The 56,598-nt window shown below is 66.9% G+C and carries 51 protein-coding genes and 1 tRNA gene (1 of these 52 only partly in view); 26 read left to right on the plus strand and 26 right to left on the minus strand.

Annotation, left to right across the window (positions count from 1 at the left end; translation table 11 throughout):
• Positions 1-36: 36 nt before the first annotated feature.
• Positions 37-112, minus strand: a tRNA-Thr gene (locus HMPREF3113_RS13795).
• 162 nt (positions 113-274) lie between these two features.
• On the opposite strand from HMPREF3113_RS13795, the gene treA reads away from it, so the two are divergent.
• Positions 275-1,903 carry an alpha,alpha-trehalase TreA gene (gene treA, locus HMPREF3113_RS13800; protein ID WP_070473406.1) on the plus strand — a complete coding sequence of 543 codons (1,629 nt, stop codon included), beginning with the start codon at positions 275-277 and terminating at the stop codon, positions 1,901-1,903.
• A gap of 24 nt (positions 1,904-1,927) precedes the next feature.
• On the opposite strand, the gene HMPREF3113_RS13805 is transcribed toward treA, so the two are convergent.
• From HMPREF3113_RS13805 to murJ, 6 genes are all read right to left on the minus strand, one after another.
• The gene (locus HMPREF3113_RS13805; protein ID WP_070473408.1) at positions 1,928-3,808 is read right to left on the minus strand and encodes a M61 family metallopeptidase; all 1,881 of its coding nucleotides are present in this window, start codon (positions 3,806-3,808) and stop codon (positions 1,928-1,930) included.
• Between the two features lie 219 nt (positions 3,809-4,027).
• Positions 4,028-4,978, minus strand: a complete 951-nt coding sequence (gene ispH, locus HMPREF3113_RS13810; RefSeq protein WP_019184510.1) for a 4-hydroxy-3-methylbut-2-enyl diphosphate reductase — start codon at positions 4,976-4,978, stop codon at positions 4,028-4,030.
• A gap of 53 nt (positions 4,979-5,031) precedes the next feature.
• Complete coding sequence (gene lspA / locus HMPREF3113_RS13815; protein WP_070473410.1) at positions 5,032-5,538, minus strand: signal peptidase II; 507 nt, start codon at positions 5,536-5,538, stop codon at positions 5,032-5,034.
• Positions 5,538-8,369 carry an isoleucine--tRNA ligase gene (ileS, locus tag HMPREF3113_RS13820; RefSeq protein WP_070473412.1) on the minus strand — a complete coding sequence of 944 codons (2,832 nt, stop codon included), beginning with the start codon at positions 8,367-8,369 and terminating at the stop codon, positions 5,538-5,540. The genes lspA and ileS overlap by 1 nt, the downstream gene beginning before the upstream one ends.
• A complete protein-coding gene (locus HMPREF3113_RS13825) occupies positions 8,366-9,313 on the minus strand; it encodes a bifunctional riboflavin kinase/FAD synthetase (RefSeq protein WP_070473413.1) in 948 nt (315 codons plus the stop codon). The genes ileS and HMPREF3113_RS13825 overlap by 4 nt, the downstream gene beginning before the upstream one ends.
• Positions 9,314-9,388: 75 nt before the next feature.
• Positions 9,389-10,993: a murein biosynthesis integral membrane protein MurJ gene (murJ, locus tag HMPREF3113_RS13830; RefSeq protein WP_026069993.1), complete on the minus strand. Its 1,605-nt coding sequence runs from the start codon at positions 10,991-10,993 to the stop codon at positions 9,389-9,391.
• 116 nt (positions 10,994-11,109) lie between these two features.
• On the opposite strand from murJ, the gene rpsT reads away from it, so the two are divergent.
• Positions 11,110-11,379 (plus strand): 30S ribosomal protein S20, encoded by a 270-nt coding sequence (rpsT, locus tag HMPREF3113_RS13835; protein WP_019184515.1) that lies wholly within the window; start codon positions 11,110-11,112, stop codon positions 11,377-11,379.
• A 184-nt stretch (positions 11,380-11,563) separates the two neighbouring features.
• Here rpsT and obgE read toward each other — a convergent pair whose 3' ends face one another.
• The 3 genes from obgE to rplU form a co-directional block, all read right to left on the minus strand.
• Positions 11,564-12,616: a GTPase ObgE gene (gene obgE, locus HMPREF3113_RS13840; RefSeq protein WP_046272194.1), complete on the minus strand. Its 1,053-nt coding sequence runs from the start codon at positions 12,614-12,616 to the stop codon at positions 11,564-11,566.
• Between the two features lie 194 nt (positions 12,617-12,810).
• Positions 12,811-13,071 (minus strand): 50S ribosomal protein L27, encoded by a 261-nt coding sequence (gene rpmA / locus HMPREF3113_RS13845; RefSeq protein ID WP_019184517.1) that lies wholly within the window; start codon positions 13,069-13,071, stop codon positions 12,811-12,813.
• A 15-nt stretch (positions 13,072-13,086) separates the two neighbouring features.
• Positions 13,087-13,404 carry a 50S ribosomal protein L21 gene (gene rplU / locus HMPREF3113_RS13850; protein ID WP_019184518.1) on the minus strand — a complete coding sequence of 106 codons (318 nt, stop codon included), beginning with the start codon at positions 13,402-13,404 and terminating at the stop codon, positions 13,087-13,089.
• Positions 13,405-13,699: 295 nt separating this feature from the next.
• On the opposite strand from rplU, the gene uvrA reads away from it, so the two are divergent.
• Both uvrA and HMPREF3113_RS13860 read left to right on the plus strand, forming a co-directional pair.
• Positions 13,700-16,705 (plus strand): excinuclease ABC subunit UvrA, encoded by a 3,006-nt coding sequence (gene uvrA / locus HMPREF3113_RS13855; RefSeq protein WP_070473414.1) that lies wholly within the window; start codon positions 13,700-13,702, stop codon positions 16,703-16,705.
• On the plus strand, positions 16,705-17,112 hold the full coding sequence (locus tag HMPREF3113_RS13860; RefSeq protein ID WP_019184520.1) for an acyl-CoA thioesterase: 408 nt from the start codon (positions 16,705-16,707) through the stop codon (positions 17,110-17,112). The genes uvrA and HMPREF3113_RS13860 overlap by 1 nt, the downstream gene beginning before the upstream one ends.
• 97 nt (positions 17,113-17,209) lie before the next feature.
• Here HMPREF3113_RS13860 and HMPREF3113_RS13865 read toward each other — a convergent pair whose 3' ends face one another.
• Positions 17,210-17,659: a copper chaperone PCu(A)C gene (locus tag HMPREF3113_RS13865; RefSeq protein WP_070473416.1), complete on the minus strand. Its 450-nt coding sequence runs from the start codon at positions 17,657-17,659 to the stop codon at positions 17,210-17,212.
• A gap of 34 nt (positions 17,660-17,693) precedes the next feature.
• On the opposite strand from HMPREF3113_RS13865, the gene HMPREF3113_RS13870 reads away from it, so the two are divergent.
• From HMPREF3113_RS13870 to HMPREF3113_RS13885, 4 genes are all read left to right on the plus strand, one after another.
• Positions 17,694-18,473 (plus strand): enoyl-CoA hydratase/isomerase family protein, encoded by a 780-nt coding sequence (locus HMPREF3113_RS13870; RefSeq protein WP_070473418.1) that lies wholly within the window; start codon positions 17,694-17,696, stop codon positions 18,471-18,473.
• 192 nt (positions 18,474-18,665) lie between these two features.
• Positions 18,666-19,574 (plus strand): acyl-CoA thioesterase II, encoded by a 909-nt coding sequence (gene tesB, locus HMPREF3113_RS13875; RefSeq protein WP_026069994.1) that lies wholly within the window; start codon positions 18,666-18,668, stop codon positions 19,572-19,574.
• Position 19,575: 1 nt separating this feature from the next.
• Entirely contained in the window at positions 19,576-20,085 is a 510-nt protein-coding gene (locus tag HMPREF3113_RS13880) for a putative signal transducing protein (RefSeq protein ID WP_070473420.1), read from the plus strand.
• 127 nt (positions 20,086-20,212) lie between these two features.
• Positions 20,213-21,421: an RNA polymerase sigma factor gene (locus HMPREF3113_RS13885; protein ID WP_070473422.1), complete on the plus strand. Its 1,209-nt coding sequence runs from the start codon at positions 20,213-20,215 to the stop codon at positions 21,419-21,421.
• A gap of 57 nt (positions 21,422-21,478) precedes the next feature.
• Here HMPREF3113_RS13885 and HMPREF3113_RS13890 read toward each other — a convergent pair whose 3' ends face one another.
• The gene (locus tag HMPREF3113_RS13890; protein ID WP_070473424.1) at positions 21,479-22,084 is read right to left on the minus strand and encodes an EF-hand domain-containing protein; all 606 of its coding nucleotides are present in this window, start codon (positions 22,082-22,084) and stop codon (positions 21,479-21,481) included.
• Positions 22,085-22,238: 154 nt separating this feature from the next.
• On the opposite strand from HMPREF3113_RS13890, the gene HMPREF3113_RS13895 reads away from it, so the two are divergent.
• Together HMPREF3113_RS13895 and HMPREF3113_RS13900 are read left to right on the plus strand one after the other, a co-directional pair.
• On the plus strand, positions 22,239-22,994 hold the full coding sequence (locus tag HMPREF3113_RS13895; protein ID WP_019184527.1) for an arginyltransferase: 756 nt from the start codon (positions 22,239-22,241) through the stop codon (positions 22,992-22,994).
• A 37-nt stretch (positions 22,995-23,031) separates the two neighbouring features.
• Positions 23,032-24,237, plus strand: a complete 1,206-nt coding sequence (locus HMPREF3113_RS13900; protein ID WP_070473426.1) for an endonuclease/exonuclease/phosphatase family protein — start codon at positions 23,032-23,034, stop codon at positions 24,235-24,237.
• Between the two features lie 148 nt (positions 24,238-24,385).
• On the opposite strand, the gene purT is transcribed toward HMPREF3113_RS13900, so the two are convergent.
• On the minus strand, positions 24,386-25,573 hold the full coding sequence (gene purT, locus HMPREF3113_RS13905; protein WP_070473428.1) for a formate-dependent phosphoribosylglycinamide formyltransferase: 1,188 nt from the start codon (positions 25,571-25,573) through the stop codon (positions 24,386-24,388).
• Positions 25,574-25,704: 131 nt separating this feature from the next.
• On the opposite strand from purT, the gene HMPREF3113_RS13910 reads away from it, so the two are divergent.
• The 5 genes from HMPREF3113_RS13910 to HMPREF3113_RS13930 all read left to right on the plus strand — a co-directional run bounded on the left by HMPREF3113_RS13910 (position 25,705) and on the right by HMPREF3113_RS13930 (position 28,389).
• Positions 25,705-26,574 carry an SPFH domain-containing protein gene (locus HMPREF3113_RS13910; RefSeq protein WP_070473430.1) on the plus strand — a complete coding sequence of 290 codons (870 nt, stop codon included), beginning with the start codon at positions 25,705-25,707 and terminating at the stop codon, positions 26,572-26,574.
• 87 nt (positions 26,575-26,661) lie between these two features.
• On the plus strand, positions 26,662-26,841 hold the full coding sequence (locus tag HMPREF3113_RS13915; RefSeq protein ID WP_046272204.1) for a type II toxin-antitoxin system antitoxin: 180 nt from the start codon (positions 26,662-26,664) through the stop codon (positions 26,839-26,841).
• Positions 26,838-27,026, plus strand: coding sequence for a DUF4177 domain-containing protein (locus HMPREF3113_RS13920; RefSeq protein ID WP_070473432.1), 189 nt, complete (start codon positions 26,838-26,840; stop codon positions 27,024-27,026). The genes HMPREF3113_RS13915 and HMPREF3113_RS13920 overlap by 4 nt, the downstream gene beginning before the upstream one ends.
• Position 27,027: 1 nt before the next feature.
• Entirely contained in the window at positions 27,028-27,570 is a 543-nt protein-coding gene (locus HMPREF3113_RS13925; protein WP_070473434.1) for a PH domain-containing protein, read from the plus strand.
• A gap of 9 nt (positions 27,571-27,579) precedes the next feature.
• Positions 27,580-28,389, plus strand: a complete 810-nt coding sequence (locus tag HMPREF3113_RS13930; RefSeq protein ID WP_070473436.1) for a M15 family metallopeptidase — start codon at positions 27,580-27,582, stop codon at positions 28,387-28,389.
• Between the two features lie 31 nt (positions 28,390-28,420).
• Here the strand turns inward: HMPREF3113_RS13930 and HMPREF3113_RS13935 are convergent, their stop codons facing one another.
• From HMPREF3113_RS13935 to HMPREF3113_RS13955, 5 genes are all read right to left on the minus strand, one after another.
• Entirely contained in the window at positions 28,421-29,095 is a 675-nt protein-coding gene (locus HMPREF3113_RS13935) for a DNA-3-methyladenine glycosylase family protein (protein WP_070473438.1), read from the minus strand.
• 1 nt (position 29,096) lies between these two features.
• On the minus strand, positions 29,097-29,468 hold the full coding sequence (locus HMPREF3113_RS13940; RefSeq protein WP_019184537.1) for a DUF423 domain-containing protein: 372 nt from the start codon (positions 29,466-29,468) through the stop codon (positions 29,097-29,099).
• Positions 29,469-29,571: 103 nt separating this feature from the next.
• Complete coding sequence (locus HMPREF3113_RS13945) at positions 29,572-30,651, minus strand: polyketide cyclase (RefSeq protein ID WP_019184538.1); 1,080 nt, start codon at positions 30,649-30,651, stop codon at positions 29,572-29,574.
• A 313-nt stretch (positions 30,652-30,964) separates the two neighbouring features.
• Positions 30,965-31,606 carry a response regulator gene (locus tag HMPREF3113_RS13950; protein ID WP_019184539.1) on the minus strand — a complete coding sequence of 214 codons (642 nt, stop codon included), beginning with the start codon at positions 31,604-31,606 and terminating at the stop codon, positions 30,965-30,967.
• Positions 31,606-32,802 carry a sensor histidine kinase gene (locus HMPREF3113_RS13955; RefSeq protein WP_019184540.1) on the minus strand — a complete coding sequence of 399 codons (1,197 nt, stop codon included), beginning with the start codon at positions 32,800-32,802 and terminating at the stop codon, positions 31,606-31,608. The genes HMPREF3113_RS13950 and HMPREF3113_RS13955 overlap by 1 nt, the downstream gene beginning before the upstream one ends.
• A gap of 138 nt (positions 32,803-32,940) precedes the next feature.
• On the opposite strand from HMPREF3113_RS13955, the gene HMPREF3113_RS13960 reads away from it, so the two are divergent.
• From HMPREF3113_RS13960 to HMPREF3113_RS13980, 5 genes are read left to right on the plus strand one after another with little or no spacing between them, the layout of a single operon-like run.
• A complete protein-coding gene (locus HMPREF3113_RS13960) occupies positions 32,941-33,537 on the plus strand; it encodes a GNAT family N-acetyltransferase (protein WP_019184541.1) in 597 nt (198 codons plus the stop codon).
• A 15-nt stretch (positions 33,538-33,552) separates the two neighbouring features.
• Positions 33,553-34,338, plus strand: a complete 786-nt coding sequence (gene minC, locus HMPREF3113_RS13965) for a septum site-determining protein MinC (RefSeq protein WP_070473440.1) — start codon at positions 33,553-33,555, stop codon at positions 34,336-34,338.
• Between the two features lie 35 nt (positions 34,339-34,373).
• Positions 34,374-35,183, plus strand: a complete 810-nt coding sequence (minD, locus tag HMPREF3113_RS13970) for a septum site-determining protein MinD (protein WP_019184543.1) — start codon at positions 34,374-34,376, stop codon at positions 35,181-35,183.
• 2 nt (positions 35,184-35,185) lie between these two features.
• Complete coding sequence (gene minE / locus HMPREF3113_RS13975) at positions 35,186-35,446, plus strand: cell division topological specificity factor MinE (protein ID WP_017355894.1); 261 nt, start codon at positions 35,186-35,188, stop codon at positions 35,444-35,446.
• A 47-nt stretch (positions 35,447-35,493) separates the two neighbouring features.
• The gene (locus HMPREF3113_RS13980; protein ID WP_070473443.1) at positions 35,494-35,979 is read left to right on the plus strand and encodes a hypothetical protein; all 486 of its coding nucleotides are present in this window, start codon (positions 35,494-35,496) and stop codon (positions 35,977-35,979) included.
• A gap of 187 nt (positions 35,980-36,166) precedes the next feature.
• Here HMPREF3113_RS13980 and HMPREF3113_RS13985 read toward each other — a convergent pair whose 3' ends face one another.
• From HMPREF3113_RS13985 to HMPREF3113_RS13995, 3 genes are all read right to left on the minus strand, one after another.
• Positions 36,167-37,405: a DUF819 family protein gene (locus HMPREF3113_RS13985; RefSeq protein ID WP_175440362.1), complete on the minus strand. Its 1,239-nt coding sequence runs from the start codon at positions 37,403-37,405 to the stop codon at positions 36,167-36,169.
• 173 nt (positions 37,406-37,578) lie between these two features.
• Complete coding sequence (locus tag HMPREF3113_RS13990) at positions 37,579-39,642, minus strand: S9 family peptidase (RefSeq protein WP_070473444.1); 2,064 nt, start codon at positions 39,640-39,642, stop codon at positions 37,579-37,581.
• 154 nt (positions 39,643-39,796) lie between these two features.
• On the minus strand, positions 39,797-41,767 hold the full coding sequence (locus tag HMPREF3113_RS13995; protein ID WP_070473446.1) for an OPT family oligopeptide transporter: 1,971 nt from the start codon (positions 41,765-41,767) through the stop codon (positions 39,797-39,799).
• Between the two features lie 223 nt (positions 41,768-41,990).
• On the opposite strand from HMPREF3113_RS13995, the gene HMPREF3113_RS14000 reads away from it, so the two are divergent.
• Both HMPREF3113_RS14000 and HMPREF3113_RS14005 read left to right on the plus strand, forming a co-directional pair.
• Positions 41,991-43,142: an acetyltransferase domain-containing protein gene (locus tag HMPREF3113_RS14000; protein ID WP_070473448.1), complete on the plus strand. Its 1,152-nt coding sequence runs from the start codon at positions 41,991-41,993 to the stop codon at positions 43,140-43,142.
• A 105-nt stretch (positions 43,143-43,247) separates the two neighbouring features.
• Positions 43,248-45,023: a peptide MFS transporter gene (locus HMPREF3113_RS14005; protein ID WP_070473450.1), complete on the plus strand. Its 1,776-nt coding sequence runs from the start codon at positions 43,248-43,250 to the stop codon at positions 45,021-45,023.
• A 78-nt stretch (positions 45,024-45,101) separates the two neighbouring features.
• Here the strand turns inward: HMPREF3113_RS14005 and HMPREF3113_RS14010 are convergent, their stop codons facing one another.
• Positions 45,102-47,075, minus strand: a complete 1,974-nt coding sequence (locus HMPREF3113_RS14010) for an alpha/beta hydrolase family protein (RefSeq protein ID WP_070473451.1) — start codon at positions 47,073-47,075, stop codon at positions 45,102-45,104.
• A 149-nt stretch (positions 47,076-47,224) separates the two neighbouring features.
• Positions 47,225-47,860, minus strand: a complete 636-nt coding sequence (locus HMPREF3113_RS14015; protein ID WP_019184554.1) for a LysE/ArgO family amino acid transporter — start codon at positions 47,858-47,860, stop codon at positions 47,225-47,227.
• 133 nt (positions 47,861-47,993) lie between these two features.
• Here HMPREF3113_RS14015 and HMPREF3113_RS14020 point away from each other — a divergent pair, with 133 nt between their 5' ends.
• From HMPREF3113_RS14020 to HMPREF3113_RS14035, 4 genes are all read left to right on the plus strand, one after another.
• Positions 47,994-48,899 carry a LysR family transcriptional regulator ArgP gene (locus tag HMPREF3113_RS14020; protein ID WP_070473452.1) on the plus strand — a complete coding sequence of 302 codons (906 nt, stop codon included), beginning with the start codon at positions 47,994-47,996 and terminating at the stop codon, positions 48,897-48,899.
• A 117-nt stretch (positions 48,900-49,016) separates the two neighbouring features.
• Positions 49,017-49,601, plus strand: a complete 585-nt coding sequence (locus HMPREF3113_RS14025) for a hypothetical protein (RefSeq protein WP_026069996.1) — start codon at positions 49,017-49,019, stop codon at positions 49,599-49,601.
• A 152-nt stretch (positions 49,602-49,753) separates the two neighbouring features.
• Positions 49,754-51,445: a malate dehydrogenase (quinone) gene (gene mqo, locus HMPREF3113_RS14030; protein WP_070473453.1), complete on the plus strand. Its 1,692-nt coding sequence runs from the start codon at positions 49,754-49,756 to the stop codon at positions 51,443-51,445.
• Between the two features lie 332 nt (positions 51,446-51,777).
• Entirely contained in the window at positions 51,778-53,976 is a 2,199-nt protein-coding gene (locus tag HMPREF3113_RS14035) for a TonB-dependent siderophore receptor (RefSeq protein ID WP_070426840.1), read from the plus strand.
• A gap of 189 nt (positions 53,977-54,165) precedes the next feature.
• Here the strand turns inward: HMPREF3113_RS14035 and HMPREF3113_RS14040 are convergent, their stop codons facing one another.
• The 3 genes from HMPREF3113_RS14040 to HMPREF3113_RS14050 all read right to left on the minus strand — a co-directional run.
• The gene (locus tag HMPREF3113_RS14040; RefSeq protein WP_070473454.1) at positions 54,166-55,392 is read right to left on the minus strand and encodes an MFS transporter; all 1,227 of its coding nucleotides are present in this window, start codon (positions 55,390-55,392) and stop codon (positions 54,166-54,168) included.
• Positions 55,393-55,607: 215 nt separating this feature from the next.
• Positions 55,608-56,285, minus strand: a complete 678-nt coding sequence (locus HMPREF3113_RS14045) for a class I SAM-dependent methyltransferase (RefSeq protein ID WP_070473456.1) — start codon at positions 56,283-56,285, stop codon at positions 55,608-55,610.
• 121 nt (positions 56,286-56,406) lie between these two features.
• A protein-coding gene (locus HMPREF3113_RS14050; protein WP_070473458.1) for a DNA-formamidopyrimidine glycosylase family protein crosses the window boundary here: on the minus strand, positions 56,407-56,598 show its 3' portion. It continues 657 nt past the right edge of the window; only the last 192 of its 849 coding nucleotides appear in the window; its start codon lies off the right edge, out of view; its stop codon occupies positions 56,407-56,409.

Below are 56,598 nucleotides of genomic sequence, written 5' to 3' on the forward strand. Positions count from 1 at the left end.
AAAGCCCCGACCAAGGCCGGGGCTTTTTGCTGTATCTGGTGCCGGAAATAGGAATCGAACCTACGACCTACGCATTACGAATGCGCCGCTCTACCAACTGAGCTATTCCGGCGAGGTCGTGAATTCTAGGGGGTGTCGACCACTTTGGTCAATCAGGGAAGCGCCCCACCATGGAAGCGCCCATGCCCCAATGCCCCGGTACGACCCGCTGCCGCCGCACCAGCCCTTGACGCGCCGGCCCCTACAGTGGGCTCCCCATCTCCGGAGGCATCCCATGCGCCCCTGTCCCCGCCTGGCCGGCCTGCTGCTGTCATCCCTGTTGTTGAGCGCCGCCGCGCAGGCACAAGGCACGGTGCCGACGCCGCAGACACCGGACCAGCAGTGGCAGCCCCTGTTCCAGCAGGTCCAGGGCGCGCACCTGTTCAAGGATCAGAAGACCTTCGCCGATGCGGTGCCCCGCCAGCCGGCGGCGACCGTCCTGACCGAGTGGCAGCGCGCCAGGACGCAGCCCGGATTCGACCTGGCAGCCTTCGTAGCCGAGCACTTCGCAGTGCCTGGTGACACCCAGCCCTACGTGCCGCCAGCGGGCGAGACGCTGCGCGCGCACATCGAGGGGCTATGGCCGGTGCTGACCCGCACCACCGGCACCGTGGATCCGAACGGCTCGCTGCTGCCGCTGCCCAAGCCCTACGTGGTGCCCGGCGGCCGCTTCCGCGAGGTGTACTACTGGGACAGCTACTTCACCCTGCTCGGGCTGGCCTCCAGTGGCCGCTGGCAGCAGGTGCGCGACATGGTGGACAACTTCGCGTTCCAGCTCGACAGCTACGGCCATATCCCCAACGGCAACCGCAGCTACTACCTGAGCCGCTCGCAACCCCCCTTCTTCAGCCTGATGGTGGATCTGCTCGCCACGCATGAAGGCGATGAGGCCTACCGCCGCTATCTGCCGCAGTTGCGCATCGAGCATGCGTTCTGGATGCGCGGCGCGGAAACGCTGGCAGCGGGGGAGGCGCGCGAACGCGTCGTGCGGCTGGCGGACGGGCAACTGCTCAACCGCTACTGGGACGACCGCGCGGTGCCGCGCACCGAATCCTGGATGGACGACGTGGCCACGGCTGCGCAGGCACCGCAGCGCACGCCCTCACAGATCTATCGCGATCTGCGCGCCGGCGCGGAGTCCGGCTGGGATTTCAGCTCGCGCTGGCTGGCCGAGCCGTCCGTGTTGGCGAGCATCCGCACCACCGCGATCGTACCGGTCGATCTGAACAGCCTGCTGTTCCATCTGGAAACCACGCTGGCCCGCGCCAGCAAGGCGGCCGGTGACCGCACGGCGGCACGCGCCTTCACCCGTCAGGCGAAGGCACGCCGGCACGCCATCAACGCGCTGCTCTGGGATGACGACCAGGGCTGGTACGTCGACCGCGATCTGGAGCGGGGGCAGACCCGCCCTGCCCTGACCGCGGCGGCGCTGTTCCCCTTGTGGCTGGACGTGGCGGATCGCGCGCAGGCGCGCCGTACCGCCCAGGCGGTGGAGACACAGTTGCTGCGCGACGGCGGCCTGCTGACCACCACCGTGGCAACCGGCCAGCAATGGGATGCCCCCAACGGCTGGGCGCCGCTGCAGTGGGTCGCCGTGGACGGGCTGCAGCGCCATGGGCAGGACACCCTCGCCCGCCGGATCGGCGTGCGCTTCCTGCACACCGTGCAGGTCGTGTATGAGCGCAAGGGCAAGCTGGTGGAGAAGTATGCGGTCGACGGCTCGGCCACGGGCGGCGGTGGCGGCGAATACCCGCTGCAGGATGGGTTCGGCTGGAGCAACGGGGTCACGTTGGCGCTGCTGGATCGGCTGTGTGCGCCGAAGCGCGTCTGCGACAGCGCGCAGGATGTGGAGGCCGCGGACTGATCCAGCGGCCGCCGCGGCGCGGGATCAGCGCGCCTTCCACAATTCCGCCAACCGATCCGGCTTGCCGGCGATGCGCTCCAGCGCCGGGTACTTCAGCCCGTCGTGGTAATCCAGCGTCACCGTGTCGATGCGATCGACGTTTTTCACCAGCAGCGTCAGCGGTGCCTTGTCGGTCCTGGCCGCGGTGATCGCCTCCTTCAACTGCTCGGCCTTGAACACGCGGCCATTGAGCGCGACCACGCTCATGCCGGGGGTCAGGCCGGCATTGAAGGCCGGGCTGTCCCACAGCACATCGCCGATGTAGCCGGATTCGCTGACCGACATTCCGATGGAGTAGAGCAGGTTGCTGTTCTTGCCGCGGGTTTCCTGTGCCTTGAACGCCTCGTTCGGTGTATCGGTGTACACCAGTTTCCAGCCAGCCGCTTCCAGGCCCCCGGTGAGCGGACCATGCCCGTCCAGGCGCTCGCGCAGGAAGCTGGCCCAGTTGAACGGCGCCACGCCGTTGAGCGTGCTCACCACCTCGTCGAAGGTGTAGGGATTTACATTCCAGTCGCCGTCGTTCATGCCGAAGAACGCCTTGGCGAAGTCGTCCAGCCCGCGCTTGTTACCCGTCAGCGCGCGCAGCTTGCCCTCCACCTCCAGCCAGACCATCTGGCCTCCGGAGTAGTAGTCCTCGCTCATCTGGTAGTTGCGGAAGGCCAATGCGCGGCGCTGGGCGATGGTCGGGTCGTTGGTGGTGTCCTGCAGGTTGCGCCAGGCCAGGCCCGGGCGACCACGATCGTAAGTGCCCGCCACATTGGCCAGCACGTCGCGGGTCTGTTGTGGGCTCCACAGCCCGGAGCGGGCGGCCAGCACCTGGCCCCAGAACTGGGTCTGGCCTTCGTACAGCCACAGCAGGCTGTCGCCCATCGGCACGTTGAAGTTGGCCGTGGTCAGATCGGCGCCACGACGGTACTTGCCGTTCCAGGAGTGATTGAACTCGTGCGGCAGCAGATCGCGGCCCAGCCAGGTCTTGTCCCACTCGGTGAAGTAGCCGGTGTCGCCGCTGTTCTCACTGGAGCGCTGATGCTCCAGGCCGATGCCGCCAAGCTTGTCGGTCAACGCCAGCAGGAACTCGTAGCGGTCGAAGTGGCGTGCGCCGTAGAGCTTGTACATCTGCTGCACCAGCGCGCGGTGCGCCTGGATCTGCTCTGGCTTGGCGGCCAGCGATTTGGCCTCATCGGCGAAGACATTCAGGTGCACCGGCACCTTCGCACCGGGGTCCAGATCGAAGCGCTGGAAGTGGCGGCCGGCGAACAGCGGCGAGTCGACCAGGTGGTCGTAGCTGATCGGCTTGAACACCACCGTGTCACCCTCGCGGCGCTCGGTATCCAGCGCGGTGGCGTACGACCAGCCCGGCGGCAGCGTGACGGTGGCCTGCGCCTGGATGTTGCGGGTGATCACCCCGGCCGGGTACAGCGAATTGGCATTCCACTGCAGGTTGAGCATGTCCGGGGTCATCACCACGCGCCCCTGGGCGCCCTGCGAAGAGAGGAACTTGAACTCGGCCACCACTTCGCTGGCGCCCTGCGGCACCTGCACGGTGAAGGCATAGACGTCGTACGGATCGCGCGTCCACTGCAGCGGCGTGCCGTTGGCGGTGACGACCAGGCCGGCGAGCTTGTCGATCGGGCCACTCGGTGAATGTGCCCCGGGCAACCACTGCGGGTACAGCAGGGTCAGTGGGCCGGGTCTGGCCGGCACCGTGGCCTTGACCTTGAAGATCCGTCGGCCGATGTCACGTGCGTCCACGTCGATGCGCAGCAGGCCGGGGAAGGCCACATCCTGCGGCGGCGGTGTCTGCGCCTGTACGCCGGTGGCGGACACGGCCAGCAACACGGACAGGGCAATGGCACGCATCTTCATCAGGCAGGCTCCAGCGGGGGAAGCCTCGATCCTAGCCCTGCGTTACCGCCCTGCCCCATGGCCAAAGGTCATGCGTCGCGTTGCGGCCATGATTGGCACAGCCGAGTGCGGTGACGTTCTGTCTGCCGGATGGGATCCGGGCCAACCGAGGTGTGCTGCCGGCCAGCGGCCGGCACTACCGGGGCAGCGCCACGGCATGCGTGGCGTCGCGATGCCTGGTCAGTCGACCAGTCGCAGGCGCAGTTCCTTCGGCAGCGCGAACACCATCGATTCCGGCTCACCGTCCAGTTCGCCGACGCCGGTGGCACCGAGTTCCTTCAGCCGCGCGATCACGCCATCCACCAGCACCTGCGGGGCCGAGGCACCGGCGGTCAGGCCGATGTGCTTCTTGCCGGCGACCCACGCCGGATCGATCTCGTCGGCACCGTCGATCAGGTAGGACTCCACGCCATCACGGCGCGCCAGTTCACTCAGGCGGTTGGAGTTGGAGCTGTTCGGCGAGCCGACCACCAGCACCAGGTCGCAACGCTTGGCCAGGTCGCGCACGGCGTCCTGGCGGTTCTGCGTGGCGTAGCAGATGTCGTCGTTCTTCGGGCCCTGCATCGCCGGGAAGCGGGTGCGCAGGGCGTCGATGATGCTGCGCGTGTCATCCACCGACAGCGTGGTCTGGGTGGTGTAGGCGAAGTTCTCCGGCTGGTCGATGACCAGCGTGGCGACGTCCTCCACGTCTTCCACCAGGTAGATCTGGCCGGTGCCGCGCTCGCGGCTCCACTGCCCCATCGTGCCTTCCACTTCCGGGTGCCCGGCGTGGCCGATCAGCACCACGTCGCGGCCGGCGCGACAGTGGCGGGCCACTTCCAGGTGCACCTTGGTGACCAGCGGGCAGGTCGCGTCGAACACCTTCAGGCCACGTCGGTCGGCTTCCTGGCGCACGGCCTGGGAAACGCCGTGGGCACTGAAGATCACCGTGTTGTCGTCCGGCACTTCGTCGAGCTCCTCGACGAAAATTGCACCGCGGGCCTTGAGGTCATCGACTACGAACCGGTTGTGCACGACCTCGTGGCGCACGTAGATCGGCGCACCCAGGGTCTCGATCGCGCGCTTGACGATCTCGATCGCACGATCGACACCGGCACAGAAACCACGCGGATTGGCGAGCAACACATCCATCGGTCAGATACTCCGGCCGGCGTGAGCCGGGTTGTTACGGATACAGGAGGGAATTATCCCGCTTTTTTGGCAGCCTTGCCGTCGAACAGGCCGAACAGGGCGATACCCACCGCGCCGACCACGATCGCCGAGTCGGCGATGTTGAACGAGGGCCAGTAATGGTCCCCGATATGCCACTGGATGAAATCGACCACGTGACCGTGCATGAGGCGGTCGATCACGTTACCGATCGCCCCGCCGATCACCAGCGCGTAAGGCACGGCGCTGCGCCAGGCGCCGCGAGGGGTGCCCCACATCCAGTAGGCCATCAGGCCGCTGATGCCCACTGCCAGTGCGGTGAAGAACCACAGCTGCCAGCCACCGGCATCGCTCAGGAAGCTGAATGCCGCACCGGTGTTATAGGTGCGGAACCAGTTCCAGAAGCCCTCGATGACCACCACCGGCTCGTACTCGGGCAGGCTGGACAGCACCCAGGCCTTGCTCCACTGGTCGGCGATGATGATCGCCGCCGAGAGCAGCAGCCAGATCAGCGCGTTCGGACGCGGACGGGCGGCGGCCATCAGAACCACCGCCGGTCTTCGCCGGCCCCATCGATGTTGGTCACGCAGCGGCCACACAGTTCCGGATGCGCAGCGACCGAGCCCACATCGGCGCGGTAATGCCAGCAGCGCACGCACTTCTGCTTGCCGGTCGGCTGGGCGCTGACGAACACCTCATCGGTGGTCGCCGGGCGTACCTGCACGTCACCGCTGATCAGCAGGAAGCGCAGCTCCTCGGCCAGCGGCTGCCAGCGCGCGGCGGTCTCGGCATCGGCGGCGACGGTGATCTCCGCTTCCAGCGCCGCACCGATCGCACCATTGGCGCGCATCGGCTCAAGCACCTTGGCGACCTGCTCGCGCAGGGCCAGCAGCTGGTCGAAATCGGCCGCGTTGAGCGGTGCGTCGGCCGGCAACGGGGCCAGGCCCTCGTACCACGTGGCGAACAGCACGTTCTCCTTGCGCTCGCCCGGCAGGTACCCCCACAGCTCATCGGCGGTGAAGCTCAGGATCGGCGCGATCCAGCGCGTGAACGCTTCGGCGATGTGGTACATCGCGGTCTGCGCCGAGCGGCGGCCGCGCGAGTCCACCGGCATGGTGTACAGGCGGTCCTTGGTGACATCCAGATACACCGAGCCCAGATCCACGCTGCAGAAGTTCAGCAGCAGCTGCACGATCTCGGCCATGTTGTAGCCGGTGTACGCCGCCTTGATCTTCTCCTGCACCTCGAAGGCGCGATGCACGATCCAGCGGTCCAGCGCGACCATGTCGGCCGGGGCCACCCGATGCTGGGCCGGGTCGAAGCCGTCCAGGTTGCCGAGCAGGAAGCGCGCGGTGTTGCGCAGGCGCCGGTAGGCATCCGCGTTTCGCTTGAGGATTTCCTGCGACAGCGACATTTCATTGCTGTAGTCGGCCGAGGCGATCCACAGGCGCAGGATGTCCGCGCCCAGGGTCTTCATGATGTCCTGCGGCTCGATGCCGTTGCCCAGTGACTTGGACATCTTGCGGCCCTTCTCATCCACGGTGAAGCCGTGGGTGAGGCACTGCTTGTACGGGGCCTGTTTGTCGATGGCCACGCCGGTCAGCAGCGAGGACTGGAACCAGCCGCGGTGCTGGTCCGAGCCTTCCAGGTACAGATCGGCCGGCTTGCCGAAGCCACGCGCCAGCAGCACGCCTTCATGGGTCACGCCCGAGTCGAACCAGACATCGAGGATGTCGGTGACCTTCTCGTACTGCGGCGCTTCATCGCCCAGCAGCTCGGCGCTGTCCAGGGAGTACCACACGTCGATGCCTTCGGCCTGCACGCGGTCGGCGACCTGCTGCATCAGCTCGACGGTACGCGGGTGCGGCTCACCGGTTTCACGATGGGTGAACAGCGCGATCGGCACACCCCAGGTGCGCTGGCGGCTGATGCACCAGTCCGGACGGCCATCGACCATCGAGCCGATGCGCGCCTTGCCCCAGCTCGGGAACCAGCCGACGTTGTCGATCGCGGCCATCGCATCGCTGCGCAGGTTGGCCTTGTCCATCGAGATGAACCACTGCGGGGTGGCACGGAACACGACCGGGGTCTTGTGGCGCCAGCAGTGCGGGTAGCTGTGCACGATCTCGACATACGCCAGCAGCGCACCGGACGCGCGCAGCACATCGACGATCAGCGGCTGCGCCTTCCACAGGTGCACGCCGGCCAGCTCGACATCGCCGGCCGGCGGGGTCGAGGACAGGTACACGCCGCGGCCGTCGACCGGATTGATCTGGCCTGCGTTGTACTTCTCCATCAGCCCGTACTGCTGGCTGACCACGAAGTCTTCCTGGCCGTGGCCGGGGGCGGTATGCACCGCACCGGTACCGTCTTCGTCGGAGACGTGCTCGCCGTTGAGCAGCGGGATGTCGCGCTGCGGATAGAACGGATGGGCCAGCAGCAGGTTCTCCAGCGCGGCGCCGGTGGCACGGCCGTGCACGACCAGGCCGTCCACGCCATAGCGCTGCAGCGAACGCTCGGCCAGTGCGGCGGCCAGCACCAGCCAACGGCGCTTGCCGTGGTGGGCCGGGCCTTCGGCCAGCACATACTCGATCTCCGCACCGAGCGACACCGCCAGCGAGGCTGGCAGCGTCCACGGGGTGGTGGTCCAGATCGGCACCGCGACCTCGACATCGGCCGGCAGGGTCGCGCCGAAGCGCGCGGCCAGCTGCTGCGAATCACGCGACACGTAGGCCACGTCGATCGCCGGCGAGGTCTTGTCCTGGTATTCGATCTCGGCCTCGGCCAGCGCCGAGCCACAGTCGAAGCACCAGTGCACCGGCTTGGCGCCGCGCACGATGTGACCGTTGGCGAACACCTTGGAGAGCGCGCGGATCTCGTTGGCTTCGAAATCGAAGCTCAGCGTCTTGTACGGGTTGTCCCAATCGCCGATCACGCCCAGGCGCTTGAAGTCGCGGCGCTGCAGTTCGATCTGCTCTTCGGCGAACTCGCGGCACTTCTGGCGGAACGCGACCGCATCGAGCTTGACGCCGACCTTGCCCCACTTCTTCTCGACCGCGATCTCGATCGGCAGGCCGTGGCAATCCCAGCCCGGCACGTAGGGCGCATCGAAGCCGGCCAGGTAGCGCGACTTGACGATGATGTCCTTGAGGATCTTGTTGACCGCGTGGCCCAGGTGGATCTGGCCGTTGGCGTAGGGCGGGCCGTCATGCAGCACGAACAGCGGGCGGCCCTGCGCGTTGTCGCGCAGGCGGGCGTAAAGGCCCTCGTCCTCCCAGCGCGACAGAATGCCCGGCTCGCGCTTGGGCAGGTCGCCGCGCATCGGGAATTCGGTTGCCGGCAGATGAAGGGTGGCTTTGTAGTCCTGGCTCACGCAGTGGCTCGCAATCTGTGTTCGGAAAGGATGTGACGGGCCTGTTCGGCGTCACGGTGCATCTGGTCGGTCAACGCGGCCAGATCGTGGAACTTTTCTTCGTCGCGCAACTTGGCGACGAATTCGACATCGATGTGGCGACCGTACAGGTCGCCCTGGAAATCAAACAGGTGCGCCTCCAGCAGCGGCTCCACGCCCTCCACGGTGGGACGCGTACCGAAGCTGGAGACCGAGGGCCACGGCTGGTCGAACACGCCGTGGACCCAGGTGGCATAGATCCCCGACAGCGCCGGTGTCTTCGGGAAGCGCAGGTTGGCGGTCGGGAACCCCAGCGTACGGCCCAACTGGCGGCCGCGCACTACCCTGCCCCCAATCGTATACGGCCTGCCCAGCAGATCGCCGGCGTGGCTGAAATCACCGGCGCGCAGCAACTGGCGGATGCGGGTGCTGGAGATGCGCTCACCGTGCAGATCCACCGGCTCGATCTCGTCGGCACTGAAGCCACGCTCGCGACCCATCGCCTGCAGCAGGGCCAGATCACCGCGGCGGCGGTTGCCGAAGCAGAACTCCGGCCCGATCCACACCTCGCGCGCGCTCAGCCGGTGCACCAGCAGCTGCTCGACGAAATCCTCGGCCTGCATCGCGGCCATGCGCGCGTCGAAGCGCAGCAGGCCGATCGCGTCCACGCCGAGCTCGCGCAGCATCGCGACCTTGTCGCGGGCCAGGGTCAACCGCGGCGGCGGCTCGCCCTGGGCGAAGTACTCGCGCGGCAGCGGCTCGAAGGCCACTGCCACAGCGGCCACGCCCAGTGCGCGCGCGCGCGAAACGGCGTGGCGCACCAACGCACGATGACCCAGGTGCAGGCCGTCGAATGCGCCGATGCAGACCACGCTTCCGTGCGGGAACAACTGCCCGCCTTCGACGCTTCTAAACAGCCTGCTCATCTACGTGGAATGCGGCCCACCAGGGCCGATGCTTTGCAAGAGATAGCCATGAAGTATAGCCGGGCTGCCCCCGGATCAATGCTCCCGCAGGTGGCGCGGGCGGAAGCCCATCGCGATCAGGGCCACCAGGTAGGTCAGGCCACCGCCGCCGACCAGCAGCGCGAGGTTGCCGATCCGGTGCCATTTGTCCATGCCGGTGAAGTCCGCCATCCCGTAACGCAGGGCCAGCAGCACCGCCACCATGGCCACGCAGGCCAGCCCCAGCTTGGTGACATAGCCGCCCCAGCCCGGCTTGGGCTGATACACATCGGTCTTGCCCAGCCAGTACCAGAGCAGGCCCAGGTTCAGATAACTGGACAGCGCGCTGGCAATGCCCAGCGCCAGGTGCAGGCCTGGCTGCTTGCCCAGCGCGACCCACACGCCCTGCGCCTTGAGCGCGTCGGGCACCATCACCTGGTACAGCACGGCCAGCAGAATGAAGTTGAACACCATGTTGGCCACCAGCGCGGCCACGCCGGCGCGGACCGGGGTACGGGTGTCCTGGCGGGCGTAGAAGGCCGGCAGGACCACCTTGAGCAGCGCGAACGCCGGCAGCGCGAAGCTCAGGCCGTACACCGACAGCGCGGTCATCCGGGTATCGAAGGCGGTGAAACGCCCGTACTGGAAGACCGTGGCGATCAGCGGCTCGGCCAGCAGCAGCAGGCCCAGCATGGCCGGAACGGCGATCAGCAGGGTCGTGCGCAGGCCCCAGTCCAGCGCACTGGAGAAGCCGGCCTTGTCGGTGCTCACATGGTGGCGGGCCAGCGCCGGCAGGATCACCGTGCCCAGCGCCACCCCGAACACGCCCAGCGGCAGCTCCAGGAAGCGGTCGGCCAGCGACAGCCAGGACTGCGAGCCGTCGGTCAGCTTGGCGGCGATCACGGTATCGAGCAGCAAGTTGATCTGCGCGATCGAAGAACCGAACAGGGTCGGCACCATCAGGGTCAGCACCTTGCGCACGCCCGGATGCCGCCAGCCCCAACGCGGCAGGGTCAGCAGGTTGATCCCTTTCAGCGAGGGCAGCTGGAACAGCAGCTGCAGCAGCCCGGCCGCCAGCACCGCCCAGCCCAGCGCCAGGATCTGCTTCTCCGGCGTACCACCCAGCCGCGGGGCCAGCCACAGCGCACCGGCGATCATGCACAGGTTGAGGATGACCGGGGTCAGCGCCGGCATCGCGAACTTCTGGAAACTGTTGAGCGCCCCGCCCGCCAGGGCGGTCAGCGAGACGAACAGCAGGAACGGGAAGGTCAGCCGGAACAGGTCCACCAGCAGGCCATGCTTGGCCGGGTCGGTATCCACCCCGCTGGAGAACAGGGTCGCCAGCTGGGGCGCGAAGATCAGCGCCAGCGCGGTGACCAGCAGCAGGACCCCGCCCAGGGTGCCGGCCACCCGCGACATCAGCTCGCGCAGTTCGGCGTGCGAGCGGGTTTCCTTCACTTCCGTGAACACCGGGACGAAGGCGGTGGCGAACGAGCCCTCGGCGAACAGGCGGCGCAGGAAATTGGGCACCCGGAAGGCGACCCAGAAGGCGTCGGTCACCGCATTGGTGCCGAACGTGGTGGTGATGACCAGGTCGCGAACCAGCCCCAACACCCGCGAAATCATGGTCATGCTGCTGAAAGACAGCAGGCCCCGCAACATCCTTGGTGAACTCACCCGTGTTCCCTCTTGACAATTGACTTGACGTACATTTTTCGAGCCATCATACTTTCCAGCTTGCTGTTCCCATTACACCGATTTTTCAGGAAACCACCACTGTGGCCAATATCAAGTCCGCCAAGAAGCGCGCCAAGCAGACCGTCGTGCGCAACGCGCGCAATACGGCTCAGCGTTCGATGCTGCGCACCGCTGTCAAGAAGGTGATCAAGGCTCTGGATGCCAATGACGCCGCCGGCGCCGAGGCAGCCTTCGCTGTTGCCCAGCCGATCCTCGACCGTTTCAGCTCGCGTGGTCTGATCCACAAGAACAAGGCTGCTCGCCACAAGAGCCGCCTGACCGCGCGCATCAAGGCCATCAAGGCCGCCTGATACGGCGCTGTGGGTGTCGTAGAGCCACGCCACGCGTGGCTTCGATCCAGCCGCAGAGAAAAGCCCGGCCCCGGCCGGGTTTTTTGTTGCCTGCGATCTGCGACGTCCAGCCCGGCTGGCGGCGACGGCGGCACCACAGAAAAACCCGGCCGGAGCCGGGTTTCTCAGGGGCGCGCGGGTGCGCTCAGTACGCATCGCGCGCTTGCGCCTCGTCTTCCTTCTGGCGATCGAAGAAGGCCATGATGTTGTTCATGATCGGCCAGGTGCCTTCACGGCCCAAGGCCGAGACCAGGTACCACGGCTGGGTCCAGCCCAGCTCGGCGATGATCTTCTCGGCGGCGGCCTTGGCCTCGTCCTCAAACATCAGGTCGGCCTTGTTCAGCACCAGCCAGCGCGGCTTGTTCAGCAGCTCCGGGTCGTGCTTTTCCAGCTCGCGCTCGATCGCCCGGACCTGCTCGATCGGCGAGACACCTTCCACGCCACCTTCCATCGGGGAGATGTCCACGAGGTGCAGCAGCAGGCGGGTGCGCTGCAGGTGGCGCAGGAACTGCGCGCCCAGGCCGGCACCATCGGCCGCACCCTCGATCAGGCCGGGAATATCGGCGATCACGAAGCTGCGGTAGTTCTCCACGCGCACGACGCCCAGATTGGGGTACAGCGTGGTGAACGGGTAATCGGCGACCTTCGGGGTCGCGGCGGAGACCGCGCGGATCAGCGTGCTCTTGCCGGCGTTCGGGAAGCCCAGCAGGCCCACGTCGGCCAGCAGCTTCAGCTCGAGCTTGAGCAGGCGCTCTTCACCCTCTTCGCCCGGCAGCGCCTGGCGCGGGGAGCGGTTGGTGGAGCTCTTGAAGTGCATGTTGCCCAAGCCACCACGGCCGCCCTTGGCGACCAGCAGGCGGTCGCCGTGACCGGTCAGGTCGCCGATCACCTCATCGGTGCTGACGTTCATGATCACAGTGCCGACCGGCACGGTGATGACCAGGTCTTCGCCGCCCTTGCCATAGGCCTGGCGGCCCATGCCGTTCTCGCCGCGCTGCGCCTTGAAGATGCGGTCATGGCGGAAGTCGACCAGGGTATTGAGGTTCTCGTCGGCGCGGATCCACACGCTGCCGCCATTACCGCCGTCGCCACCGTCCGGCCCGCCCAGCGGAATGAACTTCTCGCGACGGAAACCGATGCAGCCGTTGCCGCCATTGCCGGCGATCACCTGGATTTCTGCTTCGTCTACAAGTTTCATGATTCTGGATGCCAATCTGGAGGCGGCGGGCGCGAGGTGCACCCCACCGCAGAGTCTAACGGCCCCGGTACGATCCAGGGCCGGCGGCGGGAAATGTCCCGCCCGATATTCGATACCAACGAAAAACCCCGCCGAAGCGGGGCTTTCGTCAGCGACCCCACGCCGTGGCGTGGGCGCCTGCGTACCGCTGAAGATCAGGCTTCGGCGACGACGCTGACGGTACGACGCTTCTTCGGGCCCTTGACCGAGAACTCCACCTTGCCGTCGACGAGCGCGAACAGGGTGTGGTCACGGCCGAGGCCAACGCCGGTACCCGGGTGGAACTGGGTGCCGCGCTGACGCACGATGATGTTGCCGGCGTCGATGGCCTGGCCACCGAAGATCTTGACGCCGAGGTATTTCGGGTTGGAGTCGCGACCGTTGCGCGATGAGCCTACGCCCTTCTTATGTGCCATGACTGCTTCTCCTTATTACTTGCTGCCACCGGCAATGCCGGTGATCTCGATTTCGGTGTAGTACTGACGGTGACCCTGGCGCTTCATGTGGTGCTTACGGCGACGGAACTTGATGATCCGGACCTTGTCGGCACGACCCTGCGACACGACCTTGGCGGTGACCGAAGCGCCGCTCAGCGCGTCGCCCAGCTTGATGCCATCGCTGTCGCCCAGCATCAGGATGTTGTCGAACTTGATCTCGTTGCCGACTTCGACTTCGAGCTTTTCAACGCGGAGCGTTTCGCCCTGCGCCACGCGGTATTGCTTACCGCCGGTTACCAGTACTGCGTACATGACCAGACTTCCTCTGTAGTTATTGTGGTCTATGGACTGCCGCCATCGAGGGCGGACAGAAGCGGAATTTTAATGACTTCAACCACTTCGGGTCAACCCACCCCCTGCTCTGACCCGGATTTGGCTGAATACGGTTCAGGAAACCGGCTGGCGGGGTCTCAGGGAATGAGACATGGGGGTGGCAAAGTCCGCGATTGCCCCCAAATCCCAAGCTCGGTAGGCTGACCGATTGCCGTTTCCGATTGCCCCACCCGCTTGCCGGCTCGCTGAGCCGAAGCCCCACAACGGATCCCCCATGGCGATGGATTTCATCCGCATCCGCGGCGCGCGGACGCACAATCTCAAGAACATCGATCTCGACCTGCCCCGCGACAAGCTCATTGTCATCACCGGCCTGTCCGGCTCGGGCAAGTCCTCGTTGGCGTTCGACACCATTTACGCCGAAGGCCAGCGCCGTTACGTCGAGTCGCTGTCGGCCTATGCCCGCCAGTTCCTCAGCGTGATGGAAAAGCCGGACCTGGACCACATCGAGGGCCTGTCCCCGGCGATCTCGATCGAGCAGAAGTCGACCTCGCACAACCCGCGCTCGACCGTCGGCACGATCACCGAGATCTACGACTACCTGCGCCTGCTGTACGCCCGCGTCGGCAGCCCGCGCTGCCCGGACCACGGCTACCCGCTGGAGGCGCAGACGGTCAGCCAGATGGTCGACCACGTGCTCACTCTGGACGCCGAGCAGCGCTACATGCTGCTGGCCCCGGTGATCCGCGAGCGCAAGGGCGAGCACGCCCAGGTCTTCGACCAGCTGCGCGCGCAGGGGTATGTGCGCGTGCGCGTGGATGGCCAGCTGCATGAAATCGATGCGGTACCGCCGCTGGCGCTGCGCCAGAAGCACACCATCGAAGCGGTGATCGACCGTTTCCGCCCGCGCGAGGACATCAAGCAGCGCCTGGCCGAGAGCGTTGAAACCGCGCTGAAGCTGGGCGACGGCATGGTCTCGGTGCAGTCGCTGGATGTGGAGGATGCGCCTGCGCATCTGTTCTCGTCCAAGTACAGCTGCCCGGTCTGCGATTACTCGCTGCCGGAGCTGGAACCGCGCCTGTTCTCGTTCAACTCGCCGGTCGGCGCCTGCCCGGGCTGCGATGGCTTGGGCATGGCCGAATTCTTCGATCCCTCGCGCGTGGTGGTGCACCCGGAGTTGTCGCTCTCGGCCGGTGCCGTGCGCGGCTGGGACCGCCGCAATGCGTATTACTTCCAGCTGATCGCCTCGCTGGCCAAGCACTACAAGTTCGACACCGACGCCCCCTGGCAGAGCCTGCCCGAGGATGTGCGCCAGGCCGTGCTGTACGGCAGCGGCGATGAAACCATCACCTTCACCTACTTCACCGAAGCCGGTGGCCGCACCCAGCGCAAGCATCGCTTCGAGGGCATCATTCCCAACCTCGAGCGCCGCTACAAAGAAACCGAATCGGCCGCGGTGCGCGAAGAGCTGGCCAAGTACATCAGCGAACGCAACTGCCCCGAGTGCAACGGCCAGCGCCTGAACAAGGCTGCGCGCAACGTGTTCGTGGCCGACCGTGCACTGCCCGAACTGGTGGTGATGCCGATCGACGACGCGCTGAAGTTCTTCAGCGGCATGACCCTGCCCGGCTGGCGCGGCGAGATCGCCGGCAAGATCGTCAAGGAGATCGGTGAACGCCTCGGCTTCCTGGTCGATGTCGGGCTGGATTACCTCACCCTGGAGCGCAAGGCCGACACCCTCTCCGGTGGCGAAGCCCAGCGCATCCGGCTGGCCTCGCAGATCGGTGCCGGCCTGGTCGGCGTCATGTACGTGCTGGATGAGCCGTCCATCGGCCTGCACCAGCGCGACAACGAGCGTCTGCTCGGCACCCTGACCCGCCTGCGCGACCTCGGCAACACGGTGATCGTGGTCGAGCATGACGAAGACGCGATCCGCCTGGCCGACTACGTGCTGGATATCGGTCCGGGCGCGGGCGTGCATGGCGGCGAGATCGTCGGCCAGGGCACCCTGCAGGACATCCTGGATGCGCCGCGTTCGCTGACCGGCCAGTACCTGTCGGGCAAGCGCGCCATCGAGATCCCGGCGCGCCGGCACAAGCCGAACCCGAAGATGACGCTGCACCTGCGCGGTGCCAGCGGCAACAACCTCAAGGGCGTGGACCTGGATATTCCGTCGGGCCTGCTGACCTGCATCACCGGCGTGTCCGGCTCGGGCAAGTCGACCCTGATCAACGACACCCTGTTCTCGCTGGCCGCCAACGAGATCAACGGCTCATCGCACCCGATCGCCCCCTACAAGGAAGTGGACGGGCTGGATCTGTTCGACAAGGTGGTGGACATCGACCAGTCGCCGATCGGCCGCACCCCGCGCTCGAACCCGGCCACCTATACCGGCCTGTTCACGCCGCTGCGCGAGCTGTATGCGCAGGTCCCCGAAGCGCGTGCGCGCGGCTATTCGCCGGGGCGTTTCAGCTTCAACGTGCGCGGCGGCCGCTGCGAAGCGTGCCAGGGCGATGGCCTGATCAAGGTGGAAATGCACTTCCTGCCGGACGTGTACGTGCCCTGCGATGTCTGCCATGGCAAGCGCTACAACCGCGAAACGCTGGAGATCCTCTACAAGGGCTACAACATCAACGACGTGCTGCAGATGACCGTCGAAGATGCGCTGAAGCTGTTCGAGCCGGTGCCGAGCATTGCGCGCAAGCTGGAAACGCTGGTCGACGTGGGCCTGAGCTACATCAAGCTGGGCCAGAGCGCGACGACGTTGTCCGGTGGCGAAGCGCAGCGTGTGAAGCTCTCCAAGGAACTGTCGCGCCGCGATACCGGCCGCACGCTGTACATCCTGGATGAGCCGACCACCGGCCTGCACTTCCACGATATCGAGGCGCTGCTCGGCGTGCTGCACAAGCTGCGCGACGAAGGCAACACGGTGGTGGTGATCGAGCACAACCTGGACGTGATCAAGACCGCCGACTGGATCGTCGATCTGGGTCCGGAAGGCGGCCATCGCGGTGGCACCATCCTGGTCACAGGTACGCCGGAAGACGTGGCGGCCTGCCCGACCTCGTACACCGGCCAGTTCCTTGCCAAGATGCTGCCTTCCACCAGCGCGCGCCCGGAACAGCCGGCGGCCGTGGCCAACAAGCCCGACGCCCGCCCGCCGCGCAAGGCCAAGCCGGAAAAGCCGGCCAAGGTGGCCAAGAAGGCGGTTGCCGCCACGCGTGCGGCAACCCCCAGCAAAACCAGCCCTGCCAAGACCACGAAGGCGAAGAAGAAGTAATGAGCAGCGAACACAAGATCCTCGCCCGCGTACCGATCAGCGTCCGCTGGCGCGACATGGACAGCATGGGCCACGTGAACAACGCCAAGTACATCTCCTACCTGGAAGAAGCGCGTGTGCGCTGGATGCTGGGGGTGGAGGGCGTTTCGATGACCGACCGCATCGCACCGGTAGTGGCGGCGACCAACGTCAACTACCGCCTGCCGATCGTGTGGCCCAACGACATCGTGGTGGAGCTGTTCGTCGAGCGCCTCGGCAACAGCAGCGTGACCATCGGCCACCGCATCGTGGACGAGAAGAACGACAGCACGCTGTATTCGGACGGCAACGTGGTGGTGGTCTGGATGGACACGCAGACCGGCAAGAGCGCGCCGTTGCCCGAGGCGATCCGCACCGCGTCGAGCTGATGGGTTCCGCCGCGTCAAGCTGACAGGTTTCGCCGCGCCGAACTGAAAGGTAGTGCCGGCCATCGGCCGGCACTACCGTTCTACGCCCCATGAAGGTTTACGGTACCGCGCTGCGCACCTGCAACGTTCCATCCACCTTGCGCCCGTCTTCCAGGCTCAGCCGCAACGGCAGCTGCGCCCCCGCTTTCAGCGCCACCTCCGGCTGCATCAACATCAGGTGCAGGCCACCGGGTTTCAGCTCGACCGTCGCGCCCGCCGCGATGGGCATGCGCTCCACCGCGCGCATGCGGCTGACCCCGTCCACCAGCGTGGTTTCGTGCAGCGACACATCGCCGAACGCTTTGCTGCCGGCAGCGACCACCACCACCGGGGCGCGACAGTCATTGCGGATCTGGCCGTAGCCGGCCGCCATCGGCATCGCGCCCGGAGGCAGGCGAAGCCAACCATCGCGCAGCGACACGCAGGCGGGCTCCCCCGCCATGGCCACCGCCGATGCTGCGAACGCACACACCCCCAACAATACGCACACGAATGGTTTGGTTATCATCGGCTTCGTTCCCTGTCCGCAACGAGACTGCAGCATGACGACGCTCATCGAGGTGATCAACCATGGCCCCATCCGCGAACTGCGGCTGGCGCGTCCCCCGGTCAATGCGTTGGACACCGAGCTGTGCCGGCACCTGATCCAGGCGATCAACCAGGCCATGGCCGATGACGTGCACGGCATCGTGCTCTCGGGCAGCGAGCGCATCTTCAGCGCTGGCATGGACGTGCCGCACCTGCTCAGCCACGGCGAGGACAAGCACAAGCTGCTGGACAGCTGGCAGGCCTTCTTCGGCGCAGTGCGCACGCTTGCCGAATGCCGCGTACCGGTAGTGGCCGCCCTGACCGGGCACGCCCCGGCCGGTGGCTGCGTGCTCGCCCTGTGCTGCGACTACCGGATCATCGCGCGCAGCCCCGATGCCGCCCATCCCACCGTGATCGGCCTGAACGAGGTCCAGGTCGGGCTGGTTGCGCCGGAAGGGATCCAGCGCCTGATGCGCCGCGTGGTCGGGCATCACCGGGCCACCACCCTGCTGGTCGGCGGCGAGATGGTGCCGGCCGAGCGTGCGCTGGAGATCGGGCTGGTCGATGAGGTGGTCGATGCCGACCTGGTCGTGGCCCGCGCCGTGGCCTGGCTGCAGGCCCTGCTCAAGCTGCCGCGGCAGCCGATGCTGCTGACCCGCACCATCGCCCGCGCCGACCTGCACGAGGCCCTGCACGCCGATCTGATCCAGCTCGACCGCTTCGTCGAGGCCTGGTACGCCCCGGACGCCCAGCAGGCGCTGCAGGGGCTGGTGGCCAGGCTGGGCAAGGGATGACCCACCACGGCTGACGCACCCGCGCACACCGGTAGTGCCGGCCACTGGCCGGCGCTTCTCGACGCCATGTACACCGGTAGTGCCGGCCGCTGGCCGGCAACCAGGCAATGAATGATAGAAGTGGTGCGTGGTTGCCGGCCATGGGCCGGCACTACCCTATAATTTGCGTTCGCCCACCCCAGGTTGCTTCCCTTGTCCGCCACGCACGAACCCGTCGTTTCCGAGCTGATCGACCTGCTCTCGCTCGAACGCCTGGAAGACAATCTGTTCCGCGGCCAGAGCCGCGATATCGGCACCAAGTACGTCTTTGGCGGCCAGGTGCTGGGCCAGGCGCTGTCGGCCGCCCAGAAGACCGTCGAGAACGGCCGCCACGTGCATTCGCTGCACGCCTACTTCCTGCGCGCGGGCAACATCGACCATCCCATCGTCTATGACGTGGACCGCACCCGCGATGGCGGCAGCTTCTCCGTGCGCCGGGTCACCGCGATCCAGCACGGCAAGGTGATCTTCTTCTGCGCGGCCTCGTTCCAGCAGGCCGAGACCGGCGCCGAGCACCAGCACAAGATGCCGGAAGTGCCGCAGCCCGAAGACATCGAGCCGAACCAGCCGCTGCCGCAGGCGGTCCTGGATCGCCTGCCGATCAAGGTGCAGCGCTGGCTCTCGCGGGGCGGCCCGTTCGAGTTCCGCCACGTGTACCCGCGCGATGAACTCAATCCGCCCAAGCGTCCGCCGTACCACCAGGTGTGGCTGCGCCTGAACGAAACCGTTGGCGATGCCCCTGAGCTGCACCAGGCGCTGCTCGCCTACGCCTCGGATTTCCATCTGCTCGGCACCGCGACCTTCCCGCACGGCATCAGCTACTACCAGCCGCACGTGCAGATGGCCTCGCTGGACCACGCGATCTGGTTCCACCGCCCGTTCCGCGCCGACGATTGGCTGCTGTACTCGCTCGACAGCCCCAGCGCGCAGGATTCGCGCGGACTGGCGCGTGGCCAGTTCTTCACCCGCAACGGCATCCTGGTCGCCAGCACCGCGCAGGAAGGCCTGATCCGGGTGGTCGAGGACAGTGCCGCGGCCGCCGCCGTACCGGCCAAGGACTGACATGAGACAGATCTTCAACAGCCAGCGCGTGGAAACCGTCGAAGGCGTGGCCCAGCTGCTGCGCGACGCCGGCATCGAAGTGCGCATCACCAACGGACGCTCGTACCACAGCAAGCGCGGCAGCCAGTTCAGCTATCTGGACAAGGAAAAGGCCACGACCCATCCGACCCTGTGGGTGGTGCATGCCGACGACCAGCCGCGCGCGCGCGAGATCCTGCGCGATGCGCGCCTGCTGGAAACCACCCGCCGCGACCACCCGACCGCGCAGTTCGCGTTCCGCGACGAAGTCGCCCAGGCCGATGCCCCGCGCAACTGGGCCTGGCGCATCCGCATCGGCCTGCTGCTGGTGATCGCTGCCGTGGCGATGGTGGTGGTCATGCGCCACCGCGGCGCGCCGGTGGTGGCGCCCGCCCCGGCACCGGTGACCCAGCCGGCCTCGACGCCGACCGCACCGGCGGCCACCCCACCGGAAGAAGAGGAAGTGCGGGTCCGGATCCAGCCCACCGAATAACAGTGCCGGCCGCTGGCCGGCTCCTCGTGGGGTTTGAAGCCTGCAGAGCCGGCCAGCGGCCGGCACTCTCCGGTCACATCCCGGCCCGGCACGCGTCATGATGGGACCATCCCCGGGGGAGGACACCATGACGCCGCATCCGCTGACCACCACGCTCGAACGCGAGCTGCCCGCCGCCGCCGGTGGCTGCCAGCAGTCCTACGGCCGCATCGTGCTGGCCTGCCAGAACACGGTCACCGCGATCGCGCTGGCGATCACCCGCGACGTGCACGCCAGTGAGGACATCGCGCAGGAGGCCTTCATCAAGGCCTGGCAGCAGCTCAACCAGTTGCACAGCCATGCCAGCTTCCTGCCATGGCTGCGCCAGATCACCCGCAACCTGGCCCGCGACTGGCTGCGCGCCAACCGCGGCCGTCCGCTCTCCGGCGAAGCCGCCGAAATCGCCATCAACATGGCTGCCGACCCCAGCCCGAGCGCCCCGGAGCACCTGCAGCGGGTGGAAGAGGAACTGGCGGCCGAAGAGATCATCTCGGCGCTGCCCGAAGACAGCCGCGAGACCCTGCTGCTGTATTACCGCGAAGGCCAGAGCTCGCAGCAGGTCGCCGATCTGCTCGGCCTCAGCGATGCCGCCGTGCGCAAGCGCCTCTCGCGCGCTCGCGCCACCGTGCGCGACGAGATGATGCGCCGCTTCAGCGAGTTCGCGCGCAGCAGCGCGCCGAGCGCGGCGTTCGCCACGACAGTGGTCTCGATGGTGCTGGTCGCCGCGCCCGGTACGGCCAGTGCCGCGATCCTGCTCGGCACCGGGCTGGGCACCAGCAAGCTCGGGCTGGGCGGTGCCAGTGTTTCCGGCGGTGCCGCCCTGGGTTCACTGAGTGCGGCGGCCAGCCAGAGCCACGTGCTGCCGCCGGATTTCGCCTGGGGTGCGATCGCCGGCAGCGTGGTCGGGGGCGTACTGGGCAGCTACCTGGGGGGCCGTTACCTGCTCTCCTACGCCGAGAACGAGAGTGAGCGAGCCGCCATCCGTGGGTTCGTGCACTACAGCACGTTCACTGCCATGCTGACGTGCGTCGCCGTCTTCGCCCTGAGCTTCCTGCCGCTGGCCTGGTATTGGCCCGTGGTGGCGTTGGCGATCGGGCTTGGCCTGATCAACTATCAGTGTCTCGTTCCGCTGCAGCGGATCATGGCCCCGATGATCGCGCGCGATGCGGCGCGCCATGGACGCACCGGCCCGAACTGGAAATACGAGTCGCTGTACGGCCGCAAGGCGCTGTGGGTGATGAACCTGTTCGTGGTCGGCACCATCGTCTGGGCGATGTACAGGAACGGCCGGATCTGACACAGAAAAGCGCCGGTCGATGACCGGCGCTTTCGTCCTGCAGCTTCAGCGGACGGCTTACTTCGCCGCCGGTGCCTTCGGCGCCATCGGCAGCTTGCCGTCGCGGTGCTTGCCATCGCGATGATCGCCACGCGGGCCACCGAACGGGCCCTTGGCCGCATCGAACTCGGCCTTGCTCAGCTGGCCGTCCTTGTTGGTGTCGGCCGCGGCGAACCAGGCATCACGATGCTGCTTCATGCGCAGCTCGCGGTCGGCCTTGTCCAGGTAGCCATCCTTGTTGACGTCCCTCTCATCAAAGCGCGCGGCCAGGCGCGGATCGGCCTTGGCCTCCTCACGGCTGATGCGGCCATCCTTGTTGGTGTCCAGCTTGGCCATCCAGTCGCCGCGGCCACCCGGGCCACGCCCGTGGCGCTTGCCGTGCCAGCGCGGCAGTTCCTCGCGGGAGAGCTTGCCGTCCTTGTTGGTATCCAGGGTATCGAACTGCGCGGCCAGACGCGGGGCCTTCGCCGCTTCGGCGCGGTCGATGAAGCCATCGCCATTGGTGTCCAGCTTGGCACGGGCGGGCTTGTCGCCGGCGGCGGGCGTATCGGCAGCGACCGCCAGGCCGGCAGCACCGGTGGACAGCAGCAGGGCCAGCAGCAGGAGGGATTTGCGGTTGCGCATGGGTAACTCCGGTTCGTGAGGGAAACTGCGTGCGGTGCGTGGCACCCACACCGGTAACAACGCGCGGGCACCAGCACCGTTGACAGCCCGGCCGGCCGTGTTCATTTGGCAGACAGTCGCGGCGGCTGCGACGGCGCGGGGCTATGCTGTAGGCATGGCAATACACGGCGACCGCGACGACGAGCTGCGACTGTTCCAGACCGGCGACCACCCCTGTGGCTACTGGCCGGAACGGGCCGCACGCGATCTGGTGCTCGACCCCAACGATCCGCGGCTGGGCACGCTGTACCCGATGGCGCTGGGCTGGGGCTTCCGCCGCTCCGGCGATCTGGTCTACCGCCCGCACTGCGCCGACTGCCACGCCTGCGTGGCGGTGCGCATCCCCGTGGCCCGCTTCGCACCGGACCGCAGCCAGCGCCGCTGCCTGGCGCGCAACGCGGATCTGGAAGTGCGGATCGTCGCGGCCGAGCAGACCGACGAGCAGTTCGCGCTGTACCACCGTTACCTGACCCATCGCCACGCGCAGGGCGGGATGGACGAGCACGGTCCGCACGAGTTCGACCAGTTCCTGATCGGGCGCTGGTCGCAGGGCCGTTTCATTGAAATCCGCGGCCCGGCCGCGGACGGCCACCGCGGCCCCCTGCTCGCGGTCGCCGTGACCGATGTCACCCCGCAGGGGCTCTCGGCGGTCTATACCTTCTTCGACCCGGACCAGGCCCATCGCGGCCTGGGCACCTTCGCGATCCTGCAGCAGATCGCCTGGGCCCAGCGCGAGCAGCTGCCGCACCTGTACCTGGGTTACTGGATCCGCGACCACCGCAAAATGGACTACAAGCGACGGTTCCGCCCGCTGGAGGCCTACGATGGGCGCCGCTGGCACGCCTTCGATGACGAACGGGACGGCCGCTGACGCAACACTGACACCGTGCCGGGTGCAAAATAGGCGGATGAAAGCCCATCCCCTGATCCTTGCCCTGGCCCTGCTCTGCGGCGCCTGCGCACAGACCCCTGCCAAGACCGCCGCCATGCCGGAGACTGCTTCCGCACCGCTGCGGATCGCCACCTACAACACCTCCCTGTACAGCGACGAGACCGGCGGCCTGATCGCCGAGCTCGAAGGCGACAGCGAACACGCGCGCAAGATCGCCGCCGTCCTGCAGCAGGTCCGCCCGGATCTGGTGCTGCTCAACGAGTTCGACTACGACGACGCCCACCGCGCTGCCGACCTGTTCCAGCAGCGCTACCTGGAAGCCGCCCAGCCCGGCGGTGGCGAGCCGCTGCACTACGCTTACCGCTACCTCGCCCCGGTCAACACCGGCGTGCAGAGCGGCCTGGACCTGGACAACAACGGCGAGATCGGCGGCGAAGGCCGCGCCCGTGGCAACGATGCCTGGGGCTACGGCCTGCACCCGGGCCAGTACGGCATGCTGGTGCTGTCGCGCTACCCGATCGACGCGGCCAAGGTCCGCAGCTTCCAGCTGCTGAAGTGGAGCACCATGCCCGGCGCGCTGCGCCCGATCGATCCGCGCACCGGTAAATCCTTCTACAACGACCACGTCTGGTCGCAGCTGCGCCTGTCCTCCAAGTCGCATTGGGACGTGCCGGTGAACACCCCGAACGGCACCGTGCACGCCCTGGTCTCGCACCCCACCCCGCCGGTCTTCGACGGCCCGGAAAAGCGCAACGCCGCCCGCAACCACGACGAACTGCGCCTGTGGCACGACTACCTCAAGGACCGCGACACGTCCTGGCTGTGCGATGACCGTGGCCACTGTGGCGGCCTTCCGCAGGATGCGCGCTTCGTCATCCTCGGCGACCTCAACAACGACCCGATCGACGGCGACGGCCGCCACGAAGCCATCGTCGAACTGATCGAAAACCCGCGTGTCCTGCGCTACCCCACCCCACGCAGCGTGGGCGCAGAGCAGACCAGCCTGGCCTACGCCGAAAAAGGCATCGTCCGCAAGGGCGCCCCCTTCCACGCCACCGGCGACTTCGGCCCCAAATCCGGCACCATGCGCCTGGATTACGTCCTGCCCTCGGTCGGCTTCAGCTACCTCGGCAGCGGCGTGTTCTGGCCCGCCAATGACAGCCCGGAAGCAAAAATCGCCGACGGCAGCGACCACCACCTGGTGTGGGTCGACCTGAAGTAAGGCCCGCGTCGCTCTTAACAAAAAACGGCGAGCCAAGGCTCGCCGTTTTTCGTTTGCTCCGCTGTTCGAACCGCGCAACCGACCTTCCACGAGGAGGTGATCGGGCAGCCCGATCACCTCACACCGGCAGCACCCAAGGCGCCCTGCCTCACGACCGCAACTCGATCCCGATCGCCTCGGCGGCCTCACGCGCGATCTTCCGCGCCTCATCGATGTCCCCGCCACGCGCCAGCGTCACCCCGACCCGGCGATGCCCATGCACGCTCGGCTTGCCGAACAACCGCAGTGCCGAATCCGGATGCACCAGCGCCGCGGCCACGTTGCTGAAGAACGGGACACCCTCGCCGTGTGCCAACAGCGCGCACGAGGCTGACGGACCGCTCTGGCGGATCACCGGAATCGGCAGCCCCAGAATCGCGCGCGCATGCAGCGCGAACTCGCTCAACTCCTGCGAGGCCAACGTCACCAGGCCCGTGTCATGCGGCCGCGGCGACACTTCGCTGAACCACACCTCGTCGCCCTTCACGAACAACTCGACCCCGAACAGGCCCCAGCCCCCCAGCTCGTCGGTGATCGCCTGCGAAATTTCCTCCGCCCGTGCCAGCGCGCGCGGCGACATCGGCTGCGGCTGCCAGCTCTCGCGGTAGTCACCGTCTTTCTGCCAATGCCCGATCGGGGCACAGAACGACGTCCCACCGGCATGACGCACGGTCAGCAGCGTGATCTCGTACTCGAAGTCGATGAAGCCTTCCACGATGCAGCGCCCGGCACCGGCACGGCCGCCGGTCTGCGCGTACTCCCAGGCCGGCGCGATGTCCGCGTCCTGGCGCAGCGTGCTCTGGCCCTTGCCCGAGGAGGACATCACCGGCTTGACCACGCACGGCAGCCCGATCGCGGCCACGGCGGCACGGTACTCAGCGTCGGTATCCACGAAGCGGTACGGCGAGGTCGGCAGGCCCAGCGTCTCGGCGGCCAGACGGCGGATGCCCTCACGGTCCATGGTCAGGCGCGCGGCACGCGCGGTCGGCACGACCCGCAGGCCCTGCTCCTGTTCCAGCTGGACCAGCGTCTCGGTGTGGATCGCCTCGATCTCCGGCACCACCAGGTGCGGCTTCTCCTGCGCGATCAGCGCGCGCAGCGCCATCGCGTCGAGCATGTCGATCACGTGCGAGCGATGCGCCACCTGCATCGCCGGGGCATCGGCATAACGGTCGGCGGCGATCACTTCCACCCCCAGCCGCTGCAGTTCGATGGCGACCTCCTTGCCAAGTTCACCGGACCCCAGCAGCAGCACACGGGTGGCGGAAGGAGACAGCGGCGTACCGAGCGTGGACATGGCGGTGTTCCGGGCAACAGAGACGGGAGGGCATTCTAGCCGCTGCGGCCGCCCCATGGCCGGCTGGCCCGGCACTTGCGGACTGATATCAATTTGATATCGTCCTATCAACTACCCAAGGACGCCCCGCCATGAAAGAGAAGTCGATCCGCTCGCTGTCCGGCCTGCCCTTCCTGCTGCTGGTGCTGGCCCTGACCGCGGTAGCCGTGTGGATGTTCGTGGTCGGGGTGGATAAGGGAAACCGCAACCCGGCACTGATCATCGGCAGCCTGCTGCTGGCCACCACCGCCCTGGTCAGCCTGGTCGGGCTGTATACCGTGCAGCCCAACCAGGCGGTGGTGGTCAGCCTGTTCGGCAAGTACGTCGGCACCGTGAAGGAGAACGGCCTGCGCTGGAACAACCCGTTCTTCACCAAGGTCAAGGTGAGCCAGCGCGTGCGCAACTTTGAAAGCGGCAAGCTGAAGGTCAACGAGCTGGACGGCAGCCCGATCGAGATTGCCGCGGTGATCGTGTGGCAGGTGGTGGACGCCTCCGAGGCCGTCTACAACGTGGACGACTACGAAAGCTTCGTGCACATCCAGTCCGAATCGGCGCTGCGTGCGATGGCCACCAGCTACCCGTATGACCAGCACGAGGAGGGCCAGTTGTCGCTGCGCAGCCATGCCGCCGAGATCTCCCAGCACCTCAAGGACGAACTGGCCGAGCGCTTGGCCGATGCCGGCGTGCAGGTGATCGATGCGCGCATCAGCCACCTCGCCTACGCACCGGAAATCGCACAGGCGATGCTGCAGCGCCAGCAGGCCAACGCGGTCATTGCTGCGCGCACGCGGATCGTGGCCGGTGCGGTCGGCATGGTTGAGATGGCCCTGGCCGAACTGCAGAAGAACGGCGTGGTGCAGCTCGATGAAGAGCGCAAGGCGCACATGGTGAGCAACCTGCTGACCGTGCTGTGTTCGGACCGTGGCACCCAGCCGGTGGTCAACGCCGGTTCGCTGTATTGATGCACCCACGTGCCGACCCAGGGTAGGCACTTACCAACGCAGCCCGGCGCCGAGGGGACGGCACGGGGTGTGGATAAAGGACCCCGCATGACCGAAAAGAAAGCGTACCCGTTGCGTATCAATGCCGACGTCCTGGCGGCGGCGCAGCGCTGGGCCGACGACGAGCTGCGCAGCCTCAACGCGCAGATCGAATACGTGCTGCGCGATGCACTGCGCAAGGCCGGACGCCTTCCCAGACCCACCACCGACAAGGAGAGCAAGTCATGAGCAAGCGCTGGAACTACCTGACCATTGAAGTGAAGCCGAACCTGATGGGAATCGTCAACGCCGAGCAGATCCAGCAGGAACTGACCAAGCAGGGCCAACTGGGCTGGGAGCTGGTCAACGCGATCAGCCTGGTGTCGGCACCTCCGTTCACGACGTCGGTGCTGCTCTTCAAGAAGGAGGCATGAGGTGAGTGCACTTCACCGCTTCGACGTCGCCCCATCGCCGGCCTGGCGGTTGCTGTGGTTGTGGGTTCCGCTGCTGCTGGTCGCTGGCGTGATGGTGGGCACCGCGCTGGATGCACCGGAGCGCTCGCACACCGAACTGTTCATCACCCTGCCGTTCCTGGCGGTGCTGGCCGCGGCGCTGACCTGGGCGTACACCCGCCGCAGCATCGTGCTGCACCAGGACACGCTGGAGGTGCAGTCGACCTTCTACCGCAAGCGCGTGCCGGTGAGCGCCATGCGCCTGGATGAGGCGCGCATCGTCGATTTCGCCGAGCATGGCCGCTACAAGCCCACGATCAAGACCAATGGCTACGGCGTGCCGGGCTTTCAATCCGGGCATTACCGGATGGCCGACCGCAGCAAGGCGTTCTGCCTGATCACCGACAGCAGCCGTGTGCTGCACCTGCCGCTGCGCGATGGCAGCGCCCTGGTGATCAGCCCGGACCGCCCACGGGCACTGCTCGATGCCCTGAAGGCGCTGGCCGCGCGGCCGGGCGCGCACTAAGCTGGCAGCATGCGCCGATCCCCTGCCCTGCTGATCAACACCGCCGAGATCGAACTGTGGCCCGGCGGCCTGCTGCGTGCACGCGGCTCTGCCGACGCGCGCGCCTTGGCTCGCGCGCAGTGGGTACTGCGGCGCAAGCGCGATGGGCGCTACCTCGCCGTCGCTACCGCCCACGGCGTGCTGCCGCTGGTGCCGCGCCTGATGCGCGAGCCGGGCATCGAGGAGGCACTGGATGCGCTGGACCGCCAGCTGCTGGATCGCCGTCGTGGCAACGCGCCCGATGCGGTGCTGCCCCTGAGTGGACTGCAGCATCGCCTCGAAACCCTCGGGATTGATGCCGATGCCTACGAGGCCGCGACCGGTCTTGCGCTGGAGGCCGAACCGGCGCAGCTGCACCTGGCCGGGTTGGACCGCTACCGTCGCCCCCTCTGGCTGCGCCGTGAGGCCGCCCGGGGCTGGCAACGCCTGCGCCAGCAGGCGTCCGCCGATGGCATCGCACTGGACGCGATCTCCGGTTACCGCAGCCACGATTACCAGCTCGGCATTTTCGCGCGCAAGCGCGGCCGTGGGCTGAGCGTGGAGGACATCCTCACGGTCAACGCCGCGCCCGGGTACAGCGAACACCACAGCGGCTACGCGTTGGATATCGGCACACCGGGCGAACCGCCGGCGGAAGAATCGTTCGAGTCGACTGCCGCGTTCGCGTGGCTGGGCGAGCATGCCGGGCGCTTCGGGTTCCAGCTGAGCTACCCGCGCGACAACCCGCACGGGATCGTCTACGAACCGTGGCACTGGTGCTGGCGCAACGCCACACCCTGACCGGGGCGCCGAAGCCACCGGCCGCGTAGCCTCAACCCTGCGACCGATCGGTCGTCGCCTTCGGATCCACCGTGAAATCGGCGATCCGCCACAGGTACAGGCTGGCGTAGGTCCGGAACGGCCCCCATTTCTCGCCGCGGGCGAGCAGCTCTTTCGGGCTGGGCATCCGCTCGGCCTTGTCCACGCGCTGGGCGCCCTTGCGGACCCCCAGGTCGTCCACCGGCAGGATGTCCGGGCGGCCGAGCCGGAACATCAGCATCATCTCCACCGTCCAGCGGCCGATGCCGCGAATCGGCACCAGCGCATCGATGATGGCGTCGTGGTCCATCACCGACATCCGGCGCAGGTCGGGAATCTCGCCGGCCGCCTCGCGCCGCGCAAGGTCGCGCAGCGCCAGTGCCTTGTTCCCCGATACCCCGCACACCCGCAGCCCCGCATCGTCGATGCGCGACAGCGTATCGGCATGCAGACGGGGACTGCCGATGGCGGTCTCCACGCGCCCGACGATGGTCGAGGCCGCCTTGCCGCTGAGCTGCTGGAACAGGATCGCGCGCGCGAGCGCATCGACCGGGTCGAAGGTCTTCGCCCAGCCGGGCTGCGCCTGGATGGGGCCGAGCCGCTTCATCCAGGTGCCCAGCCGCCGGTCGCGCCGACTCAACCAGTCATGCGCTTCATCAACATCGAAGCCGCGGCGGTACCGGGGCATGTCAGCGCCTCAGCGCATTCAGGCCGTAGGCCAGCCAGCCCACCATCAGCGCGGTGCCACCGACCGGGGCGAGCTGCGTGCTGAGCTTCCACAGCGCGCCTGCCACCAGGCTGCCGGAGAACAGCAGCGTGCCGATCAGCAGGACATACAGCGCCAGGCGGCCCAGCGTGTTCTGCTGCGTGGGGCCCAGCACCGCCAGCGCCACGCCGTGCCCGAACGCGTACAGCGCCGCCGTGGTCACGTGCGACTGCGCCAGCGGATCGGCGATGCCATGCGAGGCATAGGCCGACAGCCCGACCGCGGTGGCCGCCAGCAGGCCGCCCAGGCCGGCCAGCAGGGAGGGTTTGCGCGTGCGTCGTTCCAGGTTGAGCATGCTTGCGTCCTTCAGACAGTGCCCCGTGGCCGGAGCCAAAAAAAAACGCGCCGCAGGAAGCGGCGCGTTTCAGGTCGTGCGTTACATCACGGCAACCGTCGGTTTACTTGACGGCCCAGTAGATGTCGTACGTGCCTTCCGGAGTGAACGACTTGTCCACGCCGTCCTTCCAGGACTCGTACGGACGATCGATCACTTCGTTGCCGCCGGTCACCGACCACGCACGCAGGGCGTTGCGGGCGATGTCCAGGCCAGCCATGTGGCCGGTGTAGGCCGCGTGGGCCGAACGGTGCGGAGCGACATGCACGTACTTGACCGGGGCACCACCGTCGATCTTCACCGTCAGGGCTTCGGCAGTCGCGCCTTCAGCACCCTTCTTCTTGACCGGCTGGGCCACGTCGAAGGCGTACTTCTCGGCGCCGAAATCGGTGGTGATGATGCGGAACGGACCGGCGGCTTCGAGGTTGTTGGCCTCCATGACGCGCTTGATCCACTCCTGGTTGTCCTTGATGGACTTGGTGATGGTTTCCTGGCCGCGGTCCACGTTGCCGGCGGTGACGACCAGCAGGTCCTCGGCCGGGACGTCCACGATGGCCAGATCGGTCAGCGGGGCTTCGGCGGTGCGGTAGTCCACGTTCGGCACGGTGGCCAGCATGTTGGCCATGCGCGACAGACCCAGCTTCAGGTCGTCGCCGGCGTGACGGCTGACGTACAGGCCAGCGTAACGACCGAACAGGTTGAAACCGTACTTGACGTTGTAGTCCTGCGTGATCTTGACGTTGCGGCCACCCTTGCCGGTCGGCTCGAGGGTGAAGTTGGTCACCTTGTCGTGGCCCTTGCTCTCGTCCTCGATGGCGATGGCAACGTGCTTGTTCTGCTCGGACTCGGTGATCACCCAGCTACCCTGGCCCAAGGAACCTTCCTTGGAGGTGTAGTCCAGGCGTGCGCCGACGCCGGCAGCGGGGCCGGAGTGCTTTAGTTCAACGGCGGGATCGCGCAGCAAGAGCGGGTTCCAGTCCTTGAAGCGGCGCAGGCTGTTGACCGTGTCGAACACGATCGTCATCTTGCGGTTGGTCTCGATGCTTTCGGAAATATGGCGCTCGCCCGGCAGACATACGCCAATGATGACGAACAGGCCAGCCACGATCCCCAAGGCGATCAGGAACTCGATAATACGGGTCATTCAGGAGTCTCCGGGGCCGATCCCACGGCCGGGTTGATTGAAGCGAAGCGCCAATCCTAGCAGGCTTCGCCGGTGTTGTTGATCAGGGTTGGCACACCGGTTTCCATGTCGGCAGCGGTTTTGCATAGACAAGGAGCGGAAAGATAACGCATCGCGCGTGTCAGCACGTAGCGGATGGACAATATTTCTTTGCCGGATTCGGCCGTCAGGCCCGAAAACACCCCCGCATCGCTTGCGCCGCAAGGGTTTCACGAAATTCGGAAAATACGTCGGGACCGGCGGCTGCACGATGGCCTCCGCCGGTCCGCCCGGCTCAGACCAGCTGCAGTTCGAAAGCCTTGAGCACGGCCCGGGTGCGATCGCGCACGCCCAGCTTGGAGAGGATGTTGGACACGTGGTTCTTGATGGTGCCCTCGGCCACACCCAATGAATTGGCGATCTCCTTGTTGGAGAAGCCGCTGGCCATCAGCCGCAGGATCTCGGTCTCGCGGTCGGTCAGCGGGTCGGGCCGGTCCAGGCTCACGAACTCGTTGCGCATGTGCTCCAGCCCGGACAGCAGCCGCTGGGTGACCGCCGGCTGGACCAGCGAGCCGCCATCGGCCACGGTCCGGATCGCCCCCACCAGCTGGTCCAGGGTCACATCCTTGAGCAGATAGCCCTTGGCGCCGGCCTTGAGCCCGGCCAGCACCAGCTGGTCGTCATCGAAGGTGGTCAGGATGATGGTCGGCGGCAGCTGGTTCAGCCGCGACAGCATCTGCAGCGCCTCCAGGCCGGACATCACCGGCATGCGCATGTCCATCAGGACCACGTCCGGGCGGACCTGCGGGACCACCTCGACTGCCTGGCGGCCATCGGCGGCCTCGGCGACCACCTCGATGCCGTCATCGAGCGCCAGCAGCGAGCGGATCCCCTGCCGCACCAGGGTTTGGTCGTCGACCAGGCAGACGCGAATCATCAACGCACTCCTTCAATGACAGCGCTCAGCATCAATACTGGCACGCCGGGTACCGAGGCACGAAGGCGGAAGCCCTGGCCCCGGCGGGTTTCGATCTGCAGCTCACCACCGCATTGTTGCAGGCGCTCGCGCATCCCGCGCAACCCGTTGCCGACCACGATGCCGTCGGCCCCCACCCCGTCATCATGCGCTTCCAGCACCACGATGCCCGGTGGCTCGCGCCGGACCTTGATCCATAGGTTGCGCGCGCCGGCGTGGCGCACCGCATTGGTGATGATTTCCTGGGTGCAGCGCAGCAGTACGTGGGCCCGCTCGGGGTCTTCCACGCTCAGCGGCTCGTCGATATCCAGGTGGATGTCCAGCGAGGGGACCTGCTCGGTCAGCGGGCGCAGGGCCGCGGCCAGGTCGATCGCGCCGCTGTCGCGCAGCTGGCTCACCGCCTCGCGCACGTCGGTCAGCAGCAGCTTGGCCAGGGTGTGGGCCTGGTGCACATGCTCCTGGGCCTGGCCCTCGGTGATGTGGCCGGCCACCTCCAGGTTGAGGCTGAGGGCGGTGAGGTGGTGGCCCAGCAGGTCGTGCAGCTCGCGGGAGATGCGGGTGCGTTCATTGACCCGGGCGCTTTCGGCCAGCAGCACCCGGGTGGCGCGCAGCTCGGTATTGAGCCGGCGCTGTTCCTCGCGGGCATCGGTCTGCTGCCGGGCCACCAGGCTGGTCACGAAGATGAACATGGAGAAGCCGCCATACAGCAGCGACTGCATCACCGCCTCGAACAGCGAGAAATTCAGGATCAGGTAGTAGACCGGCAGGACCGCCAGCTGGCTCAACAACAGCCAGATCACCCCGCCGCGCACCGGCAGCATCCAGGGAATGACCCCGGCAGCGACCATCATCAGGATGCTGCCCAGGCCCGAACCGCTCAGGTAGCTCACGCCCAGCGCCGAGGCGGTGAGCAGCACCAGCATGACCCGGTCGTACCAGCGCGAGTGGCCGCCGTTGCGCAGCCCGCGGGTCAGCCAGAAGTAGCCGGCACCGAAGGCCAGGTACGCGGCGAACAGCCACAGCGCCCACGCATCGACGCCACCGCCGCGGCGCAGCAGCGCTTCGTACTGCGAGTAAACCAGAGGAAGTCCGACCATGACCCAGGTGAACAGGCCGGCCAGTCGCAGTACTCGGGTGTGGCTGAGGTATCCCAACATGGACGCATAGTAGGCTGAACCTGTTCCCCTGCACTCCCACAGAAGTCATGCCTGTCGGCTCGCGGGGGGAAGCCACCCATGCAATAATCGGACCGAGGGCCCCTCGATGGGCCAACCGCGTTACCCCACGGAGTCACAATGTCGATTGTCATCCGCGACGTGCGCGAGCACGAGCTCGATTCCGTCCTGGCCCTGAACAACAATGCCGGCCTGGCCATCCTGCCGTTGGATGCCGCCCGCCTGCGTCTGTTCTATGAAAGCGCTGAGTATTTCCGCGTCGCCGAGCGCGACGGCAACCTGGCCGGTTTCCTGATCGGCTTCGGCAGCGACAGCCAGCACGACAGCAGCAACTTCGCCTGGTTCAAGCAGCAGCTGGATACCAAATTCTTCTACATCGACCGCATCGTGGTCGCCAGCCGCCGTCGCGGCGGCGGTGTCGGCCGTGCGTTCTATGCTGATGCCCAGAGCTACGCCGAGCTGCGCTATCCGCAGCTCACCTGCGAAGTCTTCCTGGACCACGGCGCCGATGCCGCCCTGCTCTTCCACGGCAGCTTCGGCTTCCGCGAAGTCGGGCAGAACAACATGGCCCACGTGGATGTGCGTGCCAGCATGCTGCTCAAGGACCTGTGCAGTTACCAGTGGGTGCACGACACCTACGGCGACCAGCTGCCGGATGTGCCCTGGGTGGGCCATCGCCGCGAGCCGCTGCGCGCGCAGCAGCAGACGGGGACCTGATCGGTGGCAGCGAACATGGATTTTGAACAGGCCGGCGAACTGAAGATCGGCCAGGTCGGCATCGCCAATCTGCGCATCCGCACCCTCGATGTCGAACGCCTTACCCGGGAAATGCAGGAACGTGTCGCGCGTGCGCCGAAGCTGTTCGGGCGTGCCGCGGTGATCCTGGATTTCGGCGGACTCAGCAAAATACCCGACGTGGCCACCGCCAAGGCACTGCTGGATGGCCTGCGCAAGGCCGGCGTGCTGCCGGTCGCGCTGGCCTATGGCACCACCGAAACCGACCTGCTCTCCCAGCAGCTCGGCCTGCCGCTGCTGGCCAAGTTCCGCGCCCAGTACGAGCGTGCCGAAGCCGAGCCGGCCCCCGCGCCTGCCCGCGCGCCGGTCGCCGAGCCGCCGCGCCGTTCGCGTGCCGCTGCCGCCGTACCCGCGGCGCCTGCCCCGAATGCCGTGGCCACCGGTGGCGCGCCCAAGCCGGGCCGCATGCAGACCGTCAATGTCCGCTCGGGCCAGCAGCTGTACGCGGAGAACTGCGACCTGACCGTCATGGCCACCGTCGGCGCCGGCGCCGAAGTGATCGCCGACGGCAGCATCCACATCTACGGTACGCTGCGGGGCCGTGCCCTGGCAGGTGCCCAGGGCAACACCACGGCGCGTATTTTCTGCCGTGAATTCCACGCTGAACTGGTCGCCATCGCCGGCCATTACAAGGTACTGGACGATGTTCCGGACTCCCTGCGCGGCAAGGCCGTGCAGGTGTGGCTGGAACAGGACCAGATCAAGATCGCTGCGCTGGACTGACGCAGCCCCCAAACAGAAGAATCAGGAGAAATCCTTTGGCTGAAATCATCGTAGTCACCTCCGGCAAGGGCGGCGTCGGCAAGACCACCAGCAGCGCCAGCCTGGCCTGCGGGCTGGCACGTCGTGGCAAGAAGGTGGCCGTGATCGACTTCGACGTCGGCCTGCGCAACCTCGACCTGATCATGGGCTGCGAGCGCCGCGTGGTGTACGACTTCGTCAATGTCGTGCACGGCGAAGCGACCCTCAAGCAGGCCCTGATCAAGGACAAGCGCTTCGACAACCTGTACGTGCTGGCTGCCTCGCAGACCCGCGACAAGGACGCGCTGACCCAGGAAGGCGTGCGCAAGGTGCTCGACGACCTGGTCGCCGACGGCTTCGAATACATCATCTGCGACTCCCCGGCCGGCATCGAGAAGGGCGCGTTCCTGGCGATGTACTACGCCGACCGTGCGGTCGTGGTGGTGAACCCGGAAGTGTCTTCGGTGCGCGACTCGGACCGCATCATCGGCCTGCTCGACTCGAAGACCCACAAGGCCGAATCCGGCAAGAACGTACCGGCCTTCCTGCTGCTCACGCGCTACAGCCCGGTGCGGGTGGAAAGCGGGGAGATGCTCAGCATCACCGACGTCGAAGAAGTGCTGGGCCTGAAGGCCATTGGCGTGGTGCCCGAGTCGGGCGACGTGCTCAATGCGTCCAACAAGGGTGAACCGGTCATTCTGGACCCCGAATCGGCGGCGGGCCAGGCATACGAAGATGCGGTGGGCCGCATCCTTGGCGAAGAGCGTCCGATGCGCTTCACCACCGTGGAGAAGAAAGGCTTCTTCAGCAAGCTGTTCGGAGGGTAAGCATGGGACTGTTCGATTTCCTGAACCGAAAGAAGACCACTGCCGAAACGGCCAAGAACCGCCTGCAGATCATCATCGCGCAGGAACGCAGCCACCGCGGCGGCCCGGACTACCTGCCCCTGCTGCAGCGCGAGCTGCTGGAAGTGATCAAGAAGTACGTCAACATCGACGCTGATGCGGTCAAGGTCGACCTGGTCAAGGACGGCGAGCACGATGTGCTCGATATTTCCGTCGCCTTGCCGGAAGGCCCGCAGCAGCCCTGATCGACATCGCCCCTTCCGCCCCGGAAGGGGCGGTTGAGCGGTAACCCATGAACGACGCTGCCCCCACCGCCGAACCGCAGGTCACCCGCCTCGGCGATATCCGTTTCGACGACGCCCACACCCTGCTCGCGGCCCACGATCTGCGCCTGCATCGTGTGGCCGATGGCGCGCCGATTCCGGGCAGCTATTGGGGCGAACCTGAAGCCGGCATCATCGGCAGCGATGTCTATGTGCGCGATGACACGCCCGTGCACTCGATGCTGCACGAAGCCTGCCACCTGATCGTGCTGCCGCCGGAGCGGCGTGCGCTGGTGCACACCGATGCCACCGATTCGGTACCCGAAGAAGACGCCACCTGCTACCTGCAGATCGTGCTGGCCGGGCAACTGCCGGGGGTAGGCAGCGCGCGCCTGATGGCCGACATGGATGCGTGGGGGTACACGTATCGGTTGGGGTCTACGAAGGCGTGGTTCGAGCAGGATGCGGAAGACGCCAGAGCGTGGTTACTCGAACGCGGCCTTCTTACCGCGTAAATCCGCACGTGCGGTAACGCGGGGCGGCCCGAATTCCCGGTAGTGCCGGCCGCTGGCCGGCAACCTCCTGGACACCTGATGCATCGCCTGGTTGCTTTAGCGCAGGTTGCTTCTGCCGTAGAGCCGACCGTTGGTCGGCTGTCGTGCGCTGTGACGCGACGTGACAGCAGCCGACCAACGGTCGGCTCTACCCCGCCATCGCGCGCAGGGTGATGCCCACGATATACGCCAGGTACGTGCCCGTCGCGTAGCCCATCGTGCCCAGCAGCACGCCGACCGGCGCCAGCGAGGGGTGGAACGCCGCCGCGACCACGGGCGCCGAGGCCGGCCCGCCGATGTTGGATTGCGAGCCGATCGCAAAGTAGAAGAACGGCACCTTCAGCGCGCGCGCCAGCGCCCACAGCAGCACGATGTGCACCGCGATCCAGATCAGGCCAAGCAGGAACAGCCAGGGGCGGTCCAGCAACGCCAGCAGATCCATCTGCATGCCGATGCAGGCGATCAGGAAGTACAGCAGCAGCGAACCCAGCTTGGAGGCACCGGCGCCTTCCAGGTTGCGCGCACGGGTGAAGCTCAGCGCCAGGCCGCAGGTGGTGGAGATCACCACCACCCATACGAAGGGCGCGTCCAGGCTGAACTGCGAGGCCCAGGCGACATGGCCCTTGAACCACGCCGAGACCGGACCGGCGATCGCATGCGACAGCCCCACCACGCCGAAGGCAACGGCGACGATCAGCATCAGGTCGGTCAGGCTGGCCACGCGCTCGTGCTGCGCCTGGAACGCCTGGATGCGCAGCTTGAGCGCATCGATGCCCGAGGTATCGGCACCACTGCGCGCATCGATCCTGGCCGAACGCCCGGCCATGAAGATCAGCACCGCCATCCACACGTAGCCGACACCGACATCGACCACCGCGAACTGCCCGAAGGTGGTCGCGTTGACATCGAACACTTCGCGCATCGCCAGCATGTTGGCACCGCCGCCGATCCAGCTGCCGGCCAGCGCGGCCATGCCGGCCCAGGTATCGCCGGCCACGGTTGCCGGGTGCAGCCACTTCATCAGCTGGAACGCGACCACCGCGCCGACCATGATGCTCAGCGAGGCGCCCAGGTACATCACGATCAGTTTCGGTCCCAGCCGCAGGATGCCCTTGATATCCACGGCCAGGGTGAGCAGTACCAGCGCGGCGGGCAGCAGGATGTCGCGGGCGACCGGGTTGTAGAGATGGGTGTTCTGGCCATCGATCAGGCCGACGGTGTTGTACACCCCGGGAATCAGGTAGCACAGCAACAGGGCTGGCACGTAGGTGTAGAAACGCTTCCACGGCCCCTGCTCGCGCGAGGCGGTCCAGAACACGGCGCCGAGGGTGGCGGCGATCAGGCCGAAGACGACGATGTCGTTCTGGATCAGGGCGGGTGCTTTCACGGGTGTGGAGTGCCTGGACGATGGGCGTGCGATTCGGCACGTTTCGGGAAACAATCACGGGTAGAGCCGACCGTTGGTCGGTTACAACACCACCGATCACCGGTGACACCACGGCCAACGAGACCCGGTGCCATGAAAAAGCGCCGCCCCTGGGGGCGGCGCTTCGAACCGGTTTACTCGCCGATGTGCTGCTTCAGCCAGCCGTTGACGGTGTCATGCCACTGCACGCTGTTCTGCGGCTTGAGCACCCAGTGGTTCTCGTCCGGGAAGTACAGGAACTTGGACTCGATGCCCTGGCGCTGCGCGGCGGTGAACGCCGCCAGGCCCTGCTCCACCGGAATGCGGTAGTCGAGCTGGCCGTGCACGATCAGGATCGGCTTCTTCCAGTCCGGGACGTGGTTGACCGGGTTGAACTTCTCGTAGTTGGCGGCCTTCTCATACGGCGTGCCGCCCTGCTCCCACTCGGTGAACCACAGTTCTTCGGTGGCGTAGCCCATCATGCGCTGATCGAACACGCCGTCATGGTTGACCAGGCACTTCCACGGCTCGTTCCAGTTGCCGGCGATCCAGTTGACCATGAAGCCGCCGTAGCTGGCGCCCAGCGCGCATGCCTTGTCGCCGTTGAGGAACGGGTACTGCTTCTGTGCCGCGGCCCAGCCCTTCTGCAGATCTTCCAGCGGGCGGTCGCCCCAGTGCTGGCTGATCGCGTCGGTGAAGGCCTGGCCGTAACCGGTGGAGCCGTGGAAGTCGATCATGACCACTGCGTAGCCCTGGCCGGCGTAGGTCTGCGGGTTCCAGCGATAGCTCCAGCCATTGCCGAAGCTGCCCTGCGGGCCGCCGTGGATCAGGAACGCGACCGGGTAGCGCTTGCCTTCCTGGTAGTTGTACGGCTTGACCACGTAACCATGCACGGTCTCGTTGTTCCAGCCCTTGAACTGGAACTGCTCGTAATCGCCGAAGGCGACATCGGGCAGCATCTCGCCGGCGCTGGGGGTGATCTCGCGCGGGTTGGCGCCATCGAAGGCGGCCACGACGATCTGGTCGCCGCTCTTCAGGCTGTTCTTCGTATACGCCAGCGTGGTGCCAGCGATCACCGGCGAGCCGATGCTGCCGCCGTCCACCACCACTTCGGCTTTGCCGGTGGCGATGTCCACGGCGAACAGGCGGTGCTCGCCCATGTCGTCGGCGCTGGTGTAGATCAGGTTGCCGTCACCGGACAGCACGATCTCGCCGGCCGAACGATCCCACTTGGGGGCGATCTCGCGGGTCTTGCCGGTCGCCACGTCCATCGCCATCAGGCCGAAGCGGTCCGCTTCGAAGCCCGGGCGCTTCATGGCACGGTAGTACAGGGTCTTGCCGTCGGCACTGAACACCGGGCCGGCATCCCAGGCCGGGTTGGACGCGGTCAGGTTGACCGGCGCCTGCTTGCCCTCGGCATCCAGACGGTACAGGTCGAAGTTGGTCGACCACGGCTCCTGCTTGCCGGCCACGCGGATCGCGGCGACCACGCTCTTGCCATCCGGCGACCAGGTGAAGTCGTCATTGCCACCGAACGGCTTGGACGGTGCATCGCCGGCCAGCGTTGCGCTGATCGCCGAGGCGCCCTTCACCGCCGCGGCCTTGGCGGCCGGCAGCGGCGCCACGAACAGCGTGTTGCGGCGGCCGTCGGCCCAGGTGTCCCAATGGCGCACGAAGAGGTTGTCGAACACCTCGCCGGTGTTCTTGCGCGCCTTGTGCGCGTCCAGCTTCTTGCTGGTGCAGGCCAGGTCCGAACCGCAGTCCTGGAACACGCCGCTGCTGAAGGCCACGCGGTCGCCCTGCGGGGAGACGTGGAAGCTGTCCACATCGACCGGGAAATCGGTCAGCTGGCGCGGCGTGCCGCCGGTGGCCGGCTGCGCGTAGAGCTGCTGGCTGCCGCTCTTGGCGCTCAGGAAATACACGGTCTGGCCATCGGCCGACAGCGCGGCGGAATTGACGTTCCAGCCGGCCGGGGTCAGCGGCTTGGGCGGGGCCAGGTCGCGCGTGCGCAGGTTGCGGATGTACAGGCCGGTGCTGGCCTTGCTGTCGGTGCCGACCACGCGCTTGGCGAAGATGACGTTGCCGCCATCGGCGGTGAGCAGCGGGCTGGAGACCCGATCCAGCGCGATCATGTCGCGCACATCCAGGCCACGCGTGGCCGCCAGCGAGGGCATCGCGGTCAGCAGGCACAACGGCAGCAGGGCGTAACGAAGTTTCATCGGGGTCTCCGCGGAACGGCAAAACGCCGATGTTAGGGCCGCAAGGGCCGCACATGCAAAGGCCATCGGTCATGCCGGCGCATTGGCTGAACGCAGAAACGACACACCCCGCCGCAGCGGGGTGTGTCATGACCCGGATCGGAGTCGTTGTTGCTTAGACCGAACCCACCGCGCGCTTGCCGGTGCGGTAGATCAGCCAACCGACCAGGAACAGCACGGCCAGGCCGATCCACTGCGCGCCCGGCAGGTGGAACGGCAGCGCCAGCACATCGGCGCGGCTGCTGACCACGATCGGGATCGCGATGGCGATGCCCATCAGGGCTTCACCGGTGATCAGGCCGGCGGCGAACAGCACGCCCGGCTTGTGCACGCGGTCACGGCCTTCTTCATCATCGCCACGGATCTTGTGGAAGCGCTCCACCAGGTAGGCGATCAGGCCACCCAGGAAGATCGGGACCATCAGTTCCAGCGGCAGGTAGATGCCGATCGCCGCGGCCAGCACCGGCACGCGGAAGCGCGCATTGCGCGACTTCAGCCAGCTGTCGAAGGCGATGATCGCCGCACCGACCACCGCACCGATACCGATGAAGGTCCACGGCAGCTCGCCGCCAAACAGGCCCTTGGCCACCGAGGCCATGAGGTTGGCCTGAGGCGCCGCCAGCGCGTTGGGATGCAGCTCGGACTTCACGCCGATGCCGTAGGCGGTGGCCAGCAGGTTCAGCACCGGGGCCATGATCAGTGCGCACGAGAACGCGCCGATACCCAGCATCAGCTGCTGCTTCCACGGGGTGGCGCCGACGATGTAGCCGGCCTTGAGATCCTGCAGGTTGTCACCGCCGACCGCGGCCGCGCAGCACACCACCGCGCCGATCATGATCGCGGCCACCGCGCCCAGCGGCGCACCGCCGATGCCGACCGGGGTCAGGCCATCCTTGCCGAGCAGCAGCACCAGTACCGCCGAGGCGAACAGGATGGTGGAGATGGTGATGCCCGAGACCGGGTTGTTGGACGAGCCGATCAGGCCGGCCAGGTAGGCCGAGACCGAGACGAACAGGAAGCCGGCCACGATCATGATCAGGGTCATCGGGATCGACACGTGCCACTGGCCCACGATGGCCTGGTAGAGCGCCAGCAGCGGCAGGGTGAACACCACCAGGGCCACCAGCATCCACTTCATCGGCAGGTCGCGCTCGGTGTGCGCCAGCGCCGGGCCACCGCTCTTGCGGGCCGCGGCAAAGCCACTCTTGACGCCGTTGAGCAGCGACTTGCGCAGCGAGATCAGGGTCCAGACGCCGCCGATCAGCATCGCGCCCACGCCCAGGTAACGCATCTTCGCGCCCCAGATGGCGAAGGCCGCTTCCGTCGAATTGGCCGTGGCGATCGAGGCCGCCAGCGCCGGATCGGTGTTCATGAAGAACGCCTGGTACAGCGGAATGGCGATATGCCAGGTCAGGATCGAGCCGGACACCACCACGATGCCGACATTCAGGCCGACGATGTAGCCCACGCCCAGCAGCGCCGGGGACAGGTTGGTGCCGATGAAGGCGGTGATCTTCGAGGTACCGACGTAGGCCGAGGTGGCCCAGGCATCCGGGATCAGGCGCAGGCCGCTTTCGGCGGCCAGCTTCACGAAGGCGCCGATCACCGCCGACACGGCCAGGATCTTCAGGCCCGGGCCCGGGTTTTCACCGGCCTTGAGCACTTCGGCGGCGGCCTTGCCTTCCGGGAACGGAAGCGGATCTTCCACGATCATCGAACGCCGCAGCGGCACCGAGAACAGCACGCCCAGCAGGCCACCCAGACCGGCGATGCCCAGCACCCACCAGTACTTGAAGTCCGGCCAGTACCCCATGATCACCAGCGCGGGGATGGTAAAGATCACACCGGCGGCGATCGACGAACCGGCCGAAGCACCGGTCTGGACGATGTTGTTTTCCAGGATCGTGCCACCGCCGAGCAGGCGCAGCACCCCCATGGAAATGACCGCGGCGGGAATGGCGGTGGCGATGGTCAGGCCTGCGAACAGACCGAGGTAGGCGTTGGCGGCCGACAGAATCACCGCCAGCACGATGGCAAGCACCACCGCACGGAAAGTGAGCTGGCGTGGCGCAGCGTCGTTGTTCATGGAAGCCCCTGCTGGCAAAAAATCCCTGCCACGCTAGCGTTCATGTACGGGCAAGTCCAGTAGTGCCGGCCGCTGGCCGGCAACGCTTCACCGCCCGATCGAGGCGCCTGTTGACCTGCGCGTGCCACCGGAGTGGCCACACGCCGGACTCGGCAACGTCCCAGGCCGGGCCCGTCCACTTTAGTTATGTTATATCCTATCGCACCAAGTAATCGGCGCCGCTGTGACGCATTCCCCCGCCTCCCGCCTGACCTCCATCGACCAGCTGCGCGGCACCGTCATTGTGCTGATGCTGCTCGACCACGTGCGCGAAACCTTCTACATGCACCAGCAGGTCGGCGACCCCATGGTGGTGGACCAGGTCGAGCCGGCGCTGTTCGTCAGCCGGCTGCTGGCGCATCTGTGTGCCCCGGTGTTCGTGCTGCTGACCGGCCTGTCGGCCTGGTTGTACGCCAGTGGCAAGCCGGATGGGCGCCGGGCCGCGTCGGCTTTCCTGCTCAAGCGCGGCCTGTTCCTGGTAGTGCTGGAGCTGCTGGTGGTCAACTTCGCCTGGACGCTGCAGTTCCCGCCCAGCGTGATGTACCTGCAGGTGATCTGGGCGATCGGCATCAGCATGATCGCGCTGGCCGGGCTGTTGTGGCTGCCACGCGGCGCACTGGCGGTGCTGGCGCTGGCCGTGATCGCCGGGCACAACCTGCTCGATGGCGTCCGCGTGCAGGGCGACGGGGTGCTGGCCGTGCTGTGGAAGGTGCTGCACCAGCGCGACTGGATCACCGTGACCGACGGGCTGCGCCTGCGCACCTCCTACCCGGTGCTGCCGTGGATCGGCGTCATTGCACTGGGCTGGGTGATCGGCCCGTGGTTCGCGCGCGGCGGCGATGCCCTCCTGCGCCAGCGTCGCCTGTGGATGGCCGGCGCCGGTGCGCTGCTGGCGTTCGTCATCCTGCGGGCGGTGAACCTCTACGGAGACAGCCCGTGGCAGTCCTTCGCCACCCTGGGCAGCACGCTGATGAGCTTCTTCAACGTGACCAAGTACCCGCCCTCGCTGCTGTTCCTGCTGCTGACCCTGGGCATCGGCCTGCTGTTGCTGCGCCTGTACGAAGAGCCGCGCGTGGCCCGGGCGCTGGCGCCATTGGCCGACATCGGCGCGGCACCGATGTTCTTCTACCTGCTGCACCTGTATGTGCTGAAGCTGCTGTACGTGCTGGCCGAAGCCCGCTGGGGCCAGACCCACGGCGGGTACTTCGCGGTCGATCACGTGGCGAGCCTGTGGGTGATCACCGCGGTGCTGGCAGTGGCGCTGTATTGGCCGACACGGGCATTCGCGCGGTTCAAGGCGCGGCGGCGGGATCTGGCTTGGCTTCGCTATCTGTAAGCGCGCATGGCCGGCAGCACGACGGCGGAGCGGCCAGACACGGCACGGCTGACCCTTCGCCCCGGGCCTATACTCGCCCCCTTGTCCGCCCTGCCCCAGCCCTCGATGACCGCAGCCGTCCTGCCCGCCGCCTCGACCTCCACCGCGACCGACGACTTCCTTGGCCATCCCAAGGGCGTCTACATCTGCTTCTTCACCGAGATGTGGGAGCGGTTCTCGTTCTACGGGATGAAGGCGCTGCTGCTGCTGTACCTCACCAAATACCACCTGTTCGGCGACAAGGCCGGCCTGGATCTGCTCGGTGCCTATGGCGGCCTGGTCTACTGCATCCCGGTCTTCGGCGGCCTGCTCGCCGACCGCTGGCTGGGCATGCGCAAGGCGGTGGTGTTCGGCGGCGTGCTGCTGGTGCTCGGCCACCTGGGCATGGCTTTCGAAGGTCATGCAGCGGTCCGCGTCGATGGCGCGGTGGTCCGCGATGATGCCGCGCTGGGCATCACCTACCTCTCGCTGGCCCTGATCATCATGGGCGTGGGCTTCCTCAAGCCGAACATCTCCACCATCGTCGGCAAGCTGTACCCGGAAAACGATCCGCGCCGCGACTCGGGCTTTTCGCTGTTCTACGCCGGCATCAACCTGGGCGCGCTGTTCGCCTCGCTGGTGTGCGGCTTCCTCGGCGAAGCCTATGGCTGGAAGTACGGCTTCGGTGCGGCCGGCATCGGCATGGTGATCGGACTGGGCATGTTCCTGTGGGGCCAGAAGTACCTGCAGGGCCACGCCGAACCGTCCGATCTGCCCGCGCTGCGCCAACGCGTGCTCGGCATCCGCCGCGAATGGCTGATCTATGCCGTGGCCGTGCTGGGCGTGATTCCGGTGGCCGCGCTGATGTGGGCCGCCGCCAATGGTGCGTTCGCGCTCGGTGGTGAACTCAGCCTGGCGCTGATGTTGATGATCGTCGTGCTCGGTGGCGTGCTGGTCTGGTTCGCCTGGTTCACCGGCACCCGCTGCACGCCGGTGCAGCGCCAGCAGATGATCGCGCTGATGGCGCTGATCTTCATGGCGCTGGTGTTCTTCACCCTGTACGAGCAGACCTATGGCTCCTGGGTGACCTTCACCGACCGCCTGCTCACCAAGGACCTGGTGCCGTCGCTGGTGATCCAGGGTGGCACCCCGCTGCCGTGGTCGATCGCCTCGCTGCTGCTGGCGCCGCTGGGCTTCGTGGTGGCCGCGCGTCTGTCCGAGCGCCGCCCGGGCTCGTCCGCGCCACGCACATTGTTCATCGTGATCGTCGCGGCGATGCTGGTCATGCTGATCCGCGACTGCCTGGTGATTCCGCAGACCGCCGGCTCGCTGACTTACCTGGGCGGCCTGTTCCTGGTGGTGCTCGCGCCGCTGTTCGCCATGCTGTGGGCGTGGCTGGACCGTCGCCGCATGGACCCGTCCAAGCCGGTCAAATCCTCGATCGGGCTGATCTTCGCCGCACTGTCGTTCGTGCCCCTGGCGCTGGCCGCCCAGCACGTCGGCGCGACCGGGCAGATGGCCAGCGTGTGGTGGCTGGTACTGGCCTACCTGATCCTGGAGATCGGCGAAATGTGCCTGTCACCGGTCGGTCTGTCCGCCGTTACTCAGCTGGCCGCGCCGCGGGTGGTCAGCCTGATGATGGGCACGTGGTTCCTGGCCACCGCGTTTTCGGAAACGCTGGCCGCGCTGTTCGGCAAGCTCGCCGCGATCGAGGTGCCGGAAGGCGAAACCATGAACATCGCCAGCGCCGCCGCCAGCTACGAACACCTGTTCTGGCTGCTGATGTGGATCGGCCTGGGGTGCGCGGCGGTTGCCCTGGCCTGTTCGCCGCTGCTGAAGAAGATGATGCACGGGGTGAAGTGAGCCTTGGCCTGATGCGCAGACGACAACGGCGCCTCGCGGTGCCGTTGTCGTTGCAGCAGGCTTGATGCCGCGTCTTGCTCAGGGCTGGGCTGGCGTCGACGCCGAAGCAGTCTCCCCGCCCAGGCTGTTGGACAGGAACGCCAGCAGCTTGGTGTAGTACTCGCGGCGGTGCGGGTCGGTGTAGAAACCGTGGCCTTCGGTCGGGTAGTACAACGCCTCCACGGGCACGCCGGCCTTTCTCAGCGCCGCTTCCATCCGCCTGGTGTGCTGGATCGGGGCGCGCTCGTCTTCGCCACCGGCGGCGAGGAACACCGGCACCTTGATGCGGTCGGCCAGGTTCACCGGCGATACCGCCGCCAATTGGGCGCGCTCGCCGATCCATTCCTTGAGGTAGGTCTCGCCCGAGCCGCGGCGCTGGATATCGCCACTGGTGAACATGATCGGCAGGTCGTAGACACCTACATACCCGGCGGCGCACCGGTACAGCGCCGGCTCCTTCGCCGCCCCCATCATCGCCGCATAACCGCCATAGCTGGCGCCATAGATGCAGATCCGCGAGGCGTCGGCAATGCCCTCCCGGATCGCCCAGCGGGTTGCATCGGTCAGATCGTCCTGCATGGTGCCGCCCCACTGGCGGGCACCCGCGGACCGATGGGCGCGCCCGTAATTGCCCGAGCCGCGGAAGTTGACCTGCAGGACAGCGTACCCGGCGTCGGCAAGCATCTGGCTTTCCGCGTCGTACCCGCCGGTATCGAACGGACCGTAAGGCCCGCCATGCGGTATCACCACCATCGGAAGCGAATTGGCAGCGGCCTTGGCGGGCACAGTCAGGTAGCCGTGCAGCGGCAGCCCGTCACGTGCCTTCAGGGCCACCGGGCGTACCTCTGCGGTGGCGGCCGGGTCGATCCAGTTGCTGCGGCTGATGACGTGGTCCGCTTTCTTGGCCACGTTGTCGAAGATGTAGAAATCGCCCGGGTTGCGCCCGGACCACGCCTCTACCATCAGCTGCCGGCCGTCGCGGGTACTGGACGTGACGAAGACCGCATCGCCCCCGAACGCCGCTTCCAGGCTGCGATACAACCGCGCATCGGGGCCCTGTTCGTCGAAGAAGCGGGTGCGTGGCGTGTCACCCAGGTACAGCGCGCCCACCGGGATCGAGGTGCCGGGCCGGTAGATGTATTTGTGCACGTCCACCACGGGATCACGCAGCACGAGCCTGCGCTCTTCGGTCACCGGATCCCAGGACACGATGGCGTCGGGGCCCTGCGGCATCTCGGTGTTGAAATACGCCAGCCGACCGTCTTCGGAGAACCCGATCGCCGTTTCGATCCGCCCGTTCAGGGCTTCATCGTTGACGAGCTTCCAGGTCGTGCCCGACCCTTCCCGGTAGTACAGCTTGTTGACGTTGTCGGTTCCCGCGCCATGGGCGAAACGCACCTGGCCCTGGTTGTCGGTGACGAAATCGGCGCGGCGTACGGGCGAGCGCGCCACGGTCTGGCGACGGCCGGTGGTGACATCCATCCGGTCGGCACGGGTGAACGGGTCATCGCTGAATGGCCAGATCGTGACCAGCACGTTGCGCTCGTCCGCGGGCAGATCATCGGCGAGGAACGCGGCCACGGCCTCCACTTTTTTCTGCTGGATGCGGGTACCCGGGCCGTTGTCCTGCGCGCGGTAGCCGACCAGCAGCTCGCCACGCCCGCCGTTGGCGTTCATGGCATACAGCTCGCCAGTCATGCGCGGCTGGTCCAGCGAGCCCTGCTTCTCGGCCAGGCCGATCAGCACACGTTCTGCGCTGACCCAGTCGAAATGATTGGCGTGATTGTTCCTGGGCGGCACGAACGAGCCCACCACCCCGCCGCCGTTCCTGCGCAGAATCGCCAGGGCGGTGCGATCTTCCATCGGCACGGTGGCCGCGTAATAGTCGCCGTTCGGCGAAATCTTGATATCGGTGAAGGCATCCCGGCGCAGGTAGCGCTCCAGATCCACCGCGCCGGCCTGGCCCGTAATGGCCAGCAATACCAGCAATCCCAACCTTTGTACGTGCTTCATCCTTTCCCCCTGCTGCATCGGACCTCATGTCCGGGATCGCGATTCTAGGCGGAAGATCGAGCCGCCAACCAGAGGGATATTCCTGTTGGTGCAAAAAAAAATGGCACCGCGAACGGTGCCATTTCCAGGACCTGCATCGAGGAGAGAGTTCAATGCATGCCGCGGAACGCGAGGCTGAGCGCCAGGATCGACAGAATCACCGCGATGGTGCCGTCGAGGATGCGCCAGGTCTTGGGCTTGGTGAACAGTGGCGCCAGCAGGCGTGCCCCCAGGCCCTGGGCGGTCAGCCACAGGCAGCTGGCGGTGAACACGCCGGCGGCGAAGGCCATGCGCGCATTGCCGAAGTTCTCGGCGATACCGCCGATCACCATCATGTCCAGCCAGAAATGCGGATTGATCAGCGAGAAACCGACCGCCGAGATCAGCACCGCGCGGCGCGAGGTGCTGTCGCCCTCGTCCACGTGCATGCCGCCACCGCCGGCCAGCGCGCGCCGCGCCGACTGCCAGGCGTACCAGGCCAGGAAGGCGACGCCGCCCCACAGCACCACGGTGGTGAGCCACGGCAGCGCCTGGGTCAGCGTGCGCAGGCCGGCCACGCTGGCGAAGATGAAGATGCCATCGATGGCGGCACACGTCGCCACCACCGGAATGATGTGCTTGCGCAGGATGCCCTGGCGTAGGATGAACGCGCTCTGCGCGCCGACCACCGCAAACAGGCCGATGCCGGTTGCGGCACCACTGAGCCACGCGCTCAGCCCGGCGCCGCCGGAAATGATTGAAAACATGGGATACCACCTGTGTCGTGCTGGGGGGCGTGCCTCGCCAAGGCGTACAGCACCGGATGGCGCATATTGTCGCGCCGCAACATGAAAAAGTAGAGCTAAACTTACTTAACCATCTTTAGCGGAACTTAAGATCATGCGCATCGACCATGCCCAGCTCCGCGCCCTGGCGGCGGTGATCCGGGAAGGCAGCTTCGAACGGGCCGCGCAGTCGCTCAATGTCACCGCCTCGGCCGTCTCCCAGCGGGTCAAGGCGCTGGAGGACCGGGTCGGCCGCCTGCTGGTCAAACGTTCTTCCCCAGCGGTCGCCACCACCGAGGGCCAGGTGCTGGTGCAGCTGGCCGAACAGACCGCCCTGCTCGAGCACGATGCGCTGCACCGCATGGGCATCGCCGATGAGGACCTGCCGCACGCCAGCATCCCCGTGGCGGTGAACCATGACAGCCTGGAGACCTGGTTCCCCGAAGCCGCCCTGCAGTTCGCGCGGCAGACCGGCACCACCCTGGACCTGCGCTCGGAAGACCAGGACCACACCGTGGCCCTGCTGCGCCAGGGGGCCGTGCTGGGCGCGGTGACCACCCTGGACGAGCCGGTGCAGGGCTGCCAGATCCACGCGCTGGGCAGCATCCGCTACGCTGCCACCTGCACCCCGGCCTTCCATGAGCAGTACTTCGCCAAGGGGGTCAATGCGCAGTCGCTGGCCCAGGCGCCGGTGCTGGTGTTCAACCGCAAGGACGACATGCAGGCCCGCTTCGCCCGGCGCCTGGCGGGCAACGACCTGCCGCTGACCGCACCGACCTGGTGGATTCCCTCCACCCGCGCGTTCGTGCAGGCGAACCTGGGCGGGCTGGGCTGGACCATGAACCCGCTGCCGCTGGTCAAACGCCACCTGGATGCCGGGCGCCTGGTGCACATGAAGCAGCGCGCGTGGGAAGACGTGCCGCTGTACTGGCAGCACTGGAAGGGCGATGTACAGACCATGGCGCTGCTGACCCAGGCAGTGCTGGCGGCCTCGGCGACGCTGGTGCGCAAGAAGCGATAACCCCGACCGGTAGCGCCGACCGCTGGTCGGCTGTCGTGCCGGGGCCGCACGCCGCCCTACACGATTCGATGACCCGCCCCGATGCAGCATCGGCGCATCCCAGCCGCGGGCACGTCGATGGACACCGATCCGGTCTACCTGCACATCCGCGTGGTGCTCAGCATCATCCTCGGCCTGAGCATCACCACCCTGCTGCGCGGGCTGGCGGGCATCATCGAGCACCCCAAACGACGCGGCTGCTCGCTGATCCACCTGTGCTGGGTGGTCTGGGCACTGATTTCGGTGGTGACCTTCTGGTGGTGGGAGTTCCGGCTGGGCGAGGTCCGGCAGTGGACCTTCGAGCTGTATCTGTTCGTGATCGCCTACTGCGCGTCGTGGTACCTGCTCTGCGTGCTGCTGTTTCCGGACGACGTGCGCGAGTTCGGCAGCTATGAGAACTACCTGCTGCAGCGCCGCGGCGGCTTCTTCGGGATGTTGGCACTGGTCACGCTGCTGGATCTGGTGGATACCGCCATCAAGGGCCACAGCCGCTGGCAGATGCTGGGGGACGCTTACTGGGTGCATACCGTGGTGATGCTGGGGATCGCCGGGCTGGGCTTCGCCCTGCGCCAGCGGCGTGCGCATCTGGTATTGGCTCTGATAGCACTGGCCTATCAAGCCAGCTATTTCCTCCTGGAGTACTTCACTCTCGCCAGCGACTGAGCCGGTCCGGCACAGCCACCGGATGCTGCGTTGCACCAAATCCGTACCGGAACGGGCTAAAATTGCGATCAAGGTACCGCTGTGACGCCCGTCTTCACGGGCGTTCCCGGCAGCGGCGGCATCCTTCCCATGTCTCCCTACCTGAGATCCCCATGAAAAAACTAGCGAAGGTCGTCCTCGGCCTGCTCGTGCTGTTGCTGTTGGCAGCGGCCCTGTTCCTGTACTGGCCGCTGCATCAGCGCTCGGTCCCGGCCGCCGGCAACGACAAGCCGGTCGACGTCGTCCTGGTCGGCGGCGGCATCATGAGCATCACGCTCGCCACGTTCCTGCAGGAGCTGCAACCGGACTGGAACATCCAGGTCTATGAGCGCCTGGACGGGGTTGCCCTGGAAAGTTCGGACGGTTGGAACAACGCCGGCACCGGCCACTCCGCATTCGCCGAACTGAACTACACCCCGGAACTACCCGACGGCAGCATCGAGACCAAGCGCGCGGTCGGCATCGCCGAGCAGTTCGAGATCTCACGCCAGTTCTGGTCCCACCAGGTGCGCGAAGGGCGCCTGAGCCAGCCCAGCGATTTCATCAACCCGACCCCGCACATGAGCTTCGTCTGGGGCGATGAGAACATCGCCTACCTGCACAAGCGCCAGCAGGCACTGGTCAAGAACCCGCTGTTCTACGGCATGCAGTATTCCGAGGACGCCGCGCAGATCAAGCAGTGGGCCCCGCTGCTGATGGAAGGCCGCGACCCGAAGCAGAAGGTCGCCGCGACCTGGATGCCGCTGGGTACCGACGTCAACTTCGGCGTGATCACCCGCCAGCTGACCGCTGGCCTGCAGCGCAGCCCGAACTTCAGCCTGCACCTCAACCATGAAGTGCGTGCCCTGCGCCAGAACGACGACAAGAGCTGGAACGTGACCGTCAAGGACCTGAAGTCCGACAACGAATCCACCGTCAAGTCGCGCTTCGTGTTCATCGGTGCCGGTGGCGCCGCGCTCAAGCTGCTGCAGCTGTCGGGCATCCCGGAATCGAAGAACTACGCCGGCTTCCCGGTCGGTGGCCAGTTCCTGGCCTTCCAGTCGCCGCAGGTGGCCGGCCGCCATTCGGTCAAGGCCTACGGCATGGCCGAAACCGGCTCGCCGCCGATGTCGGTCCCGCATCTGGACGCACGCAAGCTGGATGGCAAGCCGGTCGTGCTGTTCGGGCCGTTCGCGCTGTACAGCACCAAGTTCCTCAAGCACGGCTCGTGGTTCGACCTGTATTCCTCGGTGAACCACAACAACGTGGCCGGGATGATGGGCGTGGGCCTGGAGAACCTGGACCTGGTGAAGTACCTGATGGGTCAGGCACGCCTGAACGATGACGACCGCCAGGCCGAGCTGGTCAAGTACTACCCCAACGCCAAGCGCGAGGACTGGACGCTGGTCACCGCCGGCCAGCGCGTGCAGATCATCAAGAAGGACCCGGAAAAGGGCTCGATCCTGCAGTTCGGTACCGAGATCGTGACCGACCAGGACCACACCCTGGCCGCCCTGCTCGGCGCCTCGCCGGGTGCCTCGACCTCGCCGCCGATCATGCTGGACCTGCTCAAGAAAGCCTTCCCCGAGCAGATGGCGGCGGGCTGGGAAGTGCGCCTGAAGGAAATCGTGCCGTCGTATGGCCGCAAGCTCAATGACAGCCCGGCGCTGACCAATGAGATCCGCCGCCTGACCAGCGAAACCTTGAAGCTGCCGTACCTGGAGGTGCCGGTCGAGACCAGCCCGGCGGTGATGCTGACCCCGCCGCCGGCCGCCAAGCCGGCCGAGGCCAAGCGCAACGCCAACGAAGAACTGCAGGCGCTGTAAGCCTGCACCGGCGAGGCCTTCGGGCCTCCGCCACGGTTTCCCTCCGGCCACCCTCGCGGTGGCCGGTTGCGTTTTTGGGGGCCAGCGCCGCCGCGCGACCGCTCTACGCCGACGCGCCCGATTGTTCAAGAATTGTAAAGCGACTGAGAACGATTTACATTTGCGCATCGCAGGGTTGTCGCTACGGGTACTGGACGGTCTCAACGGACTGCCGTCTCCCCGCAGCTGCCCGGCAACCTGCTTTCCCAGGATGGACCTACCGTGCCTGGCGCCTGCGCGCCGGCGTTGCCTGCCTGTTGCCTTTCTTCCCTACTTCCCGTCCAGAGACCCCCATGTCGCTCCGCGCCCACCCGTTCCGCTCCCGCCGTGCCCCGCTGGCCCTGGCCCTGCTTTCCGCCCTTTCGCTGACCGCCCCGCAGGCCTTCGCCGATGCGCTGGCAGACGCCAGCAGCACTGCCGATGCGAAGACCCTGGACAAGGTCAGCGTGGTCGGTGCGCGCGCGATGCCATCCAGCACCACCCGCCTGCCGATCAGCCTGCAGGAAACCCCGCAGTCAGCGACCTCGATCGGGCTCCAGCGCCTGCAGGACGAATCGCTGTTCAGCATCAACGACGTGATGCGCAACGTCACCGGCGTGAGTGTCTCCTTCTACGACACCCAGCGTCCGCTCTATTACGCCCGCGGCTTTCCCATCACTGATTTCCAGGTCGATGGCATCCCCACCTACAGCGGTTCGACCAACCAGGAGTACGACACCGCCTTCTACGATCGCGTCGAAGTGATCCGCGGTGCCAACGGCCTGCTGAGCGGCGCCGGCGTGCCATCGGCGACGGTCAACCTGCTGCGCAAGCGCCCGGGCAAGGAATTCGATGCCTCCTTCGCAGTGAGCGCCGGCAGCTGGGACTACCAGCGCATGGAGGCCGACGTGACCGCGCCGCTGACCGCCGATGGCCGTTTCCGCAGCCGAGTGGTCGCCGCCTACACCGACCGCGATCTGTATTACGACCGCTACCACGAGAACAAGATGGCCGGCATGGCCGTGCTGGAAGGTGACCTGACCGACAGCACCACCGTGACCGTGGGCTACCAGACCCAGGACAACAACCCGGTCGGCTCGACCTGGGGCACCGTGCCGTTCTTCAACAGCCAGGGCGACTTCGCGCACCTGCCGCGCTCGACCAACGTCGCCCCGAAGTGGAGCTACTGGCAGCGCGAGACGAGCACGGCGTTCGCCAACCTGGAGCAGCGTTTCGGCGAGAACTGGCTGCTGAAGATCAACACCGCCTACACCCGGGGCAACGTGCAGAACGTGCGCGTCTACGGCAGCGGCTACCCCGATCCGGCCACCGGCGCGGGCATCTTCCTGCGCACTGCCGCCGGTGATTCGGAAGACACCCGGCGCAACGTCGATGCCTACCTGAGCGGCACGTTCTCGCTGTTCGGCCGCGAACACGACCTGACCGTGGGCGGCCAGTGGGCGGACCTGGAAGGCACCACCAACACCATCGCCCTGCGCTACCCGACCGACTGGGCGCGGTGCGGCACCGAGCGCTGCTACTACATCCCGGACATCCGCACCTGGGATGGCGACATCTCCGAAGTGACCTATTCGCGTACCGGTGCACGCCGGGTCGCCAAGACCACGCAGAGCGGTTTCTACGTGGCCACCCGCCTGCGCCTGGCCGACCCGCTGGCACTGATCGCCGGCGCGCGGCTGAGCCGCTGGGAGACGCTGACCCGCGCCTACGGCACGACCGGGGCCTACACCGGCACCAGCGGCGCCTACAAGGTGACGGACGAAGTAACGCCCTATGTGGGCCTGGTCTACGACATCACCCCGCAGGTCGCGGCGTATGCCAGCTACACCGAGATCTTCAACCCGCAGAACTTCAAGGACCGCAACGAAAACCTGCTGGCGCCGGTGGAGGGCTCGAACCTGGAAGCGGGCATCAAGTCGCAGTGGTTCGACGGTCGCCTGACCGCCAATGCGGCGGTGTTCGAGGCCAAGCAGGACAACTACGCGGTGCTGGACACGAGCGTGCCGGAGCGCTCGCTCAGCGATGGCAGCTCGGCCTACATCGGCATCAACGGCACCAAGGCACGCGGCTGGGAACTGGACGTCAACGGCGAAATCCTGCCGGGCTGGACGGTCAATGCCGGCTTCACCCACGTCAAGGTGACCCGTGCCGCCACTGATCTGTTGTACGCCAACCCGGCCGAGGACCTGCTGCAGCTCAACACCCAGGTGCGGCTGCGCGGCGCGCTCGAACGCCTGAGCGTGGGTGCGGGCGTGCAGTGGCAGAGCAAGGTGCAGGGCTACAACGTTCCTTATCCGCTCGGCGGCACGGTGACGGTGAACCAGCCGGCGTACGCGCTGGTGCAGTTCAACGCCAACTACCGCCTCAGCGACAGCTGGACGGCGACCCTGAGCGTGCGCAACGCGCTGGACAAGACCTACTGGGCCAACCTGGATTACAACAACTACGGCGAGCCGCGTTTCGTCGCGTTGAGCCTGCGCTGGAAATACTGAGGCCTGACGACATCGCTGTGTTGAACGAACGGGTCGCCTTCGGGCGGCCCGTTTTTTTGGTGGCGGCGCACCGTGTCCAGGTAGTGCCGGCCGCTGGCCGGCTCCTCGAAGAACCGACATTGCGTGGAGCCGGCCAGCGGCCGGCACTACCTTCTCGGCACCCTGTGTGCAGCCGGCCAGCGGCCGGCGCTACCGGGGCCGCGTCTCGCGCAGCGTCCACATCACCGGCAGCACCAGCACGGCGACCCCGGCGATCATCGCGCCGGGGGCCGATGACCAGCCGGTGTGGCGCACCAGCACTTCGGCCAGCAACGGCGTGGCGCCACCAAAGAAGGCCGTCGCCATGGTGACGCCCAATGCCAGCCCGCTGAGCCGCCCCTCGCCGGGAAACTGCTCGGCCGTCGCCGGTGCCGCCACCGCACTCACGCCACCGGCCAGGCACGCCAACACCACCGCGGCCAGCCCGATCGCCAGCGTGCTGCCACCGGCCATCACCGAGAACATCGTCAACGGCAGCAACGCCGACAGGGCGGCCAGCGCGATCAACACCGGCCGACGACCGACCTGGTCCGACAACGCGCCGGCCAGCGGCGTCACCACGATCACCGCCACCGCCGCGATCGTGGAGAGCCACAGCGCTTCGGATTCACTCACCTGCCCAACCGAACCGAGGAATGCGGGCACATAGGTAATGCCGACGTAATAGGTGATCGAGCCCAGTGCGGAGATCGCGAAGGTGCGGGCGATCGCGGCCTTGTGGTGCCGCCAGGTGTCGCGGATCGGCGACTCCGGCACGGTGCCTTCGGCCTGCTGCCGCTCGAACTCGGGCGACTCATGCATGGTCGAGCGCGCCAGCAGGATCGCGCCGGCCAGCGCCGCGCCGACAAAGAAGGGAATGCGCCAGCCCCAGCCATCCAGCTGGGCCGTGCTCAGCAGCGCCACCGTCAGCGCCGACAGCGCCACTGCCAACAGGGCCCCCACCTCGCTCGCGGCCGACGCCAGCGAGGTGACCAGGCCGCGCCGCCGCACGGGCGCGGTTTCCAGCAGGTACGCCACCACGCCGGTGTATTCGCCGCCGACCGAAAAAGCCATCAGGCAGCGCAACAGCAACAACAGCACACCGGCGGTGGCGCCGATGCTCTCGAAGGTGGGCAGCAGCGCGGTAGCAAGCATGGCCAGCGTCATCAGCAGCATCGAGGCCAACAGCATGTAGCGCCGGCCGAAGCGATCGCCGAGATGGCCGAACACCAGCGCGCCCAGGGGGCGCATCAGATACGACACCGCGAACCCGGCCAGCGTGGCCAGCAGCGCGTTCTCGCCGCCGCCGAAGAACACCCTCGACAACACCGTGGCCAGATACAGATAGAGCGTGAAGTCGTACCACTCCACCACGGTGGACAGCCCGGCGATGATCATCGAGCGGGTCTGTGGTCGCGCATCCGGCGCGGCGCTGGCCGTACTCAAGCGTGCGCCCTGCTGACAGGCAGGCCATCGCGGCTGGACAGGGGACGACATCGCATCGGGGCTCTCCCGGCCGCCTGGGCCGCATCTGGACGGCGACAGCCTACGCCAGCGGATCTGCACGTCGTGTCACGGAGGAACGCCGGCGCCGCAACGCGCCCGGCCCGCGCTCAGGCGAGGGCCGCCGGGCGGACGGCGCCGCGCCGATAACTCAGCAGCCGCCCATGGCCTGGCGCATCGCCCTCATCCTCGAACAGGCCCAGTTCCTCGGTCACATCGAAGCCCTGCAGGGCCATGCCGCGCGAAAACGCGCCGACGTTGCCACGCCCGGGATCGGTGATCAGCAGTTCGGCATCGGGCTTGGCATGCCGCAGCATCATCGCGGCGATCTGGTGGGCGTGGCCGCGTTCGTAAAGGATGTCGCTGCCGATGATCAGGTCGAAGCGGCCCAGCGAGCCATCCGGAACTTCCCAGGGCAGGTCGCGGTAGGTCACCGCCGGCAGGTTGTTGAGCCCTGCGTTGTAGGCCAGGAAGGATTCGGCCAACGGATGGTGATCCGTCGCGACGACATCCGCGCCCCGATGTGCCAGCACCAGGCTGGACAGGCCCAGCCCGCAGCCCAGTTCCAGGATGCGCTTACCGGCCACGTCGAAGTGGCTCATGGTATCGGCCAGCGCGCGGCCGGCCGGCCAGATCTGGCCGAACAGGCTCCACAGCGAGGAGTGGATGCCGGCACGCGCGGCGCGGCCGGTAGGATCGGAGAACTGCTGCAGATCGGTGAGCGCACGGATACGGAAGTCGTGACCGCCGACCGGAATGGTGAGGATGCGGGTGGTATAGCCCGGCATGAGCGCTCCGTGGGACACGGGAGTCTTCATCCCGGGGCGGCATGAAGGACTCGGAGGAAGGAGCGAGGGCGATCGGACGTCGATCGCGCAGGACGCGCGTACGTGCGTGTGACAACCCATCCTACGCCATGCGGGTGGCCCTGGCTGAACGCCTTGGGGCCTTTCCAGGGGTGCCCTTTGCGACCTTGCGGACTGCCTTGCCTGCGGCCTTGCGGACGGCCTTGCGTACGACCGGCGCCGTACCGTAGCGCAGCTGGCAGACCGGGCAGAAGAACGTCCGCCGCCGGGTCGTCCCCGGGTAGGTCTTGCTGAG

It is taken from the genome of Stenotrophomonas sp. HMSC10F06 (genome assembly GCF_001807865.1).
GTDB classification, from domain to species: Bacteria; Pseudomonadota; Gammaproteobacteria; order Xanthomonadales; family Xanthomonadaceae; genus Stenotrophomonas; species Stenotrophomonas bentonitica_A.

Bases quoted from the DNA above. Each gene is read 5' to 3' on its own strand.
- HMPREF3113_RS14025 (WP_026069996.1), top strand. From the start codon at position 49,017: ATGGACACCGATCCGGTCTACCTGCACATCCGCGTGGTGCTCAGCATC.
- HMPREF3113_RS13945 (WP_019184538.1), bottom strand. From the start codon at position 30,651: ATGACCCGTATTATCGAGTTCCTGATCGCCTTGGGGATCGTGGCTGGC.
- HMPREF3113_RS14015 (WP_019184554.1), bottom strand. From the start codon at position 47,860: ATGTTTTCAATCATTTCCGGCGGCGCCGGGCTGAGCGCGTGGCTCAGT.
- HMPREF3113_RS13955 (WP_019184540.1), bottom strand. From the start codon at position 32,802: ATGTTGGGATACCTCAGCCACACCCGAGTACTGCGACTGGCCGGCCTG.
- HMPREF3113_RS13960 (WP_019184541.1), top strand. From the start codon at position 32,941: ATGTCGATTGTCATCCGCGACGTGCGCGAGCACGAGCTCGATTCCGTC.
- mqo (WP_070473453.1), top strand. From the start codon at position 49,754: ATGAAAAAACTAGCGAAGGTCGTCCTCGGCCTGCTCGTGCTGTTGCTG.
- HMPREF3113_RS13950 (WP_019184539.1), bottom strand. From the start codon at position 31,606: ATGATTCGCGTCTGCCTGGTCGACGACCAAACCCTGGTGCGGCAGGGG.
- murJ (WP_026069993.1), bottom strand. From the start codon at position 10,993: ATGTTGCGGGGCCTGCTGTCTTTCAGCAGCATGACCATGATTTCGCGG.
- rplU (WP_019184518.1), bottom strand. From the start codon at position 13,404: ATGTACGCAGTACTGGTAACCGGCGGTAAGCAATACCGCGTGGCGCAG.
- HMPREF3113_RS14035 (WP_070426840.1), top strand. From the start codon at position 51,778: ATGTCGCTCCGCGCCCACCCGTTCCGCTCCCGCCGTGCCCCGCTGGCC.
- HMPREF3113_RS14045 (WP_070473456.1), bottom strand. From the start codon at position 56,285: ATGCCGGGCTATACCACCCGCATCCTCACCATTCCGGTCGGCGGTCAC.
- HMPREF3113_RS13895 (WP_019184527.1), top strand. From the start codon at position 22,239: ATGGCAATACACGGCGACCGCGACGACGAGCTGCGACTGTTCCAGACC.
- HMPREF3113_RS13865 (WP_070473416.1), bottom strand. From the start codon at position 17,659: ATGATAACCAAACCATTCGTGTGCGTATTGTTGGGGGTGTGTGCGTTC.
- obgE (WP_046272194.1), bottom strand. From the start codon at position 12,616: ATGAAACTTGTAGACGAAGCAGAAATCCAGGTGATCGCCGGCAATGGC.
- uvrA (WP_070473414.1), top strand. From the start codon at position 13,700: ATGGCGATGGATTTCATCCGCATCCGCGGCGCGCGGACGCACAATCTC.
- HMPREF3113_RS13920 (WP_070473432.1), top strand. From the start codon at position 26,838: ATGAGCAAGCGCTGGAACTACCTGACCATTGAAGTGAAGCCGAACCTG.
- HMPREF3113_RS13990 (WP_070473444.1), bottom strand. From the start codon at position 39,642: ATGAAACTTCGTTACGCCCTGCTGCCGTTGTGCCTGCTGACCGCGATG.
- HMPREF3113_RS13860 (WP_019184520.1), top strand. From the start codon at position 16,705: ATGAGCAGCGAACACAAGATCCTCGCCCGCGTACCGATCAGCGTCCGC.
- HMPREF3113_RS13900 (WP_070473426.1), top strand. From the start codon at position 23,032: ATGAAAGCCCATCCCCTGATCCTTGCCCTGGCCCTGCTCTGCGGCGCC.
- HMPREF3113_RS14010 (WP_070473451.1), bottom strand. From the start codon at position 47,075: ATGAAGCACGTACAAAGGTTGGGATTGCTGGTATTGCTGGCCATTACG.
- HMPREF3113_RS13805 (WP_070473408.1), bottom strand. From the start codon at position 3,808: ATGAAGATGCGTGCCATTGCCCTGTCCGTGTTGCTGGCCGTGTCCGCC.
- lspA (WP_070473410.1), bottom strand. From the start codon at position 5,538: ATGGCCGCCGCCCGTCCGCGTCCGAACGCGCTGATCTGGCTGCTGCTC.
- HMPREF3113_RS13910 (WP_070473430.1), top strand. From the start codon at position 25,705: ATGAAAGAGAAGTCGATCCGCTCGCTGTCCGGCCTGCCCTTCCTGCTG.
- HMPREF3113_RS13930 (WP_070473436.1), top strand. From the start codon at position 27,580: ATGCGCCGATCCCCTGCCCTGCTGATCAACACCGCCGAGATCGAACTG.
- purT (WP_070473428.1), bottom strand. From the start codon at position 25,573: ATGTCCACGCTCGGTACGCCGCTGTCTCCTTCCGCCACCCGTGTGCTG.
- treA (WP_070473406.1), top strand. From the start codon at position 275: ATGCGCCCCTGTCCCCGCCTGGCCGGCCTGCTGCTGTCATCCCTGTTG.
- HMPREF3113_RS13980 (WP_070473443.1), top strand. From the start codon at position 35,494: ATGAACGACGCTGCCCCCACCGCCGAACCGCAGGTCACCCGCCTCGGC.
- minC (WP_070473440.1), top strand. From the start codon at position 33,553: ATGGATTTTGAACAGGCCGGCGAACTGAAGATCGGCCAGGTCGGCATC.
- HMPREF3113_RS13885 (WP_070473422.1), top strand. From the start codon at position 20,213: ATGACGCCGCATCCGCTGACCACCACGCTCGAACGCGAGCTGCCCGCC.
- rpmA (WP_019184517.1), bottom strand. From the start codon at position 13,071: ATGGCACATAAGAAGGGCGTAGGCTCATCGCGCAACGGTCGCGACTCC.
- HMPREF3113_RS13915 (WP_046272204.1), top strand. From the start codon at position 26,662: ATGACCGAAAAGAAAGCGTACCCGTTGCGTATCAATGCCGACGTCCTG.
- HMPREF3113_RS13870 (WP_070473418.1), top strand. From the start codon at position 17,694: ATGACGACGCTCATCGAGGTGATCAACCATGGCCCCATCCGCGAACTG.
- HMPREF3113_RS13935 (WP_070473438.1), bottom strand. From the start codon at position 29,095: ATGCCCCGGTACCGCCGCGGCTTCGATGTTGATGAAGCGCATGACTGG.
- HMPREF3113_RS13825 (WP_070473413.1), bottom strand. From the start codon at position 9,313: ATGAGCAGGCTGTTTAGAAGCGTCGAAGGCGGGCAGTTGTTCCCGCAC.
- HMPREF3113_RS14020 (WP_070473452.1), top strand. From the start codon at position 47,994: ATGCGCATCGACCATGCCCAGCTCCGCGCCCTGGCGGCGGTGATCCGG.
- HMPREF3113_RS13880 (WP_070473420.1), top strand. From the start codon at position 19,576: ATGAGACAGATCTTCAACAGCCAGCGCGTGGAAACCGTCGAAGGCGTG.
- ispH (WP_019184510.1), bottom strand. From the start codon at position 4,978: ATGGATGTGTTGCTCGCCAATCCGCGTGGTTTCTGTGCCGGTGTCGAT.
- minE (WP_017355894.1), top strand. From the start codon at position 35,186: ATGGGACTGTTCGATTTCCTGAACCGAAAGAAGACCACTGCCGAAACG.
- HMPREF3113_RS14005 (WP_070473450.1), top strand. From the start codon at position 43,248: ATGACCGCAGCCGTCCTGCCCGCCGCCTCGACCTCCACCGCGACCGAC.
- HMPREF3113_RS14040 (WP_070473454.1), bottom strand. From the start codon at position 55,392: ATGATCATCGCCGGGCTGTCCACCGTGGTGGAGTGGTACGACTTCACG.
- HMPREF3113_RS13940 (WP_019184537.1), bottom strand. From the start codon at position 29,468: ATGCTCAACCTGGAACGACGCACGCGCAAACCCTCCCTGCTGGCCGGC.
- HMPREF3113_RS13890 (WP_070473424.1), bottom strand. From the start codon at position 22,084: ATGCGCAACCGCAAATCCCTCCTGCTGCTGGCCCTGCTGCTGTCCACC.
- HMPREF3113_RS13995 (WP_070473446.1), bottom strand. From the start codon at position 41,767: ATGAACAACGACGCTGCGCCACGCCAGCTCACTTTCCGTGCGGTGGTG.